Origin of the sequence: Xanthomonas sp. NCPPB 3569 (assembly GCF_041475645.2) — a bacterium.
GTDB classification, from domain to species: domain Bacteria; phylum Pseudomonadota; class Gammaproteobacteria; order Xanthomonadales; family Xanthomonadaceae; genus Xanthomonas; species Xanthomonas phaseoli.
Genome location: NZ_CM192969.1, coordinates 2,004,054 through 2,060,533 on the forward strand (window position 1 = coordinate 2,004,054; position 56,480 = coordinate 2,060,533).

The following is a 56,480-nucleotide window of genomic DNA, read 5'->3' on the forward strand; positions in this document are numbered from 1 at the left end:
CATCAACACCGAACTGATGCCGCGATGCGCCAGCACCGCTTCGCCCAAGGTCGGCTCGGCCACCAAGACAGCTTCGTATTGCACGCCACGCGCCAGGAACGCGGCGATACAGCGCGGGTCATTGGCTTCTTCGTCCGAAGAGAACAGGAACGCGGCATCGCCATCGCCGGCATTGGCCGCGGCAACCAGCGCCGCCGCCGCGCCCTTGATGTCGCACACGCCCAGGCCCACCACGCGGTCGTCCAGGCGTCGCATCACGTGCGGGTCGGCGCTCCAGTGCGGCGAATCCGGCACGGTGTCCAGATGCACATTGAACAGGTACTTCGGCGTGCCGCGCACCGCATACAAGCTCACCGCCCCTGCACCGTGATCGACCACCTCGACCTGGAACCCCGGCAGCTGCGCGCGCAGATAATCGAAGATACCGCCATGCGCGGCAATCGCACGCGGCGGATTGCGGGTGTCGAAGGACACCAGCGCCTGCAGGTGGTCCAGCGTGGAGGTGAGCAGGTCAGTCATGTGTGTCAGGCAGCCGTGGTGGTGGTGCGGTAGAGATCGGGATATGCGATTTCCATCAACGCCTGCTGCCGCTCCGGCGCGGCAAAGCCGTGCTGTGCGTACAGCGCATGTGCATCGGAAGTGGCGAGCATGAAGCGGCGAAGGCCCTGCAGATGCGGATGGGCCATCACTGCCGCCACCAGTTGCTTGCCATAGCCGCGCCCACGGTGGGCATCAAGCACGAACACATCGGCCAGATAGCCGAAGGTGGCACCGTCGGTGATCACTCGCGCGAACGCCACCTGCACTACGCCCTCGCAATAACCGCCGAAACACAGCGAGCCGGCGATCGCCCGCTGCACCGTGTCCAGCGGGATGCCCAGGCACCAATAGGCCTGCTCGCTGAGGAAGCGATGGATCAACGGCAGATCGAGTTCCTGCTTGTCGGTACTGATGCGTAATGCGGGCATGGGTTCCATCGCAGTGGCCCTCTTCTCCCACCGGGAGAAGGTGCCCCGAAGGGGCGGATGAGGGGCGCCTCACGAAACTTCGCGAAGCAACCAGGTCGAACGCGTCGCCACGCGCCCAGATGGAGAACGATGGACGCAATGCTGCAGTAGTTCCCCATGACTGGCGCGTGGCGACGCGTTCGTCATGATCGATCTTGGAGGTTTCTGCGGCACCCCCAAGCCCCTCTCCCCGGGGGGAGAGGGGCTTTTGCTCAGCGGTTGACCTGCGCGTACAGCGTCGAGCTCATCCCGAACAGCTTGATGAAGCCTTCCGCTTCTTCCACGCCCCAGTCGGCCGATTGCGCGTAGGTCGCACCCTTGGTGTTGAGCAGGTGCGGCGAGCGTACCGCCACCGCATCGACGCGGCCGCCGCGGGTTTCCAGCGTCACCTCGCCATTGACCTTGGACTGCGAGGACTTCAGGAACGCCTCGATATCGCTCTTGAGCGGGTCGTGATAGAAACCTTCGTACACCAGCTCCACCCACTTGCGCGCCACGTCCGGCTTGAAGCGGTTCTGCTGCTTGGTCAGCACTGCATCTTCCAGCGCACGGTGCGCGGTGAGCAGCGAAATCAGGCCCGGCGCTTCGAACACGATGCGGCCCTTCAAACCGATCACGGTGTCGCCGGTATAGACGCCACGGCCCACGCCGTACTGCGCGAACAAGGTGTTGAGCTTGGCCAGGATCTTGGCACCCGGCAGCGGCTTGCCATCCAGTTCCACCGCTTCGCCTTCGACGAATTTCAGCGTCACCGTCAGCGCTTCGCTCGGCCAGGCGCTGCGCGGCGCGCACCAGCCGCGCGCGCCCTCGCCCGGCGCTTCCCAACGATCGATCTCGCCGCCAGACATGGTCAGGCCCAGCAGGTTCTCGTTGATGGTGTAGGCCTGCTGCTTGGCACGCACGCCGAAACCACGCGCTTCCAGATAATTCTGCTCATAGGCACGGGTCTGGGTGTGCTCTTTCTGGATCTCGCGGATTGGCGCAACAATCTGGTAGTCGCCCAGCGCCTTCACTGCCAGGTCGAAACGCACCTGGTCGTTACCCATGCCGGTGCAACCGTGCGCAATGATGCGCGTGCCCAATTCTTCGGCACGCTTGAGCGCAGCATCCACGATCAGGTAACGGTCCGATACCAGCAACGGGTACTGGCCCTGGTACCCCTCGCCCGCCCACACGAACGGCTTGACGAAACCCTCCCAGATCGCCGGGCCACCGTCCACGGTGACGTGGCTGGCCGCGCCCAATTCGGCGGCGCGCTTCTCGATGAACTCACGCTCTTCGGCATCCACACCACCGGTGTCGGCAAACACGGTGTGCACCGCATAGCCGCGCTCCTGCAGATACGGAATGCAGAAGCTGGTGTCCAGACCACCGGAAAACGCGAGGACGATGTCTTTGGTGCCGGGAGTCGGGATTCGGGATTCGGGATTGGTGGAAGCAGCGCTCATCATTGTTCCTTAGTACGTAAATGTGGGGGCCAAGGGTGTTGCTGTTGCGATTCTCTAATCCCGATTCCCGATTCCCGCTTGCGAAGCAAGCGCCGCCATGATCGCCTTCTGCACATGCAGGCGATTTTCGGCTTCATCGATGGCGATGCAGTTGGGCGAATCCATCACGGCATCGGTCGCCTTGACGTTGCGGCGCAGCGGCAGGCAGTGCGAGAACACGCCGTTGTTGGTCAGCGCCATCTTGCGTTCGTCGACGATGAAATGCTGGTACTGGTCGCGGATCGGCTTCTCTGGTTCCCAGTTGCCGAAGAACGGCAACGCGCCCCAGCTCTTGGCGTAGACGACATCGGCGCCGGCATAGGCGCTGTCGATGTCGTGGCTCACCTGCAGCGAACCGCCGCTTTCGGCCACGTTTTGCGCGGCCCAGTCCATGTAGCGCTGATCCAGGAGGTAGTCCGGCGTCGGGCACAACAGGGTCACGTCCATGCCCATGCGGGTGGCGATGGTCAGCGCCGAGTTGGCCACCGCGGTGTTCAGCGGCTTGGGGTGGTAGGTCCAGGTCAGCACGTACTTCTTGCCGCGCAGATCCTGGGTCCCGAAGTGTTCCTGCAGCGCCAGCGCATGCGCCAGCTCCTGGCATGGGTGGGTGATGGTTTCCATGTTGATCACCGGTACCGGCGAGTACTTGGCAAAGCTCTTGAGCACCTGGTCTTCGCGGTCCTTGGACCAGTCCACGAACTTGGGAAACGCGCGCACGCCGATCAGGTCGACATAACGCCCCAGCACGCGCGCCACTTCGGCGATGTGCTCTTCGGTGTCGCCGTCCATCACCGTGCCCAGATTGAACTCGATCGGCCACGCATCCTTGCCCGGCTGCAGGACCACCGCATGCCCGCCCAACTGGAACGCACCCAGCTCGAAGCTGGTACGGGTGCGCATGGAGGGGTTGAAGAACACCAGCGCAATCGACTTGCCCTTCAGCTCGCTTCCCAGCTTGTTGCGTTTGAACAACGCGGCCTGGGTCAACAGCGCATCCAGTTCGGCGCGGCTCCAGTCCTGGGTGTTCAAGAAGTGCTTCAGTGACATCGATCGATCCTTTAGCTGCGTGCTACTGCTGCGTTGGTCCGCCAGGAGCGACGGGGTGCGCGACATGCGCGTTTCTTGCGGTTGAAACTTTTGTGACGCCAAAACGAAAAAACCCAGCCTGTGGGCTGGGTCTTCAACGTCGGAACAGCAAACGCCCCGGCTTACCCAGCGAAAATGTGGGATTCCGGTCGGCGGGCACGCGAGGTCATGCCGGAGGCCATCCGGGCGGCGCTGGTGTCGTGCTGAAAGGCGTTTGCTTGCATAGGGCGCGAATCCTCGCACGCATGTGGGCACGGCGCAACCGCTGCGCATCTCATCGCGGCGGCGCGACGATGGCGTCGGGAATGTAGGGAGTCACCGAGACCCGGATGCGCAGCCGGTTGCCCGGATCTTCCGGCAGGCGCGAACGGTATTTGGTGCCCTTGTAGACATAGTCCACGTCAAAGGCGATCGGCCGGCGGAACTCACGCGGCACTTCCACCACCTTGCAGTTGCGCCGCGTGCTGGTCGGCGGCACCGCAGCGGGCGCGGCCGGTTCGGGGCGACGCGAGAACATTTCCTTGACCGAATCCACCATGCGGTTGATGCGGCCCTCGTCCTCGGCCGGCGCTGCCGCAGCCTGTGCCGCCTGCTCGGCTTCGCATTGCTCTTCGATACGCGTGGCGCGAAGCGTCTGGTAGACCGGCTCGACGTTGAGCACCTGCGCATAATCCAGTTTCACGTTCTCGATCACCACAACCCGGTTCTTGGGGTCGGGCTCTGCCGCATGCGCCGGAATGACTTGCCCGGCAAACGTACACAGCAGCATGAAGAACGGAGAAGGTCGCATCAGTACCGGGAACGCGCAGCCAGGCAGTACGTAAGTGTATGGAGCTTGCGGCCGCCTGGGCTGAACGCAACCCATCCGGTGGCCATGGTCGGGCTGGCGATTCGCCATCGCGCCACAACGGGCTAGAATCGCGCGATTGCCCTTTTTCGGATGCCGATGAGCCTGCGCCTGCACAACAACCTGACGCGGCGGGTCGAGCCGTTTGCGCCGCTCGATCCGTCCAGCCCCACCCTGTATGTCTGCGGTCCCACCGTCTACAACTACGCGCACATCGGCAACGCCCGTGGCCCGGTGGTGTTCGATGTGCTTGCCGCGTTGCTGCGCCGACGCTACGGCGCACTGCGCTACGCGCGCAACATCACCGACGTGGACGACAAGATCAACGCCGCCGCGCAGGCGCAGGGCGTACCGATTGCGACGATCACCGATCGCTTCGCGGCGATCTACCGGCAGGACATGGCGGCGCTTGGCGTGGTTCCACCGGACATCGAACCGGAGGCCACCGCGCATATCCCGCACATCGTGGCGATGATCGAGCAGCTGATCGCCAGCGGGCATGCCTATGCCGCAGAAGGCCACGTGCTGTTTTCGGTCTCCAGCTTCGAGGACTACGGCAAACTCTCGCGGCGCGACCCGGACGAAATGCTGGCCGGCGCACGTGTGGACGTGGCGCCGTACAAGCGCGACCCCGGCGACTTCGTATTGTGGAAACCCTCCAGCGACGACCTGCCCGGCTGGGAATCGCCATGGGGCCGCGGCCGCCCGGGTTGGCATATCGAATGCTCGGCGATGGCTGCGGCGCATCTGGGCCCCACCATCGACATCCACGCAGGCGGCGTGGACCTGCAGTTTCCGCATCACGAAAACGAGATTGCGCAGAGCGAGTGCGCGCATGGCGGTGCCACCTTTGCGCGCTTCTGGCTGCACAACGGCATGCTCAATTTCAGCGGCGCGAAGATGAGCAAGTCGCTGGGCAATATCGAAACCGTGCACGAGCTCATCGCCAGGCATCCGCCCGAAGCGCTGCGCTATGCGCTGTTGAGCGCGCATTACCGTCAGCCACTGGATTGGTCGGATGGGTTGATCGAGCAGGCCAAGAACACGCTGGACCGGTTGTATGGGACGTTGCGGGATCTGGCTGCGCTGGCAGCCGAAAGCGGCAGCGACTTTGCACCATCCAAGACGATTCCCGCCGAGGTGGAGTCCGCTCTGGATGACGATCTCAATACGCCGCTGGCCTTGTCCGTCATGGCAAGCATCGCCTCCGATGCGCGTGCATTGCGCAGCGAACTGATGCACAGCGGCCAAGCGCCGGCGCGCATGACCGAGCTGCATGCCGCGCGCGCCAAGTTGCTTGGTGCCGGCATGGCGTTGGGGTTGTTGCAACAAGACCCGGCTGCATGGTTCTCGCGCGGCACCGACGCAGGCGACGATGCCCGCATCACTACCCTGGTCGAAGAGCGCAGCGCGGCGAAGAAAGCCAAGGATTTCGCCCGCGCCGATGCCATCCGCAAGCAGCTCGCCGACGAGGGCATCGTCCTGGAAGACACCCCGCAGGGCGTACGCTGGAAACGCGCCTGACCGTTCCTATTCCGTCGGGAGAATGTGGCGCTCAGCGCCGGATGAGGGTGCGAGCAAAGCCACCTGTACCAGCCACGAGGCTTCGCCCGTACCCTCACCCCAACCCCTCTCCCGATGGGAGAGGGGCAATACCCGGGTTCACCACTCCCCTCATCCTCTGAACCGCACTTGCATACCTCCACGCCCAACGCGCATGACCGACCCTTCTCCCACCGGGAGAAGGTGGCGCTCAGCGCCGGATGAGGGTGCGAGCGAAGCCACGTGCACCAGCCATGAGGCTTCGCCCGTACCCTTACCCAATCCCTCTCCCGATGGGTGAGGGGCAATGCCTGAGTTCGATACCTGCTCATCCCCTGAAACCTCAATTGCACACCTCCACACCCAACGCGCATGACCTACCCTTCTCCCACCGGGAGAAGGTGGCGCGCAGCGCCGGATGAGGGTGCGAGCGAAGCCACGTGCAACAGCCACGAGGCTTCGCCCATACCCTCACCCCTCTCCCGGAAGGAGAGGGGCTCTGACCAGATGCCCTTAGTTTTTGCGATCGATTCTGGAACTTAGATGACCAACTCCCCCTTCCCGCTCGAACCCACTGCCGCCGAGGCGCAGGCCGCCATTGCCGAGGAGTTTTCCTTTTTCGGCGACTGGTCCGAGCGCTACCAGTACCTGATCGACCTTGGACGCAAGTTGCCCGCCTTCCCGGAACAGTGGAAAACCGAAGAGCACCGCCTGCATGGCTGCCAATCGATGGTCTGGATCGTGCCGGAGGGCAACGCCGAGCGGCTGGATTTCCATGCCGTCAGCGATTCGGCCATTGTCTCCGGGCTGATCTACCTTGCGCTGCGCGTGTATTCGGGGCGTAGCGCGCAAGAGATCCTGGCCACCGAGCCTGACTACATCGCCGGAATCGGCCTGGCTAAGCATCTGTCGCCGACCCGCAGCAACGGCGTGGCAGCGATGCTGGCCTTCATCCGCGATACCGCGCGCGCGCAGCAGTGAGCACGCCCGCCCCATCGCCCGCCGATTCGCTGCGGACGCTGCTCGCCCATCCAGGCTTCGGCCTGGTGCTGCTGTACCGCGTGGCAGCGATGCTGTCCTACCAGATCGTCGCGGTGACGGTCGGTTGGCATATCTATGAAATGACCGGCAACCCGCTCTCGCTGGGGCTGATCGGCCTGGCTGAAATCCTGCCGTTCTTCTGCATCGCCCCCTTTGCCGGCTACCTGGTCGATCACCTGCCGCGCCGCCGGCTGGGCATGGTGGCCGTGCTCGGCTTGGTCGCAACCGCACTGCTGCTGTTGGCGATCACGCAAGGCTGGCTGCCCATCAAAGGCGTGTGGCCGATCTACGCCGCCATCTCGCTCACCGGCGCGGCGCGCTCTTTCCTGTCGCCGGTCTACAACGCCTTGTTTGCACGGGCGCTGCCGCGCGAAGCATTCGCACGTGGTGCCAGCATCGGCAGCGTCACCTTCCAGGCCGGCATGGTGATCGGCCCGGCGCTGGGCGGTGTGCTGGTCGGCTGGGGGCGGCAAGGGCCTGGCCTACGGGGTCGCCGCCAGCGTGGCGATGCTGGCGATCCTGGCGTTGGCGTTGTTGCGTGTCAGCGAGCCAGTCAGCGAGGGCCCGCGTGCGCCGATCTTCCGCAGCATCGCCGAAGGCGCGCGGTTCGTACTGTCCAACCAGATCATGCTGGGCGCCATGGCGCTGGACATGTTTTCGGTCCTGCTTGGCGGCGCGGTCTCGATGTTGCCGGCCTTCATCCACGACATCCTGCACTACGGCCCGGAAGGCCTGGGCATCCTGCGCGGTGCGCCGGCGCTGGGTTCGATCGTGGTTGGCGTATGGCTGGCGCGGCACCCGCTGCAGCGCAATGCCGGGCGCGTGCTGCTGCTGTCGGTGGCCGGCTTCGGGCTCTGCACCATCGCCTTCGGACTGTCGCGCCATTTCTGGCTGTCCGCGGCGATCCTGCTGGTGTACGGCATGTGCGACGGCGTCTCGGTGGTGGTGCGCCAGACCATCCTGCAGTTGGCCACCCCCGATGCCATGCGTGGCCGGGTGTCTTCGATCAATGGCATCTTCATCGGCTCGTCCAACGAGCTGGGCGCATTCTACGACGGCGTCATGGCGCGCCTGGTCGGGCTAGTGCCTGCGGTGGTGATCGGCGGCTGCGTCACCCTGGGCGTGGTGGCCACCACCGCCTGGAAGGCGCCGCGCCTGCGCAAGCTGGACCTGCGCGATCTGCAGTGAGCTGCGCAATCGCGCGATTGCCGGCCCACTGCGTCGCGCTGGAGCAAAGACATTCGTGCCGCGAGCCGCGACCAGGTGCCGTCATTCAACTGCGCGCGACGGCGGTTCGCCGACGTGCGCTGACTGACCAGGTACCGATGCAACGGATCAGGCGTCCATAAAAAAACCCCGCACATGGCGGGGTCTTCATGAGCCAGGCGGACGGTCAGTCGCCCTGCTGCTTCTGCAAATGCTCCCAACGCTCCTGGGCGTCGATGGTGCGCTCGGCAGTCAGGCGCGCTTCCAGGCGGTCTAGGCCAATCTCTTCTCCGGTGTCCACGCAGTAGCCGTAATCACCGTCTTCCAGACGCTTGAGCGTGCTGTCGATCTTGGAGATCAGCTTGCGGGCGCGGTCACGGGCACGCAGTTCCAGCGAGTTTTCGGTCTCGCGGGTGGCGCGTTCGGCTTCATCGCCGATATCGCGCACTTCTTCGCGCAGGTTTTCGATGGTCTGCTTGGATTCCTCCACCATCTCGTTGCGCCAGCTCTGCAGACGCTGGCGGAAATATTCCTGCTGCAACTTGTTCATGTACTCCTCGTCCGCGGAAGGCTTGTAGCCCTGCGGCAGGATCGGGCGACCGGTTGCTTCGTCGGTCTTGTACTCGACCACCTTGTACTTGGTCTTGGGAGCCGCGCTGGACGGCTTGGACGTCACGGCCACGGCCACCTTGCCGACCGGACGGGTCGCAGCAGGCTTGGCGGGGGCTTCGGTTTTGGTTGGCGTTTTTGCGGAAGATTTCGAAACGGGCACGGGATTCTTAGATGACGGGGTCGCAGGCTTTACCGGCTTCGCAGGGACGGCCTTGGGGACCGGTGCGGGCGCGGGCTTTTCAGCCTTGACCGGGACTGACTTGGCCGGAGCCGGCTTGGTGGCCGGCTTCGGTACGGACTTGGACGCCACCGGCTTGGCGGCCGGTTTGGCGGCAGCCGGGGCTGCCTTCTTCGCCGCCGGCTTGGCAGCAGGCTTGGCGACGGGTTTCACTGACTTGGGGGCTACGGACGCGGCGGTCTTGGAAGCCGGCGCCGGCTTGGCAGCGGTCTTCGTCGCAGGTGCCTTCTTCGCGGGTGCCTTCTTGGCAGCCGACTGCTTGGTCGCCGGTTTTGCGGCCGGTTTCGCAGCAGCGGACGTCGCTGCCTTTTTCGCAACGGGTTTGGCGGACTTCTTGGCGGCCTCTACGGCCTTTTTTGCAGGTTTTTTAGCAGCCACGAAACGCTCATCCTTGGTTCCCCCGGGGCCCGGGAAAGCGGGCCTTTATAACGTACCCCACGGACCCCCGGCAACCACCTATTAATGCAAGTGGCATATCATTGGCAAGTGATCTCACGCCTGCTCATCGCGCTGCTGCGCGTCTACAAGCTCGTCATCAGCCCCCTGCTCGGGCCGCGTTGCCGTTTTGCACCCAGCTGCTCGGACTACGCGATGACCGCCATCGGCCGCTTCGGCCCGCTGCGCGGCAGTTGGCTTGCCGCACGCAGGCTCGGCCGCTGTCATCCCTTCCATCCGGGCGGATTCGATCCGGTGCCCGATGCACCCGCCTCGCCCTGCCCGTCTTCTTCCTGCAGCTGCAAAGGACCCCATCCATGAGCCGAACCGTCATCGTCAATGCCCGCCTGGTCAATGAAGGCAAAGAGTTCGACGCCGATCTCCTGATCGAGGGCGGCCGCATCGCCAAGATCGACGACAAGATCGCCCCTGCCCCTGGCGATACCGTGGTGGACGCCGCCGGACGCTGGGTGCTGCCAGGCATGATCGACGACCAGGTGCACTTCCGTGAGCCTGGCCTGACCCACAAGGGCGACATCGCGACCGAATCCGGCGCCGCGGTGGCTGGTGGCCTGACCAGCTTCATGGACATGCCCAACACCAATCCGCCGACGCTGGATGCCGCCGCACTGCAGGCCAAGTACGACGCCGCTGCCGGGCGCGCCTGGGCCAACTACGGCTTCTATATGGGCGCCAGCAACGACAATCTGGTCCATATCCAGTCGCTGGACCCCAAGACCGCGCCAGGCATCAAGGTGTTCATGGGCGCCTCCACCGGCAATATGCTGGTCGATAACCCCGAAACGCTGGATGCGATCTTCCGCGACGCGCCCACGCCAATCATCACGCATTGCGAAGACACCCCGACCATCGATGCGACGATGGCGCAGTACAAGGAAAAATACGGCGATGCGCTGACACCGGAGATGCACCCGGACATCCGTTCGCGTCAGGCCTGCCTGAAGTCTTCGCAGCTGGCGGTGTCGCTGGCGCGCAAGCACAACACCCGTCTGCATGTGCTGCACATCTCCACCGCCGACGAGCTGTCGCTGTTCGAAGCCGGCCCGCTGGTCGATGCCGACGGCAAGCTACGCAAGCGCATCACCGCCGAGACCTGCATCCACTTCCTGCGCTTCGATCGCAGCGACTACGCACGACTGGGCAACCTGATCAAGTGCAACCCGGCGATCAAGGATGCCGAAGATCGCCTGGCGCTGATCGATGCGCTGGCCGAAGATGTCATCGACGTGCTCGCCACCGACCATGCCCCGCATACCTGGGAAGAAAAGCACAAGCCCTATGCGCAGGCGCCCTCGGGCCTGCCGCTGGTGCAGTACGCGCTGGTCGCGGCACTGGAGCTGGTGCACGAAGGCAAGTTGCCGATCACCCGTGTCGTGCAGAAGTTCGCGCATGCGCCGGCACAGTTGTTCGATGTGCAAGAGCGTGGCTTCCTGCGCGAAGGCTATTTCGCCGACCTGGTGATGATCGACAACACCCCGTTCACCGTGAAGCGTGAGCAGGTGCTGTCCAAGTGCGGCTGGTCGCCATTCGAGGGCACCACCTTCCGTTCGCGTATCGCTGCAACGTGGGTCAACGGCCAGCAGGTGTGGGACGGCGAACAACTGGTGGGCAGCGCTGCCGGCCGGCGCCTGACCTTCGACCGCTGATGCGCGCAGCCCTGTTTGGCGCCTGGTTGCTCCTGGCGCCGGTCGTGCTAGCGGCAGGTGCTGCAGATGCCCAGAGTGCGGCCGCCGCGACTGATGCCGTGTTTCCGCAAAGCGCCTCGCAAGGTGCGCTGGTGATCGGCAAGGTGCCGGCTGGCAGCAAGGTGCAATACGCCGGCCGCAGCTTGCGGGTGAGCGGTTATGGAAGCGTGGTGTTCGGTATCGGCCGCGATGCCACCGGGCCATTGCAGGTGCAGATCACCCCGCCCGGAGGCAGCACGCAGACCGTGAGCATCGCAGTGACGCCGCGCGACTGGCCGATCGAACGCGTCAACGGCGTGCCGCCCAAAACAGTCAACCCACCGCCGGCAATCGCCGAACGGATCAAGCGCGAGCAGGCGCAGGTCACCGCCGCACGCGACCGCGACGATGCACGCACCGATTTCGCCCAACCCTTCATCTGGCCGGTGCAGGGTCGCATCAGCGGCCGCTTCGGCAATGCACGCGTGTACAACGGCCAGCCCGGCGCCGGCCATTCGGGCATGGACATCGCCGTGCCCACTGGCACCCCGGTGAAGGCGCCGGCGGCCGGCGTAGTGACGTTCGCGGCGCCGGACCTGTATCTCACCGGCGGCACGGTGCTGCTGGATCACGGCTTTGGCGTGAGCTCGAATTTCCTGCACTTGTCGCGTATCGACGTGAAAGTGGGCGATCGGGTCGAGCAAGGCCAGGTGATTGGCGCGGTCGGTGCCACCGGGCGTGCCACCGGGCCGCATCTGCATTGGGGGATGAACTGGTTCGACACCCGCATCGATCCGTTGCTGGTGCTTGAGCGGACGAAGTAGAGCGTTCGAAAGATCGCCTCGTTGACGTGCGGAGGCATTGAGGACGCTGTCCTACGCTTCCTATAAGAGCCTGCTTAGCCAGCGGTCTTCTGCTGGCTCTAGCTTCCCTCACACAAATTATCGCGTCTCGGACGTACTGGAACGGAGCCGCCACAGTGGATAGCAATGCAGGCGTGACCAGCGTCGATCACATCGGGTTTGCCGTTTCATCGCTTGACGAGGCTATCCGGTTCTGGACCGAGGCCCTGGGGTTTACGCTCGAACGACAGGCACAGATGGGCGGCGATTTCCTGCATCAGGTCACCGGCGTGGATGATCCGAGCGTGCGAACGGCAATCGTGAAGGCTCCGGACGGATTCATCGTCGAGTTGCTGCAGTATTCCAACGGTCGTCGGAATGGGCAGTCGCCGGACAGCGCGGGTGCGATCGGGGCCGCCCATCTGGCGCTGACCGTCCGGGACATCCATGCGGCCATCTCCCGTGTCGAGGCCGCCGGATGGAAGGCAAAGGGCAAGCCGCTGCCGATTCCGGGAGGTCCGAGAACAGGAACGCTCACCGCCTACGTGTCTGGTCCGGACCATATTTCCATCGAGTTCATGCAGCCGGCTGGGCCGTGACGGAACCGGCGCGCCCCAACTACCGGCAGTCGTGAGCGGGATGACACCGAATGGTCGCATCCCCGCCCCGTTGATGGACCATGATCCCGATCCGCCTTAGCGTGCGGCTGCAGAGTCATCCTGCGATGACCCCACTATTGGATGCATCGCGACTGGATCAGGCCCCCTCAATTCAACAACGCGCCACACCCTGCGGCGCCAAAAGAAAAAAACGCAACCCACGACCATTGCGCCGGAACGCTGCATACCCGGTCGGCGGCGACCTACCCGTCGTGCGTGTGTCCGCCAGCGGCCGTTGCGGTATAACCGGAACGACCGTCGCGCGTCGCTGCACGTAGGCGCTTGGGCTGCTGACGGTCGGTCCGTCGCTTCGGCGTCGGGCGTGCTTCATCTCCCTCCCCCGACAGCAGGAGATGTGCGACATGCGCAACGAGCACCTCAAACCGACCCTGGGCACCTGGCAGTTGTGGGGGCATCGCCGTGGGCTTGGTAATTTCCGGCGAGTATTTCGGCTGGAGTTACGGCTGGGGCACCGCCGGCACGCTCGGCTTCCTGGTGACCACGTTGCTGGTCGCGGTGATGTACACCTGCTTTATCTTCAGCTTTACCGAATTGACCACCGCCATTCCCAATGCAGGCGGGCCGTTCGCCTACAGCCTGCGCGCGTTCGGCACCTATGGCGGCATGCTGGCGGGCCTGGCCACGCTGATCGAATTCGTCTTCGCGCCACCGGCCATTGCGATGGCGATCGGGGCGTATCTGAATGTGCAGTACCCGACCCTGGACCCGCGCATTGCCGCGATCGGCGCTTACCTCGTCTTCATGGGCTTGAACATCGTCGGCGTGGCGATTGCAGCCACCTTCGAGCTGGTCGTGACCTTGCTGGCGGTGATCGAACTGCTGGTGTTCATGGGGGTGGTGGCGCCGGGTTTCAGCGTGGCGCGCTTCGCCGCCAATGGTTGGGCCGGCAGCGATGTGTTCGGGCCGGCGGCCATCTCAGGAATCTTCGCCGCAATCCCGTTTGCGATCTGGTTCTTTCTGGCCATCGAAGGCGCCGCGATGGCGGCCGAAGAAGCCAAGGACCCCAAACGCACGATTCCGCGCGCCTATATCGCCGGTATTCTCACCCTGGTGATCTTGGCACTTGGGGTGATGGTGTTTGCCGGCGGCGTCGGCGACTGGCGCCAGCTCTCCAACATCAACGACCCACTGCCGCAGGCGATGAAGGCGGTGGTCGGCAACAGTTCCACCTGGTTGCACATGCTGGTGTGGATCGGTTTGTTCGGGCTGGTGGCGAGTTTCCACGGCATCATCCTGGGCTATTCGCGGCAGTTCTTCGCATTGGCGCGCGCCGGCTTTTTGCCGCATGGGCTGGCCAGGCTGTCGCGTTTTCGCACACCGCACCGCGCCATCCTGGCCGGCGGCGTCATCGGCATTGCCGCGATCTGCAGCGACAGCGTGGTCAAGATCCAGGGCATGTCGTTGACCGCAGCGATGATCACCATGTCGGTGTTCGGCGCGATCGTGATGTATGTGATGAGCATGCTCAGCCTGTTCAAGCTACGCCGCGCCGAACCGGGTCTGGAGCGGAGTTTCCGCGCACCGGGGTACCCGGTGGTGCCGGCCATCGCCCTGGTGCTGGCGCTGGTGTGCCTGGTGGCCATGGTGTGGTTCAACCCGCTCGTGGCACTGATCTTCCTGGGTCTGCTGCTGTTCGGCGCGGCGTGCTGCGTGCTCAGCCTGCGCAGCCAGCACGACACCCCGGCCACCAGCTGATGAGCGGTTTCGCCTTCACCGCCGGTGGCGAACAGTTTCGGTTTGCCGACCTCAAGACCTTGCTGGCCAAGGCGACGCCTGCGCGCTCCGGCGACCAGTTGGCTGGGCTTGCCGCCGACTCCGGCCTGCAACGCGTGGCCGCGCAGATGGCGCTTGCCGATCTACCGCTACGACATTTTCTGCAGGAAGCAGTGGTGCCGTACGAAACGGATGAAGTGACGCGGTTGATCATCGACCAGCACGATGCCGCTGCGTTCGCCGCGGTGGCGCATCTCACCGTCGGCGGCTTTCGCGATTGGCTGCTGAGCGCGCAGGCCGACGAAGCCGCATTGACCGCCCTGGCTCCAGGGTTGACGCCGGAAATGGTGGCCGCGGTGTCCAAAGTGATGCGCGTGCAGGACCTGATCCTGGTGGCGCAGAAAACCCGGGTCGTCACCCGTTTCCGCAACACACTGGGGTTGCGCGGACGCTTGTCGACGCGCTTGCAGCCTAACCACCCCACCGACGATGCCACCGGCATTGCCGCCAGCGTGCTGGATGGGCTGTTGTACGGCAACGGCGACGCAGTCATCGGCATCAATCCGGCCAGCGACAGTCTGGCCGCAACCACCGCCTTGTTGCGCATGCTCGATGCGGTGATCAGCGGCTATCAGATCCCCACGCAATCGTGCGTGCTTGCGCATATCACCACCACCATCGAGGCGATCGGCCGCGGCGTGCCGGTGGATCTGGTGTTTCAGTCCATCGCCGGCACCGAAGCGGCCAACACCAGCTTCGGCATCAACCTGGCCTTGCTGCAGGAAGGTTATGAGGCCGGCATGTCGTTGCGGCGCGGCAACGTCGGCGACAACGTGATGTATTTCGAAACCGGCCAGGGCAGCGCATTGCCGGCCAATGCGCACCATGGCGTGGATCAACAGACCTGCGAGGTGCGCGCGTATGCGGTGGCGCGCCACTACAAACCGCTGCTGGTGAATACCGTGGTGGGCTTCATCGGCCCGGAATATCTCTACGACGGCAAGCAGATCATCCGCGCCGGGCTGGAGGATCACTTCTGCGGCAAGCTGCTCGGCGTGCCGATGGGCTGCGACATCTGCTACACCAATCATGCCGAAGCCGATCAGGACGATATGGATATGTTGCTCACCCTGCTCGGCACGGCCGGCATCAATTTCATCATGGGCATTCCCGGCTCCGACGATGTGATGCTGAACTACCAGACCACCTCGTTTCACGATGCGCTGTATGCGCGCCAGGCACTCGGCCTGCGCGCGGCGCCCGAATTCGAGCAGTGGCTGGAGCAGCACGACATCCTGCGGCTGCGCGATGGCCGCTTCGAACTCGGCAGCGAGGTACCGGCGCCATTTCGGCGTGCATTGGCACAGGCCAGCGGTAGAACGGCGCCATGAGCGCACCCTCCAGACCGCCACGCGATGCCTGGGCGCAACTGCGCCAACTGACGCCCGCGCGCATTGCCTTGGGCCGGGTGGGCACCAGCCTGCCGACAGACGCGCACCTGGAGTTCCAGCTGGCGCACGCGCAGGCACGCGATGCGGTGCATCTGCCATTCGACCCGGCACCGCTGCAGGCCGCCCTGGAGCGACGCGGGCGCAGCAGCATCCTGCTGCAGAGCGCTGCGGCCGATCGCCATCAGTACCTGCAACGTCCGGATCTGGGGCGGCGCCTGGCCGAAGATGCCGCCGCCCAGTTACGCGGCCTCACGGCGGTGCATGGCGGCGGACATGATGTTGCGGTGGTCATCGCCGACGGGCTGTCTGCGCTGGCCGTGCATCGGCATGCGGCGCGCATGTTCGAGCAGATCGATGCGCTGGCATCGCAAGAAGGCTGGTCACTCGCGCCGGTGGTGCTGGTGGCGCAAGGGCGCGTGGCAATCGGCGATGAGGTTGGCGAACTGCTCGCCGCACGCGCGGTGATCGTGCTGATCGGCGAACGGCCGGGCCTGAGCTCGCCCGACAGCCTGGGCCTGTATCTCACCTACATGCCCCGTGTCGGGCTCACCGACGCAGCGCGCAACTGCATCTCCAACATTCGCGCCGAAGGACTGAGCTACGCCGAGGCGACCCACAAACTGGGGTATCTGCTGCGCGAAGCATTTCGCCGCAAGCTCTCTGGCGTGCAGTTGAAGGACGAAGCCGAACAACCTACCCTGGTGGCAGGCCCTGCCGATGCTGCGCCGCACACGTTCTTGTTGCCGGACTGAGTTGCGCAGCATGTGCGGACCAGGAGTCGGCACCGCTCACGATGCGATCAGACCCTACTTCAACGCCCCATCCTGCGCATCGCTGGCGGCATAGGTGCTGGTCTGCAGCTCGTTGTCATGTGGATGCCGTAGCGCGTTACGTACATCATCGGGAAGCTTGTCCACATCCAGCATCACCTTACCCGAATGCACATCACGCACTACCGATGCAGGCAGCACGAAGTCGCCGCCATTTTCGATATTGATGACCAGTTCTTCCCCATCGTTGCGGATGTCGCGGACGGCACCAACACCGACTTCGCCATCGCGTAGAAACACCATCTGGCCAATTTCGATCTGCTGCATGTTCAATCTCCTGGAATGGCGGCACAACCACGCGCGCTGTGCCGGTGGCAGATCATCGCGCTGCGGTGCGTTGGCGCGCGGTGAAGCGCAGATCACCGCGGCGTGGGCGCACGCAAATCGACTCGGGCACGTGGCTCGGCGACATCGCGCAGGCCAAAGCCGGTATCGATCAGCACCAACCCGGCGCTGGTTTCCACCAGGAATCTATGGCAACACAGGTGGCCGCCAGAACGCCTGGCGCACGTCCATTGGAAGGCCGCCCAGTGGGCAGGTGGAGATGCTGTGAAGTAATGCACGCGCCCGCACGCACCGCGTGGTGGGCTTGCGTTGCAATGCGGCCGTCGCACAGCAGTGAGCATTGCCAATCGCGCAACCAGCCCGCCTACGCCACCTCGACGGTGGCGTAGGAGGGCCAGATCTCAGCGCAGCGGAACGTCCGCCACCTTGTCTTGGTAATCCTTCTTCGGGTCTACGCCCAACAACACCTTGATCCCTGCCAGCAGGCTCGACTCATTGAGCCAGATCTGCGCATGGTCGGCGTCCAGACGCAGCAGCGCCAAGTTCGGATCGGTCTTGCCGCCCTCGTACCAGGCAGCGACATATGGGTTCCACAACCGATCGACCATGGCCGGGTCGGTGTCTTCGCGCAGCGAACCGCTGATGCTGGCGAACAGATCGTGGCCCTTGCTGCTGAAAGCGCCGATGACGCGGCGTCCCTGCCCCAGCATGGCGATCAGTGCGTTGTCCTTGGATGTAAAGAACCAGATCGGGCCACCGCTATCGCCTTCGATCTGTGCGGTCATCGGACGCGCGTGGCCGTCTTCGACACCGTCCAGTCCCAGCATCACGGTGCGATCGGATTTGAGCGCCTTCCAGAATTTTTCCTGCAACTCTTTGGTGTCTGCCATTTCGATTCCTGACATGCGCGTGGTACGCGGGTGAGCCAGTCTGAAAGGCCTTGCGCCCACGGCATGTGAGGACGCGGCGTCACTCGCCGTCGTTGTGCAACCGCAATAAGTTCGGCGCGCGCGCATGGCCTGAAGCGACGGTAACAGGCTGCAAAGCGTGACCGACTCGCAGTTCCGGCACATTGGCTGATACATCATCGGCCCAACAACGAACACGGCAGTAGGATCGGCCAGCCGCCAGTGCGGCACGAACCAGAACCGCGCATGGCAACGACCATCGTTGCACCTGCGCTGTATTTCCTGGAATCCTCAAGCGGCCTGAAGTCTGTTGCGATCGTTTTTCAGGCGAGCGTGCAACAGCATAGCGGGCGCTACTGGATTGCCCGGCATTTGCAGCGTCTTGCGCACGCGTCCCTTCCAGAGAGAGCGCACCACATGTCTGCATCGCACATCCGTACAACCTGTCTTGCGGCCGCAGTGCTGAGCCTTGTCAGCGCCACTGCGCTAGCACTGACAGGCACTGCCACACGGCCGCAACTCACCAGTAGCGAAGCGAGCACGTATACGATTGCCAAAGCCTTGGCCAAGGCCGGGCCGATCAGCGCATTGGTGACCGACAACTGTAACCCTACCGCAGGTGTCGCCCTGCTCAGTGCCGACTACGCAGTGGCGGCCGACGGCTCCACCCGCTACCGCACCGTGCAATCTGCCATCGACGCTGCCGTGGCTGCCGGCGGCACGACACGTCGCTACATCAGCATCAAGGCGGGCATCTACACCGAACTGGTCTGCGTGCCGAACAATGCGCCACCGCTGACGCTGTTCGGGCTGGGCACCAACACCGGCGACACCGTCATCCGTTTCAACAATGCCAACCCCACGCCCAAGCCAGCCGGCACCGCAAGCCACCCCTGTGCGAGCAATGCATCGGCGACCACGGTTGGCACCTCCAACAGCGCCACGTTCACGGTGCGCGCAGCGAATTTCGAGGCACGCCACCTGCGCGTGGACAACAACTATGTGGAAGGCACCTACACCGACAACAATCAATCGGCGGTGGCGCTGGCGGTGCGTGGCGACAAGGCCAACTTCCAGGATGTCCTGGTGACCGGCAACCAGGACACCTTGTTGATCAGCGCGAGCAGCGCGTCCGATGTGATCCGTACGTATTTCAAGAACAGCACCATCGAGGGCGATGTCGATTTCATCTTCGGCTCCGGTGTCGGTGTTTTCGATGGCGCCACTATCCGTTCCACCGGCGCACGCCTGGGCAGCAGCCGCGGCGGCTATATTTTTGCCCCCAGCACGCGCCCTGGCAGCAGCTATGGATTCCTGGCGATCAACAGCAGCTTTACCGGCGTCTCCGGCTCTCCGGACAACAACACCTATCTTGGGCGTGCCTGGGACGAAAGCGTCGGCAGCCTGAGCGCCTACGTCAACGGCACCTCGCCCAACGGCCAGGTGACGGTGCGTGATTCGACCCTGGGCAGCCATATCCGCAAGACCGCGCCATGGAATGCATCGACGGTCGGCCGCCCGTATTGCAGCAGCAACTGCACCAATTCGGCGAATCGTTTCTACGAGTACGGCAATACCGGGGCCGGGGCCGCCGACTGACCAATCGCCACCACAGCTGCATTTTTGTAGCGTCCTGGCAGCAACGTTTCGGTGTAGCACCGGGACTCATCGCCTGTTGGCAATCCGCGTGATGCGGTGTGCCAACAGGCGATGGTGTTTTAACCGCGCATGCGCGCGTCCGATGGCAGCGCTTGATTGGAATGGGCACTGCATTGACGACTTCGGGGACGCGGCGTCGAGTTCGCTTCTCCGACGTCGGCCGCCCACATGCGGCGCCAGGCTTGCCGCTTGCTTGCGTAATCGACGTCGCAACGGCGATACCTGCAGTGCAAGCCCGGCGCACAGGCACGGTGACCCGGCTCTCATGCAACGTATCGCTGCTGCGCGTAAATCGCACCGTCGCCGCGCCCCATCGGAGCACTCCCCCCAATGCGATCTCCTTTCACCTTTCCCGCCATCGCACCACTGACGCTTGCCTTGTTCGGCATGACAAGCTTGCAGGCCAGCGCAGCGCGGCCGCACGGACAGGATGTGCCCGACACCGCGCACAGCATCTCCACGCGTTGGGGCGTCGTCCAGCAGCCGACCTTGCCGACGCAGATCTGCGCAACGCTCAAAGCCGCACTGATGCCAGTGGCCGGGTCGTTGGACGCGCTGGATCAGGATCCGGCCCACTCCAAGCGCGACACCGCGCGCCTGCAGGCGGCCATCGACGATTGCCCTGCCGGCAGCGCAGTGCATCTTGTCCCCGGCGATGCCGGCGAATCCGGCGTGCTCAGTGGGCCGTTGACAATCAAAAGCGGGGTCACGCTCTGGATCGACCGCGGGGTCACCTTGTTCGGCTCGCGCAATCCGCAAGACTACGACAACGGCCTGGGCACCTGCGGCACCGCCACCAGCGACAAGGCCAAGTCGTGTAGCCCGCTGATCCATCTCTCCGACACCGCCAACAGCGCCATTGTCGGCGCCGGCAAGATCGATGGCCGTGGCGGCAGCACGCTCACTGCCGGACCCAATGCCGGCAAAGCCAGCTGGTGGGATCTTGCCTATCTCAACGTCACCAAGGGCTTGAGTCAGCACGTGCCGCGCCTGCTGCAGATCGACGACAGCACCAACGTCACCTTGTACGACATCACCCTGGAAAACTCGCCCAACTTCCATGTCATCAGCGACAACGTCGTGGGCCTGACCGCGTGGGGCATCAAGATTTTGGCGCCCAGCCTCGTCTATTCGCGTCCCGGCTATCGATGCCCGGCAGGCAGCACCCCGGACGTCAATCCGCACGCGACCTGCTTCACACCGGAGACTGCCAAGAACACAGATGGCTTTGACCCGGGCCAGTCGAAGAATGTGCTGCTGGCGTACTCGTACATCGGCACCGGCGATGATGGTGTGGCGATCAAGGCGCATGCCAACAGCAAGCGCAGCATTGCCTCGGAAAACATGCTGTTCGCCTACAACCAGCTCTACTACACCCATGGCTTTTCGCTGGGCAGCGAAACCGATTCGGGTATGCGCCATATTGCCGTGCGTGGCTTGAGCATCGACGGCTTCAATGCCAACGATGCGCAGCGCGATCCCTACTCGGGCAATGGCCTGCGCATCAAGTCCGATGCCTCACGCGGCGGCCAGGTCTACGACATCAGCTTCGAGAACATCTGCATGCGCGGGGTTGCGCGGCCGCTGGTATTCGATGCCAACTACGCCAACGCGGCCACCCGCGACAACCAGCCGCAGTTCGACGGCATTTCGCTCAGCAACGTGCATTCGCTGGGTTCGACCACCCTGGGTGGCGGCGAACTGAGTTTCTATGGGTACCGCGATGCCGGCACTACCCGGCCGATCACCCTCTCGCTGGACAATGTCGTGCTGGAAGGCGGCAAGGTCAGCTTCGCGCAGCCGCATTTCGGTGGGCCTGCGAGCAATCCGGGCGCGACGCACTTCACCTTCAAAGGCGGCCCGGTGAGCTTTTACGATCAGCTGACCGAATCGGTGCCCAACGATGTGCAGCTACAAGGCAAACCCGGCCCGGGCACGCCACTGCAATGCAATGACGCCTTCATTGCCTATCACTCGGTGCTGCCGGATTCGCCGATTTGAATCCAGCGTGCTGAGCGCCACGCAGTCGCATACGCATGCAACGCTTGCTGCGGCCTGCCGGTCGCAGTATGCCATCGGTCCGAACCCAAAAATGCAACGGGCCTGCCGGCAGCCCGCTGGACACCCTGTTGGGCGTACACATTGCAGCCATGTGGCCGTGTATCGCTTGTGCGCTCAGTCCGCGCCGCTGGCTGCGCGCCAGCTATGCCATAGCTGTTGCACCGGCGGTGGGTAGGCAGGCTTGCCCGCCAGCTCGCGCTGCAAGCGCAGCCGTGCCAGACGCGACCACACCCGGTGCGGCCGCGCCAACGCGACTTTGCGCGGCCAGGCCTGCAACAGCTGCGTGCGCCAGGCGGACGTGGCAACGCCACCGGGCGCTGCGCCGTCGCCGGCCACGCGTTGGCGTGCATCCAGCCATTGCACCGCCACCGCAGTGGCATCGCCAGGCCGTGCCCGTGCGAACAGCACCGCTTCCACCGCAACCACCGCCTCGGCGAACGTGCGCAATGCCCCTAGCGCGTGCTGCAGCGATTGCGGTTGGACGCGCGCGGCCTGCATGGCCGGCAAGGTGTCGGCCAGCTGTGACCACGGCGCACGCACTGGCTCAAGCACGCGTCCCAACGGATGCCGCGAGCGCTGGCTCGACCAGTCACGCAGCTCCTGTTGCCACCACGCCAGCTTGGCGTCGGCCGGCAACGGGTCGCCGGCGATGTTCATGATGTCTTCCCATTCCTGCAGCAACGCGAACCAGGCAACTGCCAGGCGGCGATGCGGCTCGGGCACGAACGGTTCGGCAACCGACCATTCCGGCCAGCGGGTTGCCCACTTGTCGAGAAAACTGTCGAGCGCGCTGGATTGGCTCATGGCGGGTCCAGAAAAATACCAAGAAAGATCAGATCTGCGGCCACGTTGCCGGATTCCAAAGCGCCTGCGGCTGCTCGACCAGCACATCGGCCTGCCAGCGCGTCGGGTCGTCGTCGTCCAGACGATAACCCCACAACGCCGCGACCGACGGCATCGCCGCCGCGCGCGCAGCCACGATGTCGCGCTCATCGTCGCCGACATACACGCAGTGCGCAGCTGCAACGTCGATGCGTTGGGCGGCTACCACCAGCGGCAACGGATGCGGCTTGCGCTCGGCCAGCGTGTCGCCACCAATCAGCACTGCGCAGCGCTGCTCCCAGCCCAACTGCGGCAGGATCAGGCGCGCCAGATATTCGGGCTTGTTGGTGACGATGCCCCAAACGCAGCCGGCGTCCTCCAGCCGCACCAGCATCTGCTCGATGCCATCAAACAGCTGCGACTGCGTGCCGATCAAGCCTTCGTAGCGCTGCAGGAACTCCGGCACCAGCGCGACGCACGCCGCGGCATCGAGCTCGGCAAAGGCCACGCCGAGCATCGCACGCGCACCTTTGGAGACCACCGGGCGCAGCGAAGCCAACGCAACCGGCGCACGCCCACGCACATCCAGCATCGCGTTGACCGTGGCGAGCATGTCCGGCGCGCTGTCCAGTAAGGTGCCATCCAGATCGAACAACACCGCGCGCGGGAAACTCACCACAGCGCCACGGGCATGCAACTGCATGCACTCCACCGGAAACGAGAAAATCTCAAGCCCTCAGCCAACCGCCTTTGCGATTGCCGATTTCCGATTCCCGAATCCCCGCCCATCACGGCCTCACCGCATACGCCAGGTAATTCACCTCGGTACGCGAAGACAGGCGGGCGCGATTGCGCCACGGCTCGTACAGCATGCCGCTGACGTCTTCGAGCTGCAGCCCGGCGTTGCGCAACCATGCCGCAAGCTCGGCCGGCTTGATGAAATCCTTGTAGTGATGCGTGCCCTTGGGCAGCAGGCGCGCGATGTATTCGGCGCCCACCACCGCCAGCGCGAACGCGACTGGGGTGCGGTTGAGCGTGGACAGGAACAGCTGGCCGCCCGGCTTGAGCAGGCTGGCGCAGGCACGGATGATCGCGGTCGGATCCGGCACGTGTTCGAGCATTTCCATGCAGGTCACCGCATCGAAGCTGCCCGGTTGTTCGGCGGCCAGGTCTTCCACCGATTGCACGCGATAGTCGACTTGCACGCCCGATTCCAGGCTGTGCAGACGCGCCACCTTGACCAGTTCCGGCGCCAGGTCGATCGCAGTCACCTGCGCGCCCAGGCGCGCCATCGATTCGCTGAGCAAGCCGCCACCGCAGCCGACGTCGAGCACGCGTGCACCGGCAAGTTCCAGCCGCGCGGACACGTACTCCAGCCGCACAGGATTGAGCGCATGCAGCGGCTTCTGCGGGCCGTCGGCATCCCACCAGCGGTTGGCCAGCGCGGCGAATTTATCCAGCTCGCTCTGATGGAAATTGCTGGATTTGGCGTGCGTATTCGAATTCATGCGGGGGGCTCCGTGATGCGGTGACGCGCGCTCAGGCGCGGACGGTGCGGATGCGGTCGCGCCATTGCCGCGCGTTGGCGAGAAGGGCGGCGGTATCCATGTCGATGAGCTCGCGCTGCACCAGTTTTGGCTTGCCGGCGATCCACACATCGGTGACCTGATGGCGGCCGGCCGCGTAGATCAACTGCGACAACACATGATGCAGCGGCTGGGTTTCCAGCGCGGCCAGGTCCACGCAGACCAGGTCGGCCTGCTTGCCGACCTCGATCGAGCCAATCCTGTCGCCGAAGCCCAAGGCACGCGCGCCGCCTAACGTGGCCGCGCGCAAGGTGGTGGCCGCATCCAGCGCGGTCGCATCGTTGGCCACGGCCTTGGCCAGGATCGCGGCGGTGCGGTTCTCGCTGAACATGTCCAGGTCGTTGTTGCTGGCGCAGCCATCGGTGCCGATGGCCAGATTCACGCCGGCACGCTGCAGCGCGCACGCCGGGCAAAAACCCGAGGCGAGCTTGAGATTGGATTCGGGGCAATGCACCACGCTGACGCCGCGCTCGGCGCACAGATGGATTTCCGCATCGGTGAGCTGGGTCATGTGCACCGCGATCAGGCGGTCGTTGACCAGGCCCAGGCGATCCAGCCGCGCCAGCGGGCGCTGGCCGTACTGCTTGATCGAATCGGCCACTTCCTGCGCGGTTTCGTGCGTGTGCAGATGCACCGGAATGTCGAGCTGGTCGGCCAGCATGCGCACGCGTTCGAAGTTGGCATCGTTCACGGTGTACGGCGCATGCGGGGCGAACGCGGTGCTGATCAACGGATCGTCGCGCCACTGGTCGTGCAACTCGCCGGCACGCGCGAAATATTCGTCGTCCGAGGAGGCCCAGGCGGTCGGGAAATCGATGATCACCGCGCCCACCAGCGCACGGAAGCCGTGCTGCTTGTAAACGGCCGCCTGCACATCGGCAAAGAAGTAGTTCTCGTTGACGCAGGTGGTGCCTCCACGCAGCATTTCGGCGATGGCCAGCGTGGTGCCATCGGCCACGAATTCCGGCCCGATCACCGCCGCTTCCACCGGCCAGATGTGCTGCTGCAGCCACACCATCAGCGGCAGGTCGTCGGCGACGCCGCGCAGCAGCGTCATCGGATTATGCGTATGCGCATTGACCAGGCCCGGCATCAACGCGGCGTCGGGCCGCGACACGGTCTGCTTGGGCGCAAAACGTGCGCGTGCTTCGGCAACCGGCAGCACGGCAACGATGACGCCGTGACTGACCGCGACCGCGTGGTCTTCCAGTACCACCGCATGCGGTTCGATCGGCACGACATAGCCGGCCTCGATCAGCAGGTCGCAGGGTTCGGGCGGGGCATTGGTCATGAGTGGATCCATTGAAGTTAGTTGCCGAACGGCCAGGAGTCGTCGGAGCGTGACACAGGCACATACCGGGTGCCGTCGTAGCGCAGCACCTGGCGCTGGCGGTGGGTGCGCTCGATGTCCTCGGCATCCTTGACGGTGGTGGAGGTCACCAGGTTGGCAGTCAGTGCGATGTCGGCATAGCCCGCGTGGACCGGCGCGTCCATCGACAGGATGAGCGTGCCGCGCTCGGTCACCACACCCGTCGCGCCCCAGTTGCACGGTTCGCCTTCCACCCGCCGCCACACCGTCAGATCCCGCTGCAGCACCGGGCGCAACCGGCGCCCTTCGCGCACCAGCAAGGTCAGCGCATCGTTGCTGTCGAAATCCGGACAACTGGGACCGCGCGCAACGCTGTGCACCACCACGCCAACTGCGCGTACGCCTTGCGCCAGGTCATAGCGTGCGGTATCCAGGCGCAGACTGTCGGCAGCAAGTTCGAAGCCGGCATCCTCGCCCATGTCCTGCGTGTACAACGCCACGACCTGGGCAGTGCGGGCATCGAGCATGGCAACGCGCAACTCGAGGTTGCGTTCGCCTGCCTCAATGGTGGCATCGCTGGCGAACGCAATGGCCGCCAGCCGTATCGATGGGTCGTATGGCCACGGCTTGCAGGTCTGCGCCACGGCACGGTCGACCGGCACCGCACCTGCCGCGCCGGACGCCGCACCAACTGCCACCGCCGCCACGCTCTGCGCGTCGCAGGCGGTGGCGCCGGCGGTTTGTGCAAACACCGGGCAGGCCGCCAGCAGGCCGCTCAGCCCGGCCAGCAACGCGACGCGAATGGCCGTCGGGTGACTGCCGGAGACCCACGGGACCGGCGGCGTACCCGTGGCACACGCAGCTTCCACACACCGGCCACCCAAGCCTGGCAGCGGCGCAGTCGTCTTGTCAGCTGCTCCTGGCGCCATCAGGACACTGGCGCTGCGTACCGCTCGACCGGACCGGCGTCCCAGGCGCATCTGGATTACTTGACGCGCGCCGAGTATTCGCCCGAACGGGTGTCGACCTTGATGATTTCGTCCTGGTTGACGAACAGCGGCACGCGCACCACCGCGCCGGTTTCCAGGGTGGCCGGCTTGCCGCCGCCGCCGGAGGTATCGCCGCGCACGCCCGGGTCGGTCTCGGTGATCTTCAGTTCGACGAAGTTCGGCGGCTGCACCCAGATCGGGGTGCCGTTCCACAAGGTCACGATGCAATCTTCCTCGCCCTTGAGCCACTTGTCGGCGCCGCCCATGCCGGCCTTGTCGGTCTGCACCTGCTCGAAGGTTTCCGGGTCCATGAAGTGCCAGTACTCGCCATCGCTGTAGAGGTAGCGCATGTCGGTATCGACCACGTCGGCCACTTCCACATCGTCGGTCGCCTTCATGGTCATTTCGACCACGCGCCCGGACTTGATGAAGCGGTACTTCATGCGGGTGAAGGCCTGGCCCTTGCCCGGCTTGACGTATTCGGTCTCGGTGATGACCGCCGGCTCGTTGTTGACCAGGATCTTCATGCCGTTCTTGACGTCGTTCATGCCAACAGTGGCCATGGTGCAGCTCCTCGATAAGACCACGACCCGCCACGCAGTGGCAGGTCGGATTAGAATGGGGCGCCCGCCGCAACCGGCGGGCATTTGGTTTTGTGACCGCACATGATAACCGCAGCCCCCCTCGCCTTACAGCCATCCCCGCCCCCCGCCCCGCAGCCAGCGCGCTGGCAGCAGCAGTGGCGCGACGCCGTGCGCGACCCGCGCGTGCTGCTGCAGCTGCTGGGCCTGGATGCGCAGGCGGCGGCCATCAGCGATGCCGCCGCCGCGCAGTTCCCGTTGCGGGTGCCGCACGCCTTTGTGACGCGCATGCGCCATGGCGACCTCGACGACCCGCTGCTGCGCCAGGTGCTGCCGCTGGATGCTGAGATGCAGCCGGTACCGGGCTTTGGCCTGGATGCGGTGGGCGATGCCGCCGCCAGGACCGCTGCCGGGGTGATCCAGAAATATCGCGGCCGCGCCCTGCTGATCGCCACCGGCAGCTGCGCGGTGCACTGCCGTTACTGTTTCCGCCGCCACTTTCCGTATGCCGAACAGACCGCTGCGCGCGATGGCTGGCGCGACGCCGTCGCCGCAATCGCCGCCGACCCAAGCATCGAGGAAGTGCTGCTTTCCGGCGGCGACCCGCTTTCGCTGGCCACCTCCAAGCTGGCCGAACTCACCGACGCCCTGGGCGCCATTGCGCATCTCAAGCGCCTGCGCATCCACAGCCGCTTGCCGATCGTGCTGCCCGAGCGCGTGGATGCGCCCCTGCAGACCTGGCTGCGCGGCCTGCCGTGGCCGGTGGCATTCGTCCTGCATGCCAACCATGCCAATGAATTCGACCCCGCGGTGGACGCCGCCGTGCAGGGGCTGCGCGACACCGGCGCACAATTGCTCAACCAGGCCGTGCTGTTGCATGGCGTCAACGACAGCGTGGATGCGCTGGCGGCGCTCAGCGAGCGCAGCTTCGCCGCCGGCGTGCTGCCCTACTACCTGCATCAGCTCGACCGGGTCGCCGGGGTGGCGCACTTCGAAGTGGACGATGCCCGCGCGCGCGCGCTGCATGCCGAGCTGGCCGCGCGCCTGTCCGGCTACCTGGTCCCGCGGCTGGTGCGCGAAATTCCCGGCGATACCGGTAAGCGGCCGTTGTAACAGCCCTCGGCTCAGTCCAATCCGTTGTAGAAGCGCCCCCCGGGGCGCGATGAAGCTGTACCGGTAACGCCCAATCGCGCCCAGGTGCGCTCATACGCTGTTATCGGGCACTTCGCGAAGTCTTTGGCGATGACCGCTGCAACGACCCGGACATGCGCCTTGCAGGAGCACACCGGGGCGATGGAGCCTTATCCAGTACAGCCCGTTGCGCCCGGGCACGCTCCGACGGCACTCACCCCGCCGCGATCAGCTTGACCATGTCGGCAGGACTCAACGGCCTGCTGAACCAGTAGCCCTGCCCCAGGTCGCAACCGCGCTCGCGCAACAGGTTGAATTGCGCTTCCTGCTCGATGCCTTCGGCAACCACGGTGATTCCCAGCGAGTGCGCCATGTTGATGATCGCGGTGGTCAGTGCCAGATCGTCCGGGTCGCGCTGCAGGTCGGCAATGAAACTCTTGTCGATCTTGACCCCGTCCACGGGCACCTGACGCAAATGGCTCAAGCCGGAGAAGCCGGTGCCGAAATCGTCCAGCCATACCTTCACGCCGGTGCGGTGCAGTTGGTCGAGCAGGCTGGCAGCCATCATCTCGTCGCCGATCACCGCGGTCTCGGTCAGCTCCAGATGCAGGCGCGCGGCCGGTAGCCCCGACTCGGCCAGGCACCCGGCCACGGTGTCGATCAGCGCACCGCTGCGCAGTTGCCGCGGCGAAACGTTGACCGACACGAACAAGCCCTCGCCCACCACGGGCCACTGCGCCGCCTCCAGGCAGGCCGCGCGCAGCACCTTGGGGCCGATCACCTCGATCAGGCCGCTCTGCTCGGCGATATCGATGAAGGTGGACGGCGCAATCGTTCCCAACGCCGGGTGCTGCCAACGCAATAGCACTTCCACGCCCACCAGCACGCGGTCGCTGGTGCGGTAGATGGGCTGGTAGACCAGGCGCAGCTCGTCGCGTTCCCAGGCCCCGCGCAACTCGTGCTCCATGTGCACGCGGCGCTCCACCGCGTGGTCGGCGGCGCGGCTGTAGAAGCGATGGCAGTTCTTGCCGGCCACCTTGGCCTGGTACATGGCGATATCGCCATTCTTCAGCAGCGCGGTGGCATCGCGCGCGTCATCGGGGAACAGCGTGATGCCGATCGAGGTCCCCAGGAACACCTCGCGGCCCTGCACGTTCAACGGCCGGCTCAGTTCGTGCACCAGCCGGTCGGCCAGTTGCGCCGCCAGCAGGCTGACATCGCCACTCTGCAGCAGGATCACGAACTCATCGCCGCCGAAGCGCGCCAGAATCGCATCGTCGCCACCCAGCGCGGACACTGCGCGGCTGATGCGGCTGGCGAACTGCAGCAAGGCTTCGTCGCCGGCCTCATGGCCAAGCGTGTCGTTGACGCGCTTGAAGTCGTCGATGTCGGCAAACAGCAAGGCCAGCTTGCTGCCGGTGCTGCGCGCGGTGTGGAGCAGATGATCCAGACCCTCGCGAAAGCCCAGCCGGTTGGTCAGCCCGGTCAACGCGTCGGTGTAGGCCATGTGCCGCACTTCGCGGTCGTGCCGGGCGATGCTTTCGCTCATGCGCCCGAACGCGGAAATCAACTCGCCGATCTCGTCGTTGCGCGGGTGCGGCGGCAGCTGCACCGCGTAGTCGCCCCGTTCGATCTGCTTTGCCGCTGCCGCCAGCAACCGGATCGGCGCCACCAGCGTGCGCTGCACGTAGATGGCCAGCAACACCCCCAGCCCGACCAGCGCGGCCAGCAGGACCAGCAACCAGCCCAGATCGCGCTTGCCGATGGCGTTGAGATTCTGCACCAGGGTGAGATTGGCGCCGGTTTCGATCTTGCGCACCCGCTCGCGCGACATGCCCACGCGCACCCCACCGATGCGTTGGTCGCCGATCTTGATCGGCACCGTCACATCCAGCACCTCCGGCGAGGACTGCAACACCATCGCCTGCGCCGACAGCGCCTTGGCGGCGAGCGGATCGGTCATGGCCTGCCCGTAACGCTGCAAGGTCGGCGTGCCGTCATGCACCAGCCGGCCATGGCGGTCAAACACCAGCACATAGCTCACCACCTGCTGGCGCGAGGCATTGCGCACCAGCGCGCCCACCGCGCCCAGGTCCGAGTAATACAAGGGGTTGGCCAATCCGGAAGCCAGCTCGGTCGCCAGCGTTTCGCCGCGCGTGCGCAGGCTGCGATCGAACAGTTCGTGCAGGATCTGCGCACTCAAGCCGCGCACCTCGCGCTGCATCGCGCTTTGTCGCTGCAGCAGCGAAGCCAGAATCGCACCGACCAGCAGCAGCGTCAGCGCCATCACCAACAGAAAGCGTGCCTGCAAGCCGAAGCGCACCTGAGTCATTCCACGTGATCCCTGACGCGTTGCACGCCCGCGCTCAATTCTTGCAGACGTCGGCGGCTGGCGGGATCCAGCGGACGAAACCCGGTGGTATCGAAAAAGCGTTTCAGTGCCGGGCCGGCCTTGGGGTCGGAGGCGGCCTGCAACAACACTACCCGCAGACGCTGCTCCACGACCGGATCCATCCCTGCGCGCACCATTTCCACCGCACGCGGCACCGGCGCAGTGCGGTGCACGATGCGGAAGTCGCGCTTGAACACCGGTGGCATGTGGCGTTCGTCGTCCCAATCCACATTACTGAGCGCGCCCACGTCGATCAGGTGCTTGTGCACGAACGCGGCGACGTTCAATTTCGACCCCACCATCAGATAGCCGGCCGATCCGCGCGCCGGGGTGTCGTCGGCCGACAGCAGCACGTCGCACGCGATGCCGTTGCGCAGCAGCTCGAGCATCGGCAGCAGGTAGCCGCTGGTGGACGAGGCGTTCTGCAACGCCAGGGTGTGGCCGCGCAACTGCGACAGCGACTGGATCGGGCTGTCGCGGCGCACGAAGAACAGCGTGTGGAAGTCGCGCAGTCCGCCACGCTCGGTCATGAGCAAGGGGTGCGCATTGCCGCGCTGCTCCAGCAGCATCGCCGCACCGGTCGTTTCGCTGACCCAATCGACCCGGCCGCGCCGCAGATAGCTGGACATCTGGCGCGCATCGGGCGCCATCAGGATTTCACCGCGGCGGATCCCGACCTCGCGCATGCGCGGCACCACGTAATCCAGCAGGGGCTTGAGCTGCTCGTAATGGCTGGCGGGATCATCGCTGATCCGTCCAAGCACCAGGACCGAGGAAGGCGCTGCCGCAGCCGTCACGGCCAAGCCTGCCCCGGCGATCAGCCAGCAGGCAATCAGACACCATCGTAGACCGCGCAAAACGGACACTCCCCTAGAGCCGCGGACAGCCTAGCCGAATCTTTGAAGATGTGACAGACGTCAGTTTCCGGCCTGCCTGGCAAGCATGGCCATGCGCTGCGCATCGGACAGGATGCCGCGAATCAGCCGCACCTCCTGCTCGGTCATCTCCGCGCGCAGCAACAACCGGCGCAGCTTGCGCATCGCCGACTCCGGCGCACGGCCCTTGTGGAAGTCGATCTCGTCCAGCGTGTCGCCCAGCTGGCCGAACATGCCTTCCAGCTGTGCGTGGCTGGCCGGCCCGTCGCGCAACCCCGGAGCCGCTGCCGGCGTGGGTTCGGCCTCGCCTGCCGCCAGCTGCGCCAGTCGCACTTCGTACGCCAGCACCTGCACCGCAGCGGCCAGATTGAGCGAACTGAACTGCGGATCGGAGGGAATGTGGACTGCGGCGTGGCACAGCTGCAACTCGTCGTTGGTCAGACCGGTGCGCTCGCGGCCGAACACGAAGGCCACCTCGGCCGGCTCGCCCGCCTTGACCAATGCGCGCTGCGCGCCCTCGTCCGGCAGCAGTTCTTCCAGTGCCACCCGGCGCGCGCGCGCCGTGCAACCCATCACCAGCGTGCAGTCGGCCACCGCTTCGCCCAGCGTGGCGAAGATCGGCGCTTGGCCCAGCACGTCTTCGGCGCCGGCCGAGCGCCGGTAGGCGTCTTCGTCGAGTGCGCGCTCCGGCGCTACCAGCACCAGGCGCGAGACCCCCATGGTCTTCATCGCACGCGCCGCGGCGCCGATGTTGCCTGGATGCTGGGTACCCACAAGAACAAATCGGATGCGCTGGCTGACGGACATGAACGGAGATCGGGAAGCTGTTCGGCCGTAGATGGTAAACTGCGCGGCCGGCTTTCGCGCCGGACCGCTCTTTTACCTTCGCCATTGTCCGATTCTGCCTTCACGGGAGCTTTAACCATGCAGAAACCCGCCGTCACCGTCATGGTCAAAGCCGCCCGCCTCGCCGGCAATGTGCTGTTGCGCGGCATCAACAAGCTCGATGCGCTCAATGTGGTGCAGAAAGGCCGCATGGACTATGCCAGCGAAGTCGATGCCGATGCCGAGAAGGTCATCACCAAGGAACTCAAGCGCGGCTACCCCGAATACGCCGTGTTCGGCGAAGAAGGCGGCGTGCAGGGCGGCAAGAGTGGCCGCTATACCTGGGTGATCGATCCGCTGGACGGCACCAGCAATTATCTGCGCGGCTTTCCGCATTACTGCGTGTCCATCGCACTGGTGGAAAACGGCGAACCGACCGATGCGGTGATCTTCGACCCGTTGCGCAATGAGCTGTTCACCGCCAGCCGCGGCGCAGGCGCGGTGCTCAACGACCGCCGCATCCGTATTGCAGAGCGCAAGGACCTGGAAGGCGCCATGGTCCATACCGGCTTCCCGCCGCGCGAACGCGCGCGCGCCAGTGCACAGCTCAAGTGCATGGATGCGCTGCTGGTACAGGCCGAAGACGTGCGCCGCACCGGCTCGGCCGCGCTGGACCTGGCCTATGTCGCCTGCGGCCGCGCCGATGCCTATTTCGAAGCAGGGGTCAAAGCCTGGGACATCGCCGCTGGCGTGCTGCTGGTGCGCGAGGCCGGTGGCCGCGTCTGCGACTACAAGGGCGCCACCCCGCCGCGCATGGACAACATGGGCCCTGAGACGCAGCAGATCGTGGCCGGCAACATCAAGATCAGCGACGCGTTGCAGAAGGTCATCGTCAACACCGGCTACGCCCGCGAGTTCGACGCCAAGTTCTGATCGACCCGTTCGCAAGCAGCCCGGAAGACTTAGGGGCGCGCCCGAGCGCGAAGGCGTTCCTTGCAAGGCCCCTCGCGACCAGGGTCGTTGCTGCACACAGCGCCCAGTAAACGCACAAGGCCGGGATCGCTCCCGGCCTTGTGCGTTGGGTGCCGCCGTCACCGGGCCAGGCATTGCCTAGCCCGGCCTAGCCCGGTGCAAGACCTCAGGCGATCGCGACGTGGTAGCGGCGCTCGACTTCTTCCCAATTGACGGCGTTGTAGAACGCGCCGATGTATTCCGGGCGACGGTTCTGGTACTTCAGGTAGTACGCGTGTTCCCACACGTCCAGACCCAGGATCGGGGTGTTGCCCTCGAACAGCGGGCTGTCCTGGTTGGCGGTGCTCTCCACCACCAACTTCTTGTCCGGAGTCACGCTCAACCACGCCCAGCCCGAGCCAAAGCGGCTGACGGCAGCCTTGGTGAAGGCTTCCTTGAACTTCTCGAAACCACCGAGATCCTTGTCGATCGCCTTGGCGACCTCGCCCTTGGGCTCGCCGCCACCGTTGGGCGACAGCACGGTCCAGAACAGGGAGTGGTTGGCGTGGCCGCCGCCGTTGTTGCGCACCGGACCCTGCAGGTTTTCCGGCAGGCTCTTCAGCTTGGAGACCAGTTCTTCGATCGGCAGATCGGCGTACTCGGTCCCTTCCAGCGCCGCATTGACGTTGTTGATGTAGGTCTGGTGATGCTTGGTGTGATGGATTTCCATCGTCTGCGCATCGATGTTCGGTTCCAGCGCGTCGTAGGCGTAGGGCAACTGCGGAAGGGTGTAAGCCATGCGTATCTCCTGGACTTGCCGCCCGGCGAAGGCCGGGCGTTGCGGGGTGAATGGTAAGGACGGCGGCAGCGCTTACCAAGGGTGCTGGCAGGGAAACTTCATCCCACCGCATGCCGCACGATGTTCGCCGCACACCTTGCACCATGTCCCGGTTACTTGGGCGTGAACCGTGCCGGTGCCGGCCACGTTCAAAGTCGACACAGTCGCGCATCGGCATACTTGCTCTGCCGTACCCATTTTTTCGGACCGTCTTCATGCGCAAGCCCGCTTTGCTCATTGTCGCCATCGCGCTGCTGGTCGCCGGCCTGTGGGGCATGCGCGCGATGCAGACGCCCAAGCCGCAGTTCGCGCCGCAACTCAACGCACCGATCGCCGCGACCGCACCGACGCGCGAGGTGCCGCGTCTGCCCGCCTTTCTGCCGACCGAGGCGATGGCCACCATCGTGCTGATCCAGCGCGGCGGCCCGTTCCCGCATCCGCAGGACGGCAGCGTGTTCGGCAATCGCGAGCATCGCCTGCCCGAGCGTCCGCGCGGCTACTACCACGAATACACTGTCGATACCCCCGGCAGCGCGGATCGCGGCGCACGCCGCATCGTCACCGGCGGCACCCCGCCCGAGGCGTGGTACTACAGCGACGATCATTACCAGAGCTTCAAAGCCTTCGATGGCCCGACCCCGGACCAGGCACCATGAGCGCAGGCGACTTCGCGCTGGATCTGTCCGATCCGCAGCAATCGGGGGTGTATCAGGCCGAGACAGCCGATCTGGACACCATGGCGGCGCTCGCCCGCGATGCCGGCTTACGCATCTTGCGCGTGGATCTGGCCGCCTGCGCCGACAAACGCATGCTGCTGATGCGCCTGGCCACGCAACTGGATTTCCCGGCCAGCTTCGGCCGCAACTGGGACGCGCTCAGCGATGCCCTGCGCGACCTGGCCTGGCTGCCTTCGCCGCACGGGTATGCGCTGCTCATCGACGGCGCCCAGGCGCTGGCCAGCACGGCACCCAGCGACCGCGACACCTTGCTGGACATCCTCGATGACGTTGCAAATGCCTGGTCAGCGCGCGGGCTGACCTTTGCCGCGTTCGTTGCGCCCGCAAGCGCCTGCGACTGACCCGATCGCCACGCCGTCATCGACCAGCGCCCCGGCGTGATGCAGCACTAACAAAGGCAATGCCCAGGCTCTCGGGAACGGAAGCATGTTGCCCGGTCTGCCGGCTTTGTGGTCACCGACTAGTCCCCTTGCAGTCCCCGATGCGCATTGCGCGCGTGAGAATCACTCAATGCATCTGAACTGCAAAGATGCGCTCGCCGGCCTGCCAAATCCAGAGTCGGTGCCTTGATAATCCACCGTCTCCACTTTCTTGCCCCTCGAGGCACAGAACTCGTTGGCTTGACGATAGATATCCGCCTTTGCTGCCACCGGAGGTCCGAATCCCGCTTGGGCCGCCCTCTTAGAGACCATAAACGTATCTTTGTCCATCGGCACGATACCGGTGGACGCACAACCTACCAAGGCCAACATCACCAGCGGGAACAGGGCTTTCATTGACCTCTCCATTGTCTGCCTAAAAATCAACTATCCAGCTCGCTCCAGCGCGCGTACGCCGCATCCAGTTGTTTTTGCGCATCGGCTAATGCGGCGGTGTGGGCCGCCATCGCCGCACTGTCGCGCTGATAGAAGGCCGGCTCGTTCATTGCCTCGGTGAGCGCGGCGACCTGCTGCTCCAGCGTCTCGATCAGGGCCGGTAGCTGTTCCAGCTCGCGCGCATCCTTGTAGCTGAGCTTGCGCTTGGGCGCGCTGTCCGCAGGCACTGCAGCCACGGGCGCGGTCGCCACCGCAGTGGCCGACGCCTTGGCCACTGCCATCGCATTGCCGACCGGCGTACGGCGCTGGCGCAGCGAATCGTTGTAACCGCCGACGTAATCGCCGATCAGGCCATCGCCTTCCATCACCAGCGTGGAGGTCACCACGTTGTCGAGGAAGTCGCGGTCATGGCTGACCAACAGCAAGGTGCCGGTGTATTCGCCCAACAATTCTTCCAGCAGCTCCAGCGTTTCCACGTCCAGGTCGTTGGTCGGTTCGTCCATCACCAGCAGGTTGGACGGCTGCGCGAACAGACGTGCCAGCAACAGGCGATTGCGCTCGCCGCCGGACAGCCGGGTGATCGGCGCGCGCGCGCGCTCGGGCGTGAACAGGAAATCCTGCAGATAGGCATGCACGTGCTTGCGCTTGCCGTTGATTTCCAGGAAATCGCGGCCCTCGGCAACGTTCTCGATCGCGCTCCAGTCTTCGCGCAAGGTGGAGCGGTATTGGTCGAAATACGCAATCTGCAGATTGGTACCGATGCGGATTTCGCCCTGCTGCGGCTGCAGGTCGCCCAGCAACAGCTTGAGCAAGGTGGTCTTGCCGCTGCCGTTGGGGCCGATCAGGCCGATGCGGTCGCCGCGCTGGATGATGGTGGAAAACTCCTTGACCATCGTGCGCGCACCGAAGGCGAAGCCGACCTGCTTGGCCTCGATCACCTTCTTGCCGGACGACTCGCCCTGCGAGACCTCCATGCGCACGTTGCCGGTGAGCTCGCGCCGTTGCACCCGCTCGTTGCGCATCGATTCCAGGCGCCGCACGCGGCCCTCGTCGCGGGTGCGCCGGGCCTTGATGCCCTGACGGATCCAGATCTCTTCCTGTGCCAGCAGCTTGTCGAAGCGCGCGTTCTCCTGTGCCTGCGCATTGAGCCGTTCCTCGCGGCGACGCTCGTAGTTGGCCCAGTCGCCCGGCCAGCTGGTGACCTGGCCGCGATCGATTTCAACGATGCGGGTGGCCAACGCACGCAAGAAGCGCCGGTCGTGGGTGACGAACAGCACGCTGCCGCTCCAGCCCTTCAGGAAGGTTTCCAGCCAGTCGATGGCTTCGATATCCAGATGGTTGGTCGGTTCGTCCAGCAGCAGCACATCGGGCGAGGACACCAGCGAACGTGCCAACAGCACGCGGCGCTTCATGCCACCGGACAGCCGCGCGAACTGCGCATCGCCGTCCAGTTCCAGCTTGGTCAGCGTCTCGGTGACGCGTTGATCCAGCGCCCACCCGTCAGCCGCATCGATCTTGGCCTGCACCTTGCCGAACGCATCGGCGTCGAACACCTCGGCATGGCTGAGCTGATGGAATTCGGCCAGCCAATGACCCAACTCGCCCAGACCATCGGCCACCACGTCGAACACGCTGCCGCCGGTGCCCTGCGGCACCTCCTGCTCCAGCCGCGCGATGCGCACACCCTGCTGCACGCGCACTTCGCCATCGTCGGGCTTGAGCTCGCCGGCGATCAATTTCATCAAGGTCGATTTGCCGGCGCCGTTGCGGCCGATCAAGGCGATACGCTCGCCCAGCTCGATTGCGAGGTCGGTTTTTTCCAGCAACAAGGGGCCGCCGACGCTGTAGTCGACGCTTTGCAGAGTGATTAAAGGCATGGCGCAATTGTACGGGAATCGGGAATCGGGAATGGGAAAAGCCTTCGCCGTTGCGATTCCCGATTCCCTACTCCCGATTCCCGCTAAAATGCGCCATGAACGAATTCTCCGCGCTGCCGCTGTCGCCGGCCCTGGCCCCCGGCATCGACGCCCTTGGCTACACCCTCCTGACTCCCATCCAGGCGCAGAGCCTGCCGCCCATCCTGCAGGGGCTCGATGTCATCGCCCAGGCGCCCACCGGCAGCGGCAAGACCGCCGCGTTCGGACTGGGCCTGCTGCAAAAGCTCGACCCGGCAGTGACCCGCGCACAGGCGCTGGTGCTGTGCCCCACCCGCGAGCTAGCCGACCAGGTCGGCAAGCAGCTGCGCAAGCTCGCCACCGGCATCCCCAATATGAAGCTGGTGGTACTCACCGGCGGGATGCCGCTGGGCCCGCAGCTGGCCTCGCTGGAGGCGCACGACCCGCAAGTGGTGGTCGGCACGCCCGGTCGCATCCAGGAACTGGCCCGCAAACGCGCCCTGCACCTGGGCGGCGTGCGTATGCTGGTATTGGACGAGGCCGACCGCATGCTCGACATGGGCTTCGAAGAACCCATCCGCGAGATCGCCAGCCGCTGCGATAAACATCGCCAGAGCCTGCTGTTTTCGGCCACGTTCCCGGACAGTATTCGCACGCTCGCACGCGAGCTGTTGAAAGAGCCGGTCGAGATCACCGTGGAAGGCGCCGATAGCGCACCGGAGATCGATCAGCAGTTCTTCGAGGTCGACCCGACCTATCGGCAAAAGGCCGTCGCCGGCCTGCTGCTGCGCTTCAATCCCGAATCCAGCGTGGTGTTCTGCAATACCCGCAAGGAAGTGGACGAGGTGGCTGGCTCGCTGCAGGAATTCGGTCTTTCTGCGCTTGCCTTGCATGGCGACATGGAACAGCGCGACCGCGACGAAGTGCTGGTGCGCTTCGTCAACCGCAGCTGCAACGTGCTGGTGGCCAGCGACGTGGCCGCACGCGGGCTGGACGTGGAAGACCTCTCGGCCGTGGTCAATTACGAGCTGCCCACCGATACCGAAACCTATCGCCACCGCATTGGCCGTACTGCGCGCGCCGGCAAGCACGGGTTGGCACTGAGCCTGGTTGCCCCGCGCGAAACTGCGCGCGCGCAGGCGTTGGAAACCGAACAAGGCCAGCCGTTGAAATGGTCGCGCGCACCGCTGGCCACGGCGCGCCCGGCGCAACTGCCGCAGGCGGCAATGACCACCTTGCGCATCGATGGCGGCAAGACCGACAAGCTGCGTGCCGGCGACATCCTGGGCGCGTTGACTGGCGAAGCCGGGCTCTCGGGCGCGGCAATCGGCAAGATCGCCATCTACCCGACCCGCTCCTACGTGGCCATTGCCCGCGCGCAGGTCGCCAAGGCGCTGGCACATCTGCACGCAGGCAAGATCAAGGGACGCCGGTTTCGGGTCAGCAAGCTCTAAACGCAGCGCGGCCGGCGTCGTACCGGCCGCCCATGCTTGAGCAGGAGCCATCCTGGATGCGCGCACGTCTACGCACCCAGGGGCGCTTCCAGCGCGCGTGCTCAGTAAGACAGCGTCGCCAACAGCGGGACATCGTTCGCCCATTTCTGGCGACCCTGCAGCACCTGCAACTCCACCAGCACGGCTGCCCCAACGACTTCGAGTTCGAGTTGGGCAGCAAGTCCCAAGGCCGCGCGCAGCGTGCCGCCAGTGGCCAGCACGTCGTCGACAATCAGTACGCGCGCCCCGCGCGGCAGCGCATCCTCATGCATTTCGATGCGATCGGTGCCGTATTCCAGCGCATATTCCTGGATCAGCGTGCGCCCGGGCAGCTTGCCCGGCTTGCGCACCGGCACAAAGCCGGTCCGCAGTTCGCGCGCCAGCGCCGCTCCCAGAATGAAACCGCGTGCCTCGATACCCACTACCGCATCCAGCGGCGTGGTGCGCCACGGCTGCGCCATTTCGTCCAGCGCAGAAGCGAAATCCGGGCCGTCCGACAGCAACGGGGTAATGTCCTTGAAGACGATGCCCGGCTTGGGGAAATCGGCGATGTCGCGAATGCGCTCCGACCAATGGTTGGGTCCGGACGTAGTGGTGCCGGCGCAGCGGCTGCAGTCAGTCATGAGGGCGGTGGCGTGGTGGCCGGTGGGGTTGCGCCTATTCTAGGCTGCGCGCGCCATCGGCGCCGGACTTGCGGCACACCTGCATCTGAGCGCGTCAGGAACTGCACGACAGCATCGAACACCCAGCGCGATCGCGGGCCCATTCCGGCCGCCGCGCCGCGAATGCGTCCCGCCCGGGCTGATCGTCGTAAGGGCGGCGCATGACCTCCAGCAACTCCTGCACCCCGGACGGGTCGCCCTGTTCGGCGCGGTCGATGGCCTGCTGCGCCAGATAGTTGCGCAACACGTAGCGCGGGTTGGCCAGGCGCATGCGGGCGCGGCGCGCGTCCGGCGACAGTGGATCCTGCTGCAGGCGCGCGGCGTAGCGCTGCAGCCATTGCTGCAGCTGCGGCGCATCCGCCAAGCGTTTGTCTTCGTCGTAAAAGGCCTCGCGCAGCTGCACGGGGTCCGGATGTTCGGGCGACAGATCGATCAGGCCACGGAAGGTCAGCGTCATGTCCATCTCGGATTCGCGCATCAATGCGCGCAGCGCGTCGATCAGCTGCAGATCCTCGTCGCGACACTCTGCCAAGCCCAGCTTGGCGGCGGTGTCGTGGCGGTCGCAGGCCAGGCAGGTATCGCGAAAACGATCCAGCCCATGTTGCAGCAGGGCCTGGTCGGCAAACAGCGGCGCCAGCGCCTGGGCAAGCCGGCCCAGGTTCCAGTAGGCCACTTGCGGCTGGGTGCCGAAGCGGTAGCGCCGCCCCTGCGCGTCGGTGGTGTTGGGCGTCCAGTCCGGGTCGTAGTCGTCGACCCAGCCATACGGACCGTAGTCGATGGTCAAACCGAGGATAGACATGTTGTCGGTATTCATCACCCCATGCACGAACCCGACCCGCATCCAGTGCGCCACCATCACTGCGGTACGCTCGCAGACCTGTGCGAACCAGTCGGCGTAGAGCGCCTCGCCGGCACCGACCAACGCCGGGAAATCGCGGGCGATGGTGAAATCCACCCATTGCTTCAGCAGTGCGAGATCGCCGCGTGCGCTGGGCAATTCGAAGTTGCCGAAGCGGATGAACGAAGGCGCCACCCGGCACACGATCGCGCCCGGCTCGCGCTGCGGGTGGCCGTCGTAGAACATGTCGCGCACCACCGCATCGCCGGTACCGACCAGGCTCAAGGCACGCGTGGTCGGCACGCCCAGATGATGCATGGCCTCGCTGCACAAAAATTCGCGGATCGACGAGCGCAACACGGCGCGCCCATCGGCGCCGCGCGAATAGGGGATGTAAGCCGGAACCCCAGAAAATTCCGTCACCCCTCACCCCAATTCCAACCCCGCCACGAGCGCATCCAGATCGATCAAGTTGCCGTTACTTTGGAAGGTGTAGTGCCCGTTCAGCAGGATGTGTCGCCACGCCGCCGCTCGCGCCGAGGTATTCGACTACATCGAGATGTTCTACAACCTCAACTGCCGCCACGGTTCAACTGGCGACCTGTCCCATGTAGAGTTTGAACGGCGCTACGCGCAACGAGGGTCTTGAGTGTCTCCGGAACCCTGGGCGTATCACAGGTCAAGTTCACACCTACGAATGTCGCGTCGGCCCGCGAGCACTCTGAGCATGTCAGCATAGCCCCAGGGTTCGTCGAAAGCTTCAGGTGGCAGGCGTACTTGCCCGTACTTGCCATTCGTGTCACCAGCCGCCATTTCGGATCACGGCAGATCGAGCCTGGTGTGTTCATGTCAAGGCCGAATCGGCCATACGGTTGACGTGCTCCCGACGTCCCCATGGACTGGGCTGCACGCTCGCAATGGCATTGTGAGCAGGGTGCCAGCGCCAACCTTTCGCGCTCCCAAACATGACTTCGGTGAACCAACGACATTCAGAGAGCTCTTTGCAAGACTTGATTCTGAGGTCACTGTCGGAGATCAAAAATGGGTCTATGCGTTTCAAAGCCGAGCGTGGCAGGTTCACCCGACCACTATGCAAGTCACGCCACAGAGCAGACCACGCCCTCTACGCCTTCATCCTCCGAGGCGCCCATCTCACCCAGCCTGCATGGCTTGGTGGCACTCGGCTCTTCGGGAACGAGGCGGGGGCGCTTCCGGCAGCCAACACTACAACCGCACGAAGTTCAGCAGGCGGCCTACCAGCTTGGTATGCGACTCAACGGCAGACCCATCGAAGACGCGAGCGACCGTCAACGCCTTGCCGATGCTACAGAGACGGTGCACGAGACACGACTCGCCTTGCACCGTGGGCGAGGCAATGTCGATAGCGATCTGCGGCTCAGCAACGGACGGAGCGCCACTTATAGCTCCCTGTCTTACTGTCTCGGTGAAAATGACGAAAGTTTACTGGCAGGCAGTGCGCTGGCTGCGGGGGCAGGCAACTGTGATCACAATGCAGCGATTAACGCACGTCGGCATGCAGTCCGCATGGAGAATGGCGGGCAGATGATGACCGTACGCGACTACGACCAGACCCACCTCTACGCGCTCTACCGGCCCCCAGGCTCGGCAGAGGCGGAAGAATCCACTGTAGTCCTCGACTCGTGGGCCGACGGTCCGGCCGTTCTACCAAGGGATTCGCACTGGGCCGAAACGTACGGAACATCCACCAATGTAGTTGAACGCTTCGACAAGCCTGATGCAATCGACGCGCTGGCCAGGACAAACGCATTCAGAGCCGAGATCGAGGACCCGCAAACTGAACTCTATGCAAATGCGCGCGACCTAGAGACAGCCTTTCTAGCCAACCCCGCACCTGGCGATATCTGTTCCTCGATGCCGGTCATCGCCCCCGATCTGGCCCGAAACACGCGTCAAAGGTTGCAAGAGCACTCACCGCGGACGCGTGAGGCTCTAGCCGCCGATGCTGCGCGGCAAGCCTATGCACTGGATGACGCACAGCCAATTTCGCCGCGCACAACTGCTGCGATCCTTGAAGATGCAGAACGCCTGGATGCCTTGGGTCGCCCGCCATTGAGTTGGTGAACTTTCATCTGGTACCAACTGGGCTTGGATGTAGCCTGTCTGGCGTCGATGTCAAATAGCCAGTTCCCGGCTGGGCGCAAACGACCGCTGTAGAGCAGGTGATGCCTCCTGCCCTGTTCAACGCAACAGTGGGCAAACGGGGGGAGAAATGACCGCCCCACTCAGGCGAACAGCTGCTTGATCGGTTTCAACTACACACCGTTATCGGCCTGATGGCCTAGTGGCGTCAAGGTGCCGGCATGTCGCAAAACAAGTGTTTTGCGACATGTAGGCAACCTCCCAGCACAAGTGATCGCAGAACCCCGTAAAAAGTGTGCGGAAAACCCCGTCGCCACACGCTACCATGCGGAAACCGGTTCCCGATGGTTATTCGCCTATGTTGGTCGGCTACATGCGTGTGTCGTCGGACTCCGACCGGCAGAGCACTAACTTGCAACGCGACACACTGCTCGCTGCTGGCGTTGATGCCCGACACCTGTTCGAGGATCGCATCTCAGGCGCGAAGGATGACCGCGCAGGCTTGACGAAGGCGCTCGAATTCGTCCGGCCCGGTGACGTACTGGTGGTCTGGAAGCTCGACCGGCTTGGCCGCTCGCTGTCGCACTTGCTCGCCATCGTGACCTCACTCAAGGACAAGCAAGTGGCGTTCCGCTCGCTGACCGAGGGAATGGATACCAGCACGGCGTCCGGCGAGTTGCTGTTCCATGTGTTCGGCGCACTTGCGCAGTACGAGCGGGCCCTGATCCAAGAGCGCGTCGTCGCGGGCCTAGCCGCTGCCCGGCGGCGTGGCCGCACCGGCGGGCGACCTCTGGCCATCGTCGGCGAAAAGCTGGAGGCCATCATTGCCGCGCTGAACGGCGGGATGTCGAAAGCGGCCGTGTGCCGCAACTTCGGCGTCAAACGCACCACCTTGATCGAAACGCTGGAGCGAGAGGGTTGGCGTGGAACGGGCAGAACGGCCGATGAGCAACAAGAATAAGCTGCTCACCGTCCTCTCGGACGCCGAGCAGGAAGCGCTTTATGGCCTGCCGGACTTCGACGATGCGCAGCGGCTGGAATACTTGGCGTTGTCCGAGGCGGAGTTGACGTTCGCGGCCAGTCGCCCCGGCCTCCATGCGCGGGCCTATTGCGTCTTGCAGATCGGCTACTTCAAGGCCAAGCACGCCTTTTTCCGCTTCAACTGGAGCGAAGTCGAGGATGATTGCGCCTTTGTGCTGAGTCGCTACTTCCACGGCGAGGACTTCGAACGCAAGACGATCACCAAACATGAGCACTACACCCAGCGCGAGCGCATCGCCGAATGGTTCGGCTATCGGCTCTGGGCAGCCGATTTTCTGCCACAACTCGCGCAGCAGGCCGCCCAGATCGCACGCCGCGACGTGACGCCTAGCTTCGTCGCCGCCGAGCTGATCGTCTGGCTCAACGAACGCAAGATCATCCGGCCCGGCTACACGACTGTGCAAGAACTGGTGAGCGCCACGCTGTCGGCCGAACGTCGGCGCTTAGGTGGCCTGCTGGCCGAAGTGCTGGATGATTCGGCCAAAGCCGCGCTATCCCAGCTTTTGGTACGAGACAACACGCTGTCCGAATTGGCGGTGCTCCGGCAAGACGCCAAAGATTTCGGCTGGCGTCAGATGGCCCGTGAACGCGAGAAGCGCACCATTTTGGAGCCGCTGCACGGGATCGCCAAGACGCTGTTGCCCAAGCTGGGCATCTCGCAACAGAACGTGCGTTACTACGCGAGCCTGGCGAACTTCTATACCGTCCACGACCTGCGAAACCTCAAGCCGGACCAGACCCATCTCTACCTGCTGTGCTACGCCTGGCTGCGCTATCGGCAACTCACCGACAACCTGGTCGATGCCATGGCCTATCACATGAAGCGACTAGAGGATGAAAGTCGTGCCGGCGCCAAGCAATCCTTCGTCGCCGAGCAGGTACGGCGTCAGCAGGAAACGCCACGAGTCGGACGCCTGCTGTTGCTCTATGTCGACGATACGGTGGCCGACACCACACCGTTCGGCAACGTGCGGCAGCGGGCGTACAAGATCATACCGAAAGACGCGCTTCAGCTCGTCGGCCATCGTATGAGCATCAAACCAGCGAGCAAGCTGGCCCTGCATTGGCAGGCGGTGGACGGGCTGGCCGAACGCATGCGCCGTCATCTGCGACCGCTGTATGTCGCGCTCGACCTTGCCGGCACCGACCCCAGCAACCCGTGGCTGGCAGCACTGATCTGGGCCAAGAGTGTGTTCGCCAAACAGCAGCGCCTGTCGCAACGTCCGCTCGTCGAATGTCCAACAGCGACGTTGCCGAAACGGTTGCGACCGTACTTGCTGACCTTCGACGCCGACAGCAAGCCGACCGGCCTGCACGCAGACCGCTACGAGTTCTGGCTGTACCGCCAGGTCAGGAAGCGCTTCCAGTCGGGCGAACTCTATCTCGACGACAGCTTGCAACATCGGCACCTCTCTGACGAGTTGGTGTCGCTCGATGATAACGCCGATGTACTGGCTCCGATGGACATCCCGTTCCTGCGCGAACCGATCGAGGCCCAACTCATTGCACTGACGGCAGAACTGCGAACGCAGTGGTTGGCGTTCAACCGTGAGCTGAAGCAGGGCAAGCTGAAGCACCTCGACTACGGCAAGGCCACGCAGACGCTGACGTGGCGCAAGCCCAAGAGCGAGAACCACAAGGCGCATGAGCAGGCACTCTACGAGCAACTGCCATTTTGCGACGTGGCCGACGTGTTCCGCTATGTCAACGGTCAGTGTCAATTCTTGTCGGCGCTCACTCCGTTGCAACCACGCTATGCCAAGAAGGTGGCCGACGCTGACAGCCTGATGGCAGTCATCATTGCCCAGGCAATGAACCACGGCAATCTGGTCATGGCGCGTACCAGCGACATCCCGTACCACGTGCTGGAGAGCACCTACCAGCAATACCTACGGCAAGCATCGCTGCACGCGGCCAACGACTGCATCAGCAACGCCATCGCCGTGCTGCCGATCTTCCCGCATTACTCGTTCGACCTAGGCGCGCTGTACGGTGCGGTCGATGGCCAGAAATTCGGCGTCGAGCGTCCGACCGTGAAAGCGCGCTACTCGCGCAAATACTTCGGCCGCGGCAAGGGTGTCGTCGCCTATACGCTGCTGTGCAACCATGTTCCGCTCAACGGATACCTAATCGGTGCTCACGAATACGAAGGGCACCACGTGTTTGACATCTGGTATCGCAACACGTCGGATATCGTGCCAACGGCGATTACCGGCGATATGCACAGCGTCAACAAGGCCAACTTCGCCATCCTGCACTGGTTCGGACTGCGCTTCGAGCCGCGCTTCACCGATTTGGACGCCCAATTGCAGGATCTGTATTGCGCCGACGAACCGGCGTTGTACGAGACGTGCCTGATCCGACCGGTCGGCCAAATCGATCGGCAACTCATCGTCAGCGAAAAGAGCAACATCGACCGGATCGTCGCCACGCTGGGCCTGAAGGAAATGACTCAGGGCACCCTGATCCGCAAGCTATGCACGTACACCGCGCCGAACCCGACGCGGCGCGCCATCTTCGAGTTCGATAAGCTGGTGCGCAGCATCTACACATTGCGCTACCTGCGCGACCCGCAACGGGAACGCAGCGCGCACCGCTCGCAGAATCGCATTGAGTCCTACCACCAGCTACGCTCGACCATCGCCCAGGTCGGCGGCAAGAAGGAGCTGACCGGGCACACAGACATCGAAATCGAAATCAGCAACCAATGCGCACGGCTGATGGCCAACGCCATCATCTACTACAACTCGGCGATCCTGTCGCGCCTGTTGACGAAGTACCAGGCCAGCGGCAACGCCAAAGCCGTGCTGCTGATCACGAAGATGTCACCGGCGGCGTGGCGACACATCCTGCTGAACGGGCACTACACCTTCCAAAGTAACGGCAACTTGATCGATCTGGATGCGCTCGTGGCGGGGTTGGAATTGGGGTGAGGGGTGACGGGTGACGGGTGACGGGTGACGGGTGACGGAATTTTCTGGGGTTCCGGCTTACATCCCCGAAAACGAACAAGACCCTTCCCCTGCCTCCGGGGGAAGATCCCTGAAGGACGGATGGGGACGAGGTTTCGTGCAGCACCGTCCATCGCTTCAAATGCGGATTGCGCGCCATGCCAATCGCAAACAACAACTACGCCTGGGTGAAGCGTTGCACCCCGCTTCTTAGCTGAGCTGCAGGAGGGCCCCAAAGCCCCCCTCATCCGGCGCTGCGCGCCACCTTCTCCCGTTGACGGGAGAAGAAAGCAAAACGAAAGCGCCTCGGACGTGGAGGACACCCGCCGCCCTTCCCCCGCCTACGGGGGAAGGTGCCCGAAGGACGCACGGGGGCAAGACCTCGCGCAGCACTCCCCATTACTTCACATGCTGAAGTGCGTGTGCCGGCAATCGAAAACCAGCAACGACCACTCGCCTTACGGCATCACCTTAGCCTGCTCCAGCTCCACCTGTAGCGTGCTGGCCAGCTCGTCGCGGGCCACCTCGAACTGCTGTTCGCGCACCAGGTCCTTCACCGCCACCACGCCGCGTGCCAGTTCGTCGTCGCCGGCCAGCACCACGAAGCGGATGCCCGCACGTGCGGCGTACTGGAACTGCTTGCCGATCTTCTTCGGCTCCATCTGCACTTCGGTGTTGATGCCACCGATGCGCAGGCGGCGCGCAATATCCAGCGCATCGTCCAGGCGCGTTTCGTCCATCAGCGCCACCAACGCCTGCACGCTGCTTTCGGCGATGCCCTGGATCAGGCCGGCCTCGCGCAGCTGCCAGAACAGCCGGGTCAGGCCGATCGAGATGCCCACGCCGGGCAACTTGGACTTGGTGTAGTGGCTGGCCAGGCTTTCGTAACGGCCGCCCGAACAGATCGAGCCGATCTGCGGGTGGTCGGTCAGCGTGGTCTCGTAGACGGTGCCGGTGTAGTAATCCAGCCCACGCGCGATGGAGAAATTCAGGCAGTACGCGCTCTCCGGCACGCCCAGCGCCTTGACCAGCTCCAGCACTTCACGCAACTCGGCGATGCCCTCGCCCAGCGTGGCACTGGCACTCGCTGAGGCTTCCAGCGCCTGCAACTGCGCCAGCGCATCGGCATGCCCGTTGGAACGCACCGCCACAAAGGCGAGAATCTTGGCCACCTGTTCGGCAGCAATGCCGAAGCCCTCGCCCACCAGCGTGTCGCGCACGTAGTCGGCGCCGCGCTTGTCGATCTTGTCGACCTCGCGCAGCACGGCCAGCTGCAACTCGCCTTCGGCCACGCCCAGGCTTTCGAAGAAACCGCGCAACAGCTTGCGGTTGTTCAACTGCACCTTGAACTCGCCGATGCCCAGCTCGGCGAACACCGCATGGATCACCGCCAGCACTTCGGCGTCGTAGCGGATGCTCAGCGCATCCTTGCCGATGACGTCGATATCACACTGGTAGAACTCGCGGAAACGTCCACGCTGCGCACGTTCGCCGCGATACACGCGCTGCATCTGGTAGCGGCGGAACGGGAAGCTCAAGTCGTGCTCGTGTTCGGCCACATAGCGCGCCAGCGGCACGGTGAGGTCGAAGCGCAGTGCGAGCTCGGGCAGGCCAGCGTTCTCGGCGCCCTCATCGGCCGCTGCCGCAGCATTGGCCAGCGCGCCGGTGGACTGCACGAAATACACCTGGCGCTCGGTCTCGCCGCCGGACTTGGTCAGCAGCACATCAGACAGCTCGAACACCGGGGTTTCGACCGGCAGGAACCCGAACCGCTCATAGTTGCGGCGGATGACGTCCAGCATGCGCTGGAACGCGATCTGCTCGCGCGGCAGCAATTCCATGATGCCGGGCGGCGTACGGGGCTTGATCACGAGCGAAACTCCTGCAGGACAATGTGGCGAACGCACAATTCTACCGGCTGGGCGGCCGCGCCGACCGCATGGCGTATCATTCAATGCGTCCCAGCAGTGCGTGGCCCATGTACCGGCAGCTTTCCGACCCCAGCGCGACCTGCCCGGCGCCCAGCACGGCATCCGCCAGCGGTACGCCCAATTCAGATTGCGCCCTTTGCGCCGTGCGCGGCCGGGCCATCTGTGCGGCGCTGTCGGCGCAGGAGATGGACGCGCTGGACCAGGTCACCCATGCAACGGCCTATGCGCCCGGCAGCACCCTGGTGCGTGCGGGCGAGACCCGGCACAACGTCTATACCGTGACCTCCGGCGCGTTGCGCATGGTGCGTACGCTGGCCGACGGGCGCCGCCAGATCACCGGCTTCGTGCTGCCCGGCGACTACGTCGGGCTCACCGAAACCGCGCAGCACCGCCACGATATCGAAGCCATCGTCGACAGCCGCGTGTGCCGCACGCCGATGGCGCAGATGCGCCAACTACGCGAGCGCTACCCGCAGCTGGAACGCAAGCTGCTGCAACGCGCCAGCATGGAGCTGGCCGCCGCGCAAGACACCGGCCTGCTGCTGGCACGCCTGCAACCCAGCGAACGGCTGGCGCATTTCCTGCTGCGGCTGGCCGCCCGCTCCACCCAGCCAGGCGCCAGCGGCGACACCGTGGCGCTGCCGATGAGCCGCAGCGATATTGCCGACCATCTGGGGCTGACCGTGGAAACGGTGAGCCGCACCTTCACCAAGCTGCGGCAGCAGCAGCTGATCGCGCTGCCGCAACTGCAGGTGGTGCAGATCGTAGATTACGCCGCACTACGCCGTCTGGCCGGCGATACGGTGTGAGGCTGGTGGGGGCGCTTGAGGTCGGCGCGCTTACCCGTGCGATCGGTTGGATCGATTGACGCGACGTGGGCCGCGCCCAAGCCGTCGATCCGGACTCGAACGGCCACCATCACGCATGACTGCGCACGCCTCTGTGTCGGTGTCGCGCGGCGCCGCCCTCCAAGACGGCTCAAGAAGAGGCGGCGAGCAGTGTGCGGGCAAGTATAGATGGCGCCAGGAACTGCAGTGGATGACTGCTAGATGCCCCACCCGGCAGCGGCCGCGCCCACCCGAGACGACGCTCGCTGCGGTTGGCTGTTCCAAGGTGATGCAAGCCGTGCGCGTGCTGACAGCCCGCGCAGCGACTTACCGACCAATTCGAACGCGGCGCCACGCTCCACGCCGAGCGCAAGCGGACCGCAGGCGCTCGCCCGCGATCACTCAGCGCCCGGCCACCGCACGCGCTGCCGCGCCGCCACAGCCACGGCTGAGCAGCCGCGATTGGCGCAGCCAGGCCCGGTCCGGGTAGTAGGCGAACACGAACGCACCGTCGCGCAAGGTATCGATCAACTGCTTGGCCACCGCTGGCCGCACCGCCGGGCAGCCCAGGCTGCGGCCGAGCCGGCCCTGGCTGCGGATGATGGCTTCGCTGACATAGGGCGCGCCGTGGATCACGATGGCACGGTCGCGTGCATGATCGTTGAATCCCGGTTCCAGACCCTTGAGCCGCAACGAGTAGCCGTTGTGGCCGGTGTACGACTCCTGCGCGGTGAAGGCGCCCAGGCTGGACTGGAAGCTGCCATCGTCATTGGAGAACTTTGCCGCCAGGTTCTCGCCGGTATTGCGTCCGTGCGCGACCCATTCGCGAAACAACAGGCGCTGCTTGTCCAGATCGAACACCCAGAGCCGACGCTCGGTCGAGGGGCGGCTGTAGTCGATGACGCTGAGCACCCGTTCGGCACCCACCTGCTGGCGCTGGCGGGCGCATTGCAGCGCCTCGGTGGCCAGCGCCAGCACCTGGCGGTCCAGCGATGGCGCCTGGCGCGCCAGCGCCTCGACCAGGCCCACACGCGGGGCACCCAGCGGCGGCACCGGCGATGCAGCCAATGCATCGGCCGCGCTGGCCGCACCTGCCGCTGCCCACCCGCACAAGACAGCGACAACGGCGATCATTCGATCAGACATGCAACAACCCACAGCGGACGCGGCGCCACAACGGGGCCGCACCCGTCTAGAAATAGCCGCATACAGCCCGCTTTCCAACCCCGCTGGCTGAACGCGTTGGGTCAGACGGCATCGGCAAGCAAGCGCTGCCGAAGGGCTGCATAGTCCGGCGCGAGTGCTTCGGCATGCGCTGGGCGCTGCAGCAGCGCCGCCAGCGCCGGTGGAACCTCCACCGCACGGCCGATCAACGGCTCCACCACGCCCTCGAACTTGGCCGGGTGCGCGGTGGCCGCTACCGCCCAGTCGCCAACGCCGCCCTCCGCGCCTTCGGCACGCAGTTGTTCGAGCACATGCACCGCGGTGGCGGTATGCGGGCAATGCACCTCGCCGTAGCGCGCGAAGCGCTGCTGCACGGTGTTGCGAATCGTCGCATCGTCCACCGACAAGGCCCGGAATTCCTCGCGCAGGGCGGCATCGTCGCCCTTGTAGAGCCAACGCAGCCGCTCGAAATTGCTCGGCGCACCCACGTCCATCGCATTGGCCAGCGTGGCCACGCTGGGCTGCGGTGCGTAGGCATCGCCCGCGAAATAGTCCGGCAACACGTGATTGGCGTTGGACGCCAGCGCGATGCGGCCCAATGGCACCCCGAGCGCGCGCGCGATGATCGCCGCCAGCGCGTTGCCCAGGTTGCCGGTGGGCACGACCAGATTGAGCACGGTGCCCGACGCTGCATGGTGCTGCAGGGCGGCATGCGCGTAGTAACTCATCTGCGGCAGCAACCGGCCCAGGCTGATGCTGTTTGCCGAACTCAGCGGCACCTGCGTCTGCAACGCGGCATCGTTCAATGCCTGCTTGACCATGGCCTGGCAGTCGTCGAACGAGCCGGCCACGCGCAGGGCCTGGATGTTGTCGCCGAAACACCCCAATTGATGCGCCTGCCGTGGCGAGACGCGGCCGTCCGGATACAGCACCACTACGCGCAGGCAGGGCCGGCGATGGAAGGCGGCGGCCACCGCCGCACCGGTGTCGCCGGAGGTGGCGACCAGGATGGTGAGCGGGCGGTCTTCGGCCCGGCGCAGGCGGGTCAGGCAGGCGGCCAGGAAGCGCGCACCGAAATCCTTGAACGCGGCCGTGGGGCCGTGAAACAGCTCCAGTGCGTAATCGCCAGGCGTCCCCAGCGCCACCAACGGCGCCGGGAAATCGAAGGCTTCGGCACAGATGGCAGGCAGTTCTGCCGCCAGTGCGTCGCCCTCGAAGAATGGCTGCAACAGCGCAGTGGCAGTGTCGGCCAGGCCGGCGTCCGCAACCAGCGTACGGGCAGGTGGCAAGGTCTGCGGCACGTAGAGGCCGCCATCGGGCGCCAGCCCGGCGGCAATGGCCTGGCTCAGGCTTGCGGCGGGGGCACCGCCACGGGTGGAGATAAACATCAGCATGACTCCAGATAAAGCGAAGACTGGGCGTTGCCCATGACAAGGGGTGCCACGTGTGACGTAGCCGGGCATTGCGTTGCGCCGGCGTTCGGCCGGAGGGTTGCGCACGGTCGATGGCACGGGGCTATGCTGCGCGCACCTTTCCGTGGAGTCGGCAGATGATCAAGGTCAGTGTGATGTACCCGTACCGCGACGGCGCCCGCTTCGATCACGCCTACTACCGCGACCAGCACATGCCGCTGGTGAGCGCGCGCATGGGCGCGGCCTGTTTGAAATACACCGTGGACAAGGGCATCAGCGGCGGCGACGCCGGCAGCCCACCGGCATTCGTCGGGATGTGCCACATCTTTTGCGACTCGGTGGAGAGCTTCAATGCCAGCTTCGGCCCGCATGCAGGCGAGATTCTGGGCGACATCGCCAACTACACCGACCTGACCCCGGTGATGCAGATCAGCGAGGTCATGGTTGGCTGAGCCGCGCGGCGCGTGCAGTGCAACATGCCGGGCATCGCACAGCCCTGCGCCCACACCACGTCGCAGGCGCCGTGCCGCGGCAGTGTACTGTCGAGCAACAACGCCCGACGCGCAGCGACCGGATGGCATCACGCGGGAATCGCATGCACGACGAGGCGACCCGTACAGCCCGGACGACGCCACTGTGCTCGGTGCGTCGTCGATCCAGGACGACAATGACTCGATCCACACATCACTTGTTCTGACTCATCTTCTCTAAGGGCTGGCACGGCTCGACTCAGCAAGCGCAGCAGCCGGTCCGGCATGCGCCGCGTGCCCGATCGACCGACGCCCGCCATCGGGTTCCGTCTGCCGCCACGCGCATCTTCGCAGCGGCGCCATCCGCGCGCGTTCGACCCCAAACGTTACCAGATGACGAGCGCATACGCGCCGTACTTGCGACGCATCGCTTCGCGATGAGACGCGCATCGGCATCTGGCGCCAGTGAGCGAACGATCCGCTGCGGCCAGGCCCTTCTAAACTTCCTGCGCGCCTGATCCGCCTGTGCAGCCACACAACCAGCGCGAGCTACCGCTGCAGTGCGGCAGCTCGACGCCTGCAAGACAGCAGGAGTGGGGACGCCAGCGCAGGCGCAATGCGCAGCCTAACCAGTGCAGATCTTCTGCCTGCACGTCTGATCGACGTGCTCGACTACGCGCATGCTCGACCATGCGCGCGCCATGGAAGCGACGAACAGATCGGTCTGCTCAGCGCGACTGTCCAGCCTCTGCGCTGTCGGGATACGCGCCACGGGGACCATCGAGACACACGAAGTTCTGCTCCTGGTTGGAATCGCCCTGGCCAGTCCACTGCGCCGATTGCGGATAGCTGCACAGCGGGCGCGTACGCAACACGCCTTGGGTTTGGTCGTCGTTGACGTATTTGGCGGCGATGATGCGATCGGGCGCGACGCCCTGCTCGACCCAGGCTTCCATCGCCGACAACACATCGTGCTGGCTATCGACCGCCAACCCGGGTGCGCCATACAGCGCGCCAAACGCTGTCGCGCCCGGGCCACCGGTGAAATGGCCCATTCCGGGCACCATGAACAGGCGGAAGAACTGCTGCGTCTGCTGCAATGCTTGGTCGTCGCTGATTGCAGATGTGCTGCCAGCACGCAGCTTTGCAACGACCGATTCGTAATAGGCGATCATTCCGCGCGGCGGCACCACGGGATCTTCCCAGCCGATATACAGCAGAAGCTTGCCGTTGCGCGCACGTAACCGGCTCAGATCCGGCGACGTTGCGTTGATTACGTGGGCCAGCCGCTGACCGGCGATGGAGGTACGGTTGGTGAGGGCGACATCGCTGTCGAAGTTGACCTTGGTATGGTCGAACGAGGCGCTAGCGGTGTTGAACACCATGTTGGCGAAGAACTGATTTGCCAGCAGCGCATGCCCACCGCCCGGTATCGTGGCGTTGCCGGTGACCCAGCGGTCCCAGAAGGTCGGCAAGGCGACGGCGAACGGCTCGAACCCATAGTAAATGCGCTGTCCGGTCCGCGGATTGACCGGACCGCTCAGAATCGAGTCCAGTGCCATGATCTGGTCTGCAGTCAGGCAACTGTCGGTTTCGGCGGCAGCGCACAGCAGCACGCTGGGATCGAAGCGGCACAGACGCGGATCGTTGACCACCCCGTCTGCGGTCAGATCCTTGGCATCGCATTGGGCAAGTGCCGCGGCCTGGATCGCCGGCAGCTTGGCCATCGTGATGGTGGCCGCCGGATTGCCGAACTCGGCATCTTCGGACCACAGCCAGGAAAATGCGTTGTGGGTCCAGTCGGCGGAAGGCGCATCGGCAATCACGCCATCGAACGCATTCGGGTAGCGCTGCACGGCCATCAGCGCATCGCGGCCACCGTTGAAGGAGCCAAAAAAGTAGGAATAGCGCGGTGCGCTCTGCGTATACGCAGTCACGATTTGCTTGCTGTCGACGACCGTCTTGATCAGCGCCCGGTATCCCCAATCGATGATTTTCTGGGGGTGGTTGAGCGCGAAACTTGCATCGCCGACCGTCGCACGATGACCACCATCGGTGGTGGCGGTGGCGTAGCCACGGCGCAAGGCGAAACCTAGCGAGTTGTATTGGATCGTGCCGGCAAACACCACCGTACCGACCTGGAGATATTTCACGTTCCAGCCGGAAGAAGGGATCCAGACTTCGAAACCGATCTCCGAATCGCTGTTTGGCCGCGCAACGCCGACCACGCGGCAGAACGCCGGCAATCCTTTGACAACGGTGCCATCGGGCGCGGTGAAATCGCCTGCAGGCACATCGTCGGCCGTGCTGATCGTCGTCGACGGCACCGACAATTTCAGCAGATCCGCGCAGGAAGCAAACGCCGATGTCGCCACGAAGCACAAACCGGTCGCAACCACCACTGGGCCGAGCACGCTCGGCCAGTCCAATCGAGCCATGAACAATTCACTCGTCAGGTCAGAAGCGGATTTACCGTCTCGACCGGGCGGTCGGGACACCGAACACTCCACATGGCATCTCAAGGCGCGCACGTCATGATGTCGCCCTGCGTCGGGATGTAAGCCCCTGTCCGCCGCAGGTGACACAGCTTTGCCTGCCGATCGATCGCAATGCCCATGGGCATGGATGCTAGCGGCGACCGCAAAATGCCAGAAGGTAGAAACGAACGCTGCTATGTGGAAACGAAGCGCGCAAATGTCTGTGCGCACAGTGCAGTGGACTCGCAATTCAAAGCGATGTCCGGGTCACAGATCATCGGCATGCGCAGCTGCCGCACGCATGCAACGGCGCCAGCGTAGGGTCTGCATGCACTGGTCAACTCAGGTCCCTTGCGTGCAGAACGCGCGCTCGATCACGTTGCCGTGCGGACGGCATTGCCGGAACCACACGCCGCAAACGCGGTGCGCCCCCGACTGGTCCGGCGCGCGCTACAGCAGCCTGGCGCCCGGGCAGTTCAGCGCAGACACCCAACTCTGGCTGCCGAAGCCGGCATTGGCGAACGCCGCCTGTACAGGCACTGCGGCTGCCTCGGCTGCCGCGCGCGTGGCGAACCAGGCAAACACACTGGGGCCAGCTCCGGAAATGCCCGCACCCATCGCTCCCGCAGCCAACGCGGCGGCTTTGGCTGCGTCGAAGCCGCAGATCAACGGCGCACGCCGCGGCTCGATCAGCACATCGCGCAAGCCTGCGCGCACCAGCGATTCGTCGCCGGCGTGGCAGCCCGCCAACACCAGGGCAAGATTGCCGCTCTGCGCGACGAATTCATCGAGACGATAGTCGCCAGCCAGAGCAGCACGCGCACGGCGCGTTTCCAGCACCGCATCCGGATGCACCACCAGGCTATGCCACGCCGAGGGTACCGGCACCGGCACCATGCGCTCCAACGTGGACAGCACCAGACCGCCCAGCAACATCGGACCAAGGTTGTCGCCATGCCGGCTGCCGCTGGCCACCGCCTCGCCATCGAGCGCATGCAGATAGAGCTGATCGCGCGACAGCGGGACATCCAACAGCGCATTGGCCGCCACCAGCGCCGCCACGCACGATGCCGCAGACCCGCCCATGCCGGAACTGAGCGCAATCCCCTTGTCGATCTCCAACTCGAAGCCGAACGGCAACGCCAATGAAGTGCGCAGCGCAATCAATGCCGCGCCAGCGGTATTGCGTTCGGCCTCCAGCGGGAGCGCGACGGCGGTCCCACGGATCGCGGCGATGCGCACGTGCGGCGCATCGATACGGCGCACGGCCACCGTATCGCCGATTCCTTCCAGCGCATAACCGAGCAGATCGAACCCGACCGCCACGTTGGCCACCGAGGCCGGAGCGAACGCTCGCGCCTCGCGCAGCGAGGACACGCCTGTATGGCTCATAGTCGCGCGCCCTCGCCCGCCGCCACGCGCAGCAGATCGGCGAACACGCCTGCCGCGGTCACTTCCGGCCCCGCGCCCGGGCCCTGCACCACCAACGGATTCTCGCAGTAGCGACGCGTGGTGAACTGCACCACGTTGTCGGTGAGGCGCAGATTGGCGAAGGCGTGATCTGCGGGCAATTCCACCAGGCCCACGCTGGGCGCACGGTCCGGCGGCAGCTGCGCCACATAGCGCAGCACGTTGCCGCGCGCACGCGCGTCGGCCAGACGCTGCGCGAACACCGCATCCACTTCGGAAAGCCGCGCCATGAAATCGTCCACGCTGGCCTGGCGCAGCGCTT

General features: G+C 64.8%; 49 protein-coding genes and 5 pseudogenes (2 of these 54 cut by a window edge). 25 read left to right on the plus strand and 29 right to left on the minus strand.

Annotated features, from left to right (window positions below; all coding sequences use genetic code 11):
- The 5 genes from ACCQ03_RS08590 to ACCQ03_RS08610 all read right to left on the minus strand — a co-directional run.
- Positions 1–519 carry the 5' portion of an acetylornithine deacetylase gene (locus ACCQ03_RS08590; protein WP_209226845.1) on the minus strand. It extends 582 nt beyond the left edge of the window, so only the first 519 of its 1,101 coding nucleotides appear in the window; the start codon lies at positions 517–519; the stop codon falls past the left edge of the window.
- A gap of 5 nt (positions 520–524) precedes the next feature.
- Positions 525–977, minus strand: coding sequence for a GNAT family N-acetyltransferase (locus ACCQ03_RS08595; protein WP_209226846.1), 453 nt, complete (start codon positions 975–977; stop codon positions 525–527).
- Between the two features lie 242 nt (positions 978–1,219).
- The gene (locus tag ACCQ03_RS08600; RefSeq protein WP_209226847.1) at positions 1,220–2,458 is read right to left on the minus strand and encodes an argininosuccinate synthase; all 1,239 of its coding nucleotides are present in this window, start codon (positions 2,456–2,458) and stop codon (positions 1,220–1,222) included.
- 51 nt (positions 2,459–2,509) lie between these two features.
- Positions 2,510–3,541, minus strand: coding sequence for an N-acetylornithine carbamoyltransferase (locus ACCQ03_RS08605; RefSeq protein WP_209226848.1), 1,032 nt, complete (start codon positions 3,539–3,541; stop codon positions 2,510–2,512).
- Positions 3,542–3,854: 313 nt separating this feature from the next.
- Positions 3,855–4,349, minus strand: coding sequence for a hypothetical protein (locus ACCQ03_RS08610; RefSeq protein WP_039571965.1), 495 nt, complete (start codon positions 4,347–4,349; stop codon positions 3,855–3,857).
- Positions 4,350–4,526: 177 nt separating this feature from the next.
- On the opposite strand from ACCQ03_RS08610, the gene cysS reads away from it, so the two are divergent.
- The 3 genes and pseudogenes from cysS (at position 4,527) to ACCQ03_RS08625 (ending at position 8,198) form a co-directional block, all read left to right on the plus strand.
- Positions 4,527–5,951, plus strand: a complete 1,425-nt coding sequence (gene cysS / locus ACCQ03_RS08615) for a cysteine--tRNA ligase (RefSeq protein WP_057677849.1) — start codon at positions 4,527–4,529, stop codon at positions 5,949–5,951.
- Positions 5,952–6,512: 561 nt separating this feature from the next.
- Positions 6,513–6,950 (plus strand): SufE family protein, encoded by a 438-nt coding sequence (locus ACCQ03_RS08620; protein WP_017156110.1) that lies wholly within the window; start codon positions 6,513–6,515, stop codon positions 6,948–6,950.
- Positions 6,947–8,198 (plus strand): annotated as a pseudogene (locus ACCQ03_RS08625) (MFS transporter). Before ACCQ03_RS08620 ends, ACCQ03_RS08625 begins: the two are co-directional and overlap by 4 nt.
- Before the next feature lie 205 nt (positions 8,199–8,403).
- Here ACCQ03_RS08625 and dksA read toward each other — a convergent pair.
- Positions 8,404–8,766, minus strand: a complete 363-nt coding sequence (gene dksA / locus ACCQ03_RS08630; RefSeq protein ID WP_223293187.1) for an RNA polymerase-binding protein DksA — start codon at positions 8,764–8,766, stop codon at positions 8,404–8,406.
- Positions 8,767–8,950: 184 nt separating this feature from the next.
- Here dksA and ACCQ03_RS08635 point away from each other — a divergent pair, with 184 nt between their 5' ends.
- From ACCQ03_RS08635 to eutC, 8 genes and pseudogenes are all read left to right on the plus strand, one after another.
- Complete coding sequence (locus tag ACCQ03_RS08635) at positions 8,951–9,529, plus strand: hypothetical protein (RefSeq protein WP_057687078.1); 579 nt, start codon at positions 8,951–8,953, stop codon at positions 9,527–9,529.
- Positions 9,529–9,822, plus strand: coding sequence for a membrane protein insertion efficiency factor YidD (yidD, locus tag ACCQ03_RS08640; RefSeq protein WP_057680045.1), 294 nt, complete (start codon positions 9,529–9,531; stop codon positions 9,820–9,822). Before ACCQ03_RS08635 ends, yidD begins: the two co-directional genes overlap by 1 nt.
- Positions 9,819–11,168: a dihydroorotase gene (locus ACCQ03_RS08645; RefSeq protein ID WP_209226852.1), complete on the plus strand. Its 1,350-nt coding sequence runs from the start codon at positions 9,819–9,821 to the stop codon at positions 11,166–11,168. Before yidD ends, ACCQ03_RS08645 begins: the two co-directional genes overlap by 4 nt.
- A complete protein-coding gene (locus tag ACCQ03_RS08650) occupies positions 11,168–12,010 on the plus strand; it encodes a M23 family metallopeptidase (protein ID WP_209226855.1) in 843 nt (280 codons plus the stop codon). Before ACCQ03_RS08645 ends, ACCQ03_RS08650 begins: the two co-directional genes overlap by 1 nt.
- Positions 12,011–12,126: 116 nt before the next feature.
- Complete coding sequence (locus ACCQ03_RS08655) at positions 12,127–12,627, plus strand: VOC family protein (protein WP_057680048.1); 501 nt, start codon at positions 12,127–12,129, stop codon at positions 12,625–12,627.
- A 413-nt stretch (positions 12,628–13,040) separates the two neighbouring features.
- Positions 13,041–14,403 (plus strand): annotated as a pseudogene (eat, locus tag ACCQ03_RS08660) (ethanolamine permease).
- Positions 14,403–15,812: an ethanolamine ammonia-lyase subunit EutB gene (locus ACCQ03_RS08665; protein ID WP_209226860.1), complete on the plus strand. Its 1,410-nt coding sequence runs from the start codon at positions 14,403–14,405 to the stop codon at positions 15,810–15,812. Before eat ends, ACCQ03_RS08665 begins: the two are co-directional and overlap by 1 nt.
- Positions 15,809–16,624 carry an ethanolamine ammonia-lyase subunit EutC gene (eutC, locus tag ACCQ03_RS08670; protein WP_209226866.1) on the plus strand — a complete coding sequence of 272 codons (816 nt, stop codon included), beginning with the start codon at positions 15,809–15,811 and terminating at the stop codon, positions 16,622–16,624. The genes ACCQ03_RS08665 and eutC overlap by 4 nt, the downstream gene beginning before the upstream one ends.
- Positions 16,625–16,678: 54 nt before the next feature.
- On the opposite strand, the gene ACCQ03_RS08675 is transcribed toward eutC, so the two are convergent.
- Both ACCQ03_RS08675 and ACCQ03_RS08680 read right to left on the minus strand, forming a co-directional pair.
- Entirely contained in the window at positions 16,679–16,969 is a 291-nt protein-coding gene (locus tag ACCQ03_RS08675) for a hypothetical protein (protein ID WP_017156118.1), read from the minus strand.
- 419 nt (positions 16,970–17,388) lie between these two features.
- Positions 17,389–17,892: a pyridoxamine 5'-phosphate oxidase family protein gene (locus ACCQ03_RS08680; protein WP_008573434.1), complete on the minus strand. Its 504-nt coding sequence runs from the start codon at positions 17,890–17,892 to the stop codon at positions 17,389–17,391.
- A 420-nt stretch (positions 17,893–18,312) separates the two neighbouring features.
- Between ACCQ03_RS08680 and ACCQ03_RS08685 the strand changes: the two genes are divergently transcribed.
- Both ACCQ03_RS08685 and ACCQ03_RS08690 read left to right on the plus strand, forming a co-directional pair.
- Complete coding sequence (locus tag ACCQ03_RS08685; RefSeq protein ID WP_209226870.1) at positions 18,313–19,494, plus strand: putative acyl-CoA thioester hydrolase; 1,182 nt, start codon at positions 18,313–18,315, stop codon at positions 19,492–19,494.
- A 390-nt stretch (positions 19,495–19,884) separates the two neighbouring features.
- A complete protein-coding gene (locus ACCQ03_RS08690; protein ID WP_209226873.1) occupies positions 19,885–21,555 on the plus strand; it encodes a glycoside hydrolase family 28 protein in 1,671 nt (556 codons plus the stop codon).
- Positions 21,556–21,729: 174 nt separating this feature from the next.
- Here the strand turns inward: ACCQ03_RS08690 and ACCQ03_RS08695 are convergent, their stop codons facing one another.
- The 6 genes from ACCQ03_RS08695 to efp form a co-directional block, all read right to left on the minus strand.
- Positions 21,730–22,419 carry an isoprenoid biosynthesis enzyme family protein gene (locus tag ACCQ03_RS08695; RefSeq protein ID WP_209226874.1) on the minus strand — a complete coding sequence of 230 codons (690 nt, stop codon included), beginning with the start codon at positions 22,417–22,419 and terminating at the stop codon, positions 21,730–21,732.
- A gap of 28 nt (positions 22,420–22,447) precedes the next feature.
- Positions 22,448–23,140 carry a phosphoglycolate phosphatase gene (locus tag ACCQ03_RS08700; RefSeq protein ID WP_209226876.1) on the minus strand — a complete coding sequence of 231 codons (693 nt, stop codon included), beginning with the start codon at positions 23,138–23,140 and terminating at the stop codon, positions 22,448–22,450.
- Between the two features lie 85 nt (positions 23,141–23,225).
- Positions 23,226–23,945: a bifunctional 2-polyprenyl-6-hydroxyphenol methylase/3-demethylubiquinol 3-O-methyltransferase UbiG gene (gene ubiG / locus ACCQ03_RS08705; protein ID WP_209226880.1), complete on the minus strand. Its 720-nt coding sequence runs from the start codon at positions 23,943–23,945 to the stop codon at positions 23,226–23,228.
- 31 nt (positions 23,946–23,976) lie between these two features.
- Positions 23,977–25,314: a TRZ/ATZ family hydrolase gene (locus ACCQ03_RS08710; RefSeq protein ID WP_057678818.1), complete on the minus strand. Its 1,338-nt coding sequence runs from the start codon at positions 25,312–25,314 to the stop codon at positions 23,977–23,979.
- Between the two features lie 17 nt (positions 25,315–25,331).
- Positions 25,332–26,312 (minus strand): PA3715 family protein, encoded by a 981-nt coding sequence (locus ACCQ03_RS08715; protein ID WP_459551343.1) that lies wholly within the window; start codon positions 26,310–26,312, stop codon positions 25,332–25,334.
- A gap of 5 nt (positions 26,313–26,317) precedes the next feature.
- The gene (gene efp, locus ACCQ03_RS08720; protein WP_007962665.1) at positions 26,318–26,884 is read right to left on the minus strand and encodes an elongation factor P; all 567 of its coding nucleotides are present in this window, start codon (positions 26,882–26,884) and stop codon (positions 26,318–26,320) included.
- 102 nt (positions 26,885–26,986) lie between these two features.
- Here efp and epmB point away from each other — a divergent pair, with 102 nt between their 5' ends.
- Positions 26,987–28,015: an EF-P beta-lysylation protein EpmB gene (gene epmB, locus ACCQ03_RS08725; protein ID WP_057687075.1), complete on the plus strand. Its 1,029-nt coding sequence runs from the start codon at positions 26,987–26,989 to the stop codon at positions 28,013–28,015.
- Between the two features lie 232 nt (positions 28,016–28,247).
- On the opposite strand, the gene ACCQ03_RS08730 is transcribed toward epmB, so the two are convergent.
- From ACCQ03_RS08730 to ACCQ03_RS08740, 3 genes are read right to left on the minus strand one after another with little or no spacing between them, the layout of a single operon-like run.
- Positions 28,248–30,365 carry a putative bifunctional diguanylate cyclase/phosphodiesterase gene (locus ACCQ03_RS08730; RefSeq protein WP_057678110.1) on the minus strand — a complete coding sequence of 706 codons (2,118 nt, stop codon included), beginning with the start codon at positions 30,363–30,365 and terminating at the stop codon, positions 28,248–28,250.
- The gene (locus ACCQ03_RS08735; protein ID WP_057678109.1) at positions 30,362–31,291 is read right to left on the minus strand and encodes a phosphate/phosphite/phosphonate ABC transporter substrate-binding protein; all 930 of its coding nucleotides are present in this window, start codon (positions 31,289–31,291) and stop codon (positions 30,362–30,364) included. Before ACCQ03_RS08735 ends, ACCQ03_RS08730 begins: the two co-directional genes overlap by 4 nt.
- Before the next feature lie 51 nt (positions 31,292–31,342).
- Complete coding sequence (locus ACCQ03_RS08740) at positions 31,343–32,107, minus strand: RNA methyltransferase (RefSeq protein ID WP_057678108.1); 765 nt, start codon at positions 32,105–32,107, stop codon at positions 31,343–31,345.
- Between the two features lie 117 nt (positions 32,108–32,224).
- On the opposite strand from ACCQ03_RS08740, the gene ACCQ03_RS08745 reads away from it, so the two are divergent.
- Positions 32,225–33,058, plus strand: coding sequence for an inositol monophosphatase family protein (locus ACCQ03_RS08745; RefSeq protein WP_057678107.1), 834 nt, complete (start codon positions 32,225–32,227; stop codon positions 33,056–33,058).
- Between the two features lie 205 nt (positions 33,059–33,263).
- Here the strand turns inward: ACCQ03_RS08745 and ACCQ03_RS08750 are convergent, their stop codons facing one another.
- Positions 33,264–33,875, minus strand: coding sequence for a superoxide dismutase (locus ACCQ03_RS08750; RefSeq protein WP_057679874.1), 612 nt, complete (start codon positions 33,873–33,875; stop codon positions 33,264–33,266).
- A gap of 254 nt (positions 33,876–34,129) precedes the next feature.
- Here ACCQ03_RS08750 and ACCQ03_RS08755 point away from each other — a divergent pair, with 254 nt between their 5' ends.
- Positions 34,130–34,570, plus strand: a complete 441-nt coding sequence (locus ACCQ03_RS08755; protein ID WP_057679873.1) for a guanyl-specific ribonuclease — start codon at positions 34,130–34,132, stop codon at positions 34,568–34,570.
- Positions 34,567–34,992 (plus strand): barstar family protein, encoded by a 426-nt coding sequence (locus ACCQ03_RS08760; protein ID WP_057679872.1) that lies wholly within the window; start codon positions 34,567–34,569, stop codon positions 34,990–34,992. Before ACCQ03_RS08755 ends, ACCQ03_RS08760 begins: the two co-directional genes overlap by 4 nt.
- A 162-nt stretch (positions 34,993–35,154) precedes the next feature.
- Here the strand turns inward: ACCQ03_RS08760 and ACCQ03_RS08765 are convergent, their stop codons facing one another.
- Both ACCQ03_RS08765 and ACCQ03_RS08770 read right to left on the minus strand, forming a co-directional pair.
- A complete protein-coding gene (locus tag ACCQ03_RS08765) occupies positions 35,155–35,427 on the minus strand; it encodes a hypothetical protein (RefSeq protein ID WP_204243822.1) in 273 nt (90 codons plus the stop codon).
- 26 nt (positions 35,428–35,453) lie between these two features.
- Positions 35,454–37,343 (minus strand): ATP-binding cassette domain-containing protein, encoded by a 1,890-nt coding sequence (locus ACCQ03_RS08770; protein ID WP_209226885.1) that lies wholly within the window; start codon positions 37,341–37,343, stop codon positions 35,454–35,456.
- A gap of 95 nt (positions 37,344–37,438) precedes the next feature.
- On the opposite strand from ACCQ03_RS08770, the gene dbpA reads away from it, so the two are divergent.
- On the plus strand, positions 37,439–38,815 hold the full coding sequence (gene dbpA, locus ACCQ03_RS08775) for an ATP-dependent RNA helicase DbpA (protein ID WP_209226887.1): 1,377 nt from the start codon (positions 37,439–37,441) through the stop codon (positions 38,813–38,815).
- Between the two features lie 101 nt (positions 38,816–38,916).
- Here the strand turns inward: dbpA and ACCQ03_RS08780 are convergent, their stop codons facing one another.
- Positions 38,917–39,477: an adenine phosphoribosyltransferase gene (locus ACCQ03_RS08780; RefSeq protein ID WP_039574658.1), complete on the minus strand. Its 561-nt coding sequence runs from the start codon at positions 39,475–39,477 to the stop codon at positions 38,917–38,919.
- 94 nt (positions 39,478–39,571) lie between these two features.
- A pseudogene (locus tag ACCQ03_RS08785) lies at positions 39,572–40,744 on the minus strand (protein adenylyltransferase SelO); the annotation flags it as partial.
- Positions 40,745–40,883: 139 nt separating this feature from the next.
- On the opposite strand from ACCQ03_RS08785, the pseudogene ACCQ03_RS08790 reads away from it, so the two are divergent.
- Positions 40,884–41,003: pseudogene (locus ACCQ03_RS08790) on the plus strand (IS3 family transposase); the annotation flags it as partial.
- Positions 41,004–41,035: 32 nt separating this feature from the next.
- On the opposite strand, the pseudogene ACCQ03_RS08795 reads toward ACCQ03_RS08790, so the two are convergent.
- Positions 41,036–41,137, minus strand: a pseudogene (locus ACCQ03_RS08795) (plasmid pRiA4b ORF-3 family protein); the annotation flags it as partial.
- A gap of 258 nt (positions 41,138–41,395) precedes the next feature.
- Between ACCQ03_RS08795 and xopE the strand changes: the two are divergent.
- The 3 genes from xopE (at position 41,396) to ACCQ03_RS08810 (ending at position 46,449) form a co-directional block, all read left to right on the plus strand.
- The gene (xopE, locus tag ACCQ03_RS08800) at positions 41,396–42,457 is read left to right on the plus strand and encodes a XopE/AvrPphe family type III secretion system effector (RefSeq protein ID WP_412566713.1); all 1,062 of its coding nucleotides are present in this window, start codon (positions 41,396–41,398) and stop codon (positions 42,455–42,457) included.
- Between the two features lie 376 nt (positions 42,458–42,833).
- Positions 42,834–43,436: a recombinase family protein gene (locus ACCQ03_RS08805; RefSeq protein ID WP_150145896.1), complete on the plus strand. Its 603-nt coding sequence runs from the start codon at positions 42,834–42,836 to the stop codon at positions 43,434–43,436.
- Entirely contained in the window at positions 43,420–46,449 is a 3,030-nt protein-coding gene (locus ACCQ03_RS08810) for a Tn3 family transposase (protein WP_209228031.1), read from the plus strand. The genes ACCQ03_RS08805 and ACCQ03_RS08810 overlap by 17 nt, the downstream gene beginning before the upstream one ends.
- A gap of 476 nt (positions 46,450–46,925) precedes the next feature.
- Here ACCQ03_RS08810 and hisS read toward each other — a convergent pair whose 3' ends face one another.
- Entirely contained in the window at positions 46,926–48,338 is a 1,413-nt protein-coding gene (gene hisS / locus ACCQ03_RS08815) for a histidine--tRNA ligase (protein ID WP_057678907.1), read from the minus strand.
- A 203-nt stretch (positions 48,339–48,541) separates the two neighbouring features.
- On the opposite strand from hisS, the gene ACCQ03_RS08820 reads away from it, so the two are divergent.
- Complete coding sequence (locus ACCQ03_RS08820; RefSeq protein ID WP_170922381.1) at positions 48,542–49,207, plus strand: Crp/Fnr family transcriptional regulator; 666 nt, start codon at positions 48,542–48,544, stop codon at positions 49,205–49,207.
- 420 nt (positions 49,208–49,627) lie between these two features.
- Here ACCQ03_RS08820 and ACCQ03_RS08825 read toward each other — a convergent pair whose 3' ends face one another.
- Positions 49,628–50,371: a murein L,D-transpeptidase catalytic domain family protein gene (locus ACCQ03_RS08825; protein WP_057687125.1), complete on the minus strand. Its 744-nt coding sequence runs from the start codon at positions 50,369–50,371 to the stop codon at positions 49,628–49,630.
- 101 nt (positions 50,372–50,472) lie between these two features.
- Positions 50,473–51,783 carry a threonine synthase gene (thrC, locus tag ACCQ03_RS08830; RefSeq protein ID WP_170922380.1) on the minus strand — a complete coding sequence of 437 codons (1,311 nt, stop codon included), beginning with the start codon at positions 51,781–51,783 and terminating at the stop codon, positions 50,473–50,475.
- A 155-nt stretch (positions 51,784–51,938) separates the two neighbouring features.
- Here thrC and ACCQ03_RS08835 point away from each other — a divergent pair, with 155 nt between their 5' ends.
- The gene (locus ACCQ03_RS08835) at positions 51,939–52,253 is read left to right on the plus strand and encodes an EthD family reductase (protein WP_057677590.1); all 315 of its coding nucleotides are present in this window, start codon (positions 51,939–51,941) and stop codon (positions 52,251–52,253) included.
- A gap of 746 nt (positions 52,254–52,999) precedes the next feature.
- Here ACCQ03_RS08835 and ACCQ03_RS08840 read toward each other — a convergent pair.
- Positions 53,000–54,655, minus strand: coding sequence for a tannase/feruloyl esterase family alpha/beta hydrolase (locus tag ACCQ03_RS08840; RefSeq protein ID WP_209227932.1), 1,656 nt, complete (start codon positions 54,653–54,655; stop codon positions 53,000–53,002).
- A gap of 225 nt (positions 54,656–54,880) precedes the next feature.
- Between ACCQ03_RS08840 and ACCQ03_RS08845 the strand changes: the two genes are divergently transcribed.
- On the plus strand, positions 54,881–55,069 hold the full coding sequence (locus ACCQ03_RS08845; protein ID WP_244664232.1) for a hypothetical protein: 189 nt from the start codon (positions 54,881–54,883) through the stop codon (positions 55,067–55,069).
- Between the two features lie 129 nt (positions 55,070–55,198).
- On the opposite strand, the gene ACCQ03_RS08850 is transcribed toward ACCQ03_RS08845, so the two are convergent.
- Both ACCQ03_RS08850 and thrA read right to left on the minus strand, forming a co-directional pair.
- On the minus strand, positions 55,199–56,140 hold the full coding sequence (locus ACCQ03_RS08850; RefSeq protein ID WP_057677586.1) for a homoserine kinase: 942 nt from the start codon (positions 56,138–56,140) through the stop codon (positions 55,199–55,201).
- Positions 56,137–56,480, minus strand: the final stretch of a protein-coding gene (thrA, locus tag ACCQ03_RS08855) for a bifunctional aspartate kinase/homoserine dehydrogenase I (protein ID WP_057677587.1). 2,164 nt of this gene lie beyond the right edge of the window; the window shows 344 of its 2,508 coding nt (coding positions 2,165–2,508); the start codon falls outside the window, past its right edge; its stop codon occupies positions 56,137–56,139. The genes ACCQ03_RS08850 and thrA overlap by 4 nt, the downstream gene beginning before the upstream one ends.

What these genes read in the sequence shown, in the direction of transcription:
- ACCQ03_RS08595 (WP_209226846.1), bottom strand. Translation starts at nt 977, where the DNA reads ATGGAACCCATGCCCGCATTACGCATCAGTACCGACAAGCAGGAACTC.
- ACCQ03_RS08600 (WP_209226847.1), bottom strand. Translation starts at nt 2,458, where the DNA reads ATGATGAGCGCTGCTTCCACCAATCCCGAATCCCGAATCCCGACTCCC.
- ACCQ03_RS08605 (WP_209226848.1), bottom strand. Translation starts at nt 3,541, where the DNA reads ATGTCACTGAAGCACTTCTTGAACACCCAGGACTGGAGCCGCGCCGAA.
- ACCQ03_RS08610 (WP_039571965.1), bottom strand. Translation starts at nt 4,349, where the DNA reads ATGCTGCTGTGTACGTTTGCCGGGCAAGTCATTCCGGCGCATGCGGCA.
- cysS (WP_057677849.1), top strand. Translation starts at nt 4,527, where the DNA reads ATGAGCCTGCGCCTGCACAACAACCTGACGCGGCGGGTCGAGCCGTTT.
- ACCQ03_RS08620 (WP_017156110.1), top strand. Translation starts at nt 6,513, where the DNA reads ATGACCAACTCCCCCTTCCCGCTCGAACCCACTGCCGCCGAGGCGCAG.
- dksA (WP_223293187.1), bottom strand. Translation starts at nt 8,766, where the DNA reads ATGAACAAGTTGCAGCAGGAATATTTCCGCCAGCGTCTGCAGAGCTGG.
- yidD (WP_057680045.1), top strand. Translation starts at nt 9,529, where the DNA reads ATGCAAGTGGCATATCATTGGCAAGTGATCTCACGCCTGCTCATCGCG.
- ACCQ03_RS08645 (WP_209226852.1), top strand. Translation starts at nt 9,819, where the DNA reads ATGAGCCGAACCGTCATCGTCAATGCCCGCCTGGTCAATGAAGGCAAA.
- ACCQ03_RS08650 (WP_209226855.1), top strand. Translation starts at nt 11,168, where the DNA reads ATGCGCGCAGCCCTGTTTGGCGCCTGGTTGCTCCTGGCGCCGGTCGTG.
- ACCQ03_RS08665 (WP_209226860.1), top strand. Translation starts at nt 14,403, where the DNA reads ATGAGCGGTTTCGCCTTCACCGCCGGTGGCGAACAGTTTCGGTTTGCC.
- eutC (WP_209226866.1), top strand. Translation starts at nt 15,809, where the DNA reads ATGAGCGCACCCTCCAGACCGCCACGCGATGCCTGGGCGCAACTGCGC.
- ACCQ03_RS08675 (WP_017156118.1), bottom strand. Translation starts at nt 16,969, where the DNA reads ATGCAGCAGATCGAAATTGGCCAGATGGTGTTTCTACGCGATGGCGAA.
- ACCQ03_RS08680 (WP_008573434.1), bottom strand. Translation starts at nt 17,892, where the DNA reads ATGTCAGGAATCGAAATGGCAGACACCAAAGAGTTGCAGGAAAAATTC.
- ACCQ03_RS08685 (WP_209226870.1), top strand. Translation starts at nt 18,313, where the DNA reads ATGTCTGCATCGCACATCCGTACAACCTGTCTTGCGGCCGCAGTGCTG.
- ACCQ03_RS08690 (WP_209226873.1), top strand. Translation starts at nt 19,885, where the DNA reads ATGCGATCTCCTTTCACCTTTCCCGCCATCGCACCACTGACGCTTGCC.
- ACCQ03_RS08695 (WP_209226874.1), bottom strand. Translation starts at nt 22,419, where the DNA reads ATGAGCCAATCCAGCGCGCTCGACAGTTTTCTCGACAAGTGGGCAACC.
- ACCQ03_RS08700 (WP_209226876.1), bottom strand. Translation starts at nt 23,140, where the DNA reads ATGCAGTTGCATGCCCGTGGCGCTGTGGTGAGTTTCCCGCGCGCGGTG.
- ubiG (WP_209226880.1), bottom strand. Translation starts at nt 23,945, where the DNA reads ATGAATTCGAATACGCACGCCAAATCCAGCAATTTCCATCAGAGCGAG.
- ACCQ03_RS08710 (WP_057678818.1), bottom strand. Translation starts at nt 25,314, where the DNA reads ATGACCAATGCCCCGCCCGAACCCTGCGACCTGCTGATCGAGGCCGGC.
- ACCQ03_RS08715 (WP_459551343.1), bottom strand. Translation starts at nt 26,312, where the DNA reads ATGCGCCTGGGACGCCGGTCCGGTCGAGCGGTACGCAGCGCCAGTGTC.
- efp (WP_007962665.1), bottom strand. Translation starts at nt 26,884, where the DNA reads ATGGCCACTGTTGGCATGAACGACGTCAAGAACGGCATGAAGATCCTG.
- epmB (WP_057687075.1), top strand. Translation starts at nt 26,987, where the DNA reads ATGATAACCGCAGCCCCCCTCGCCTTACAGCCATCCCCGCCCCCCGCC.
- ACCQ03_RS08730 (WP_057678110.1), bottom strand. Translation starts at nt 30,365, where the DNA reads ATGACTCAGGTGCGCTTCGGCTTGCAGGCACGCTTTCTGTTGGTGATG.
- ACCQ03_RS08740 (WP_057678108.1), bottom strand. Translation starts at nt 32,107, where the DNA reads ATGTCCGTCAGCCAGCGCATCCGATTTGTTCTTGTGGGTACCCAGCAT.
- ACCQ03_RS08745 (WP_057678107.1), top strand. Translation starts at nt 32,225, where the DNA reads ATGCAGAAACCCGCCGTCACCGTCATGGTCAAAGCCGCCCGCCTCGCC.
- ACCQ03_RS08750 (WP_057679874.1), bottom strand. Translation starts at nt 33,875, where the DNA reads ATGGCTTACACCCTTCCGCAGTTGCCCTACGCCTACGACGCGCTGGAA.
- ACCQ03_RS08755 (WP_057679873.1), top strand. Translation starts at nt 34,130, where the DNA reads ATGCGCAAGCCCGCTTTGCTCATTGTCGCCATCGCGCTGCTGGTCGCC.
- ACCQ03_RS08760 (WP_057679872.1), top strand. Translation starts at nt 34,567, where the DNA reads ATGAGCGCAGGCGACTTCGCGCTGGATCTGTCCGATCCGCAGCAATCG.
- ACCQ03_RS08765 (WP_204243822.1), bottom strand. Translation starts at nt 35,427, where the DNA reads ATGAAAGCCCTGTTCCCGCTGGTGATGTTGGCCTTGGTAGGTTGTGCG.
- ACCQ03_RS08770 (WP_209226885.1), bottom strand. Translation starts at nt 37,343, where the DNA reads ATGCCTTTAATCACTCTGCAAAGCGTCGACTACAGCGTCGGCGGCCCC.
- dbpA (WP_209226887.1), top strand. Translation starts at nt 37,439, where the DNA reads ATGAACGAATTCTCCGCGCTGCCGCTGTCGCCGGCCCTGGCCCCCGGC.
- ACCQ03_RS08780 (WP_039574658.1), bottom strand. Translation starts at nt 39,477, where the DNA reads ATGACTGACTGCAGCCGCTGCGCCGGCACCACTACGTCCGGACCCAAC.
- xopE (WP_412566713.1), top strand. Translation starts at nt 41,396, where the DNA reads ATGGGTCTATGCGTTTCAAAGCCGAGCGTGGCAGGTTCACCCGACCAC.
- ACCQ03_RS08805 (WP_150145896.1), top strand. Translation starts at nt 42,834, where the DNA reads ATGTTGGTCGGCTACATGCGTGTGTCGTCGGACTCCGACCGGCAGAGC.
- ACCQ03_RS08810 (WP_209228031.1), top strand. Translation starts at nt 43,420, where the DNA reads ATGAGCAACAAGAATAAGCTGCTCACCGTCCTCTCGGACGCCGAGCAG.
- ACCQ03_RS08825 (WP_057687125.1), bottom strand. Translation starts at nt 50,371, where the DNA reads ATGTCTGATCGAATGATCGCCGTTGTCGCTGTCTTGTGCGGGTGGGCA.
- thrC (WP_170922380.1), bottom strand. Translation starts at nt 51,783, where the DNA reads ATGCTGATGTTTATCTCCACCCGTGGCGGTGCCCCCGCCGCAAGCCTG.
- ACCQ03_RS08835 (WP_057677590.1), top strand. Translation starts at nt 51,939, where the DNA reads ATGATCAAGGTCAGTGTGATGTACCCGTACCGCGACGGCGCCCGCTTC.
- ACCQ03_RS08845 (WP_244664232.1), top strand. Translation starts at nt 54,881, where the DNA reads ATGCCCATGGGCATGGATGCTAGCGGCGACCGCAAAATGCCAGAAGGT.
- ACCQ03_RS08850 (WP_057677586.1), bottom strand. Translation starts at nt 56,140, where the DNA reads ATGAGCCATACAGGCGTGTCCTCGCTGCGCGAGGCGCGAGCGTTCGCT.